Source organism: Acetobacter fallax (assembly GCF_011516735.1).
In the GTDB taxonomy this organism is placed as follows: domain Bacteria; phylum Pseudomonadota; class Alphaproteobacteria; order Acetobacterales; family Acetobacteraceae; genus Acetobacter; species Acetobacter fallax.
The window spans coordinates 1-57545 of sequence record NZ_WOSX01000005.1; the positions used below are offsets into that span (position 1 = coordinate 1).

Genomic DNA, 57545 nt, shown 5'->3' on the forward strand with positions numbered 1-57545 from the left:
AATAAGGACGCGCCATCCATGCTGGCCTCCAATCCAGCCAGATGGTTGAATCAGATTTCAGCCAATCTGGGTACCCATATTCCGATTCAGCCCAAAATCATCAGGCTCTAACATCCGCCAATGCCCGAATCATGTCACTACGGCTCATCCCCGCGCAGGCGGGGAACACTTGGCATGACGAATGGCTGGCAGATTCCACGCCGGCTCATCCCCGCGCAGGCGGGGAACACTCGTGCGTCCGGGCGAATGAACAGTGGGAAATCGGCTCATCCCCGCGCAGGCGGGGAACACCAAGCATGTGGAAAGCAGCCGGATGTTCCATGCCCCCGGAAATTATCGGGCTTTTACCGGGCCAGTCAGCCCACTGCATTGCGTGACTCCGTCAGCAGGTAGAAGGGTTTTTTATTATCAGGTCATTAACACAGAATATCCATCTGAGTGCAGGTACCAGGTTAACGAAACCGGGACATGCCGGACTTGTGGCGATTTTGTCGTTTTCAAAAGACAGCGGCACAAAAAGTCAGAAGTCAAATGCATCTGTAGTTTGTAAGTTTTTCTGATGCTCATCTGACGTTAGAAACGAAATTTGGCTCGCTGTCGCGTCAGGGCGGGGCAGTGGAAGGCCCGCTGTCGGATTGCGTGGCCAGAAAGGCGGTCACAGGGAAGCCAGACAGCGAGCGACTGGCATGGCGGATCATAAGACCTGCCCATGGGCGCCGGGCGCTATTAATGATTGTCTGATGCTGGATATTGGGTGTTGGGGAGCGGGACGGTGGATAGGTCGATGAGCGGTTTCATCGACAACTACATGTCCCACACAAAGCCGCTGACCCCACGGACGGCATCGGCGCCGTCACTGGTCGATCACCTCACTGCGACTCCGGAAAACCTCGGTCCATCTTCGATCGACGCGACACGCCCCTCTCCGTCGTCGCAGGAACTCGACGATGCTGCCAGGCTACCGCCGAATAGTTTGCAGGAGGCACTTACCCGCGGCGTGGCGCGGCTTCCCAAATCTGGCACCGATCCCATCCTGCATGTGAAGCGCGTCGGTTCAATAGCGTCGCCTTTGCCTGTTCCGGCAACTGCCGGAGAGGCGGGCACCGACGCTTGAGCCCACGTGAAAATCTTCCGGGGAGAATGACATAGCAGGTCCGAAACTCCTGCTGGAATATGTAAATTTTCTAATTAATGCGTCTGATCAAGGTTGGCTCTGGCGGGGGAAGAGACTGTCCGGTTTCGGCGGCAGAGTTAAAAAAGTGGACTATGCATCAGAGCCGGACCCAACAGAGCAGGCCGTCTTGACATGGCCTCATATATCCACAAACAAGGATATATGGATACAGAATCCGCGCTCTCGGCCCTCAACGCCCTGTCGCAGTCCACGCGGCTGGAGATCTTCCGCCTGCTGGTGCGCCACGAACCGGAAGGACTACCCGCCGGAGACGTCGCGCGGCACCTCGATGTCCCGCAGAACACCATATCGGCCCATCTCGCTACCCTGACGCGGGCTGGCCTGCTGATCTCGCAGCGCCACAGCCGGCTGATCGTCTATCGTGCTTGTCTTCCGCGCCTGCGCGACCTGATGCTTTTCCTCGTCAGGGACTGCTGTGCGGGCAGCCCCGAACTCTGCGCGCCCCTGATCGCGAACCTGTCCTCCTGCTGCCCGAGCCCGGACTCCTGCCCATGACCGTCACCATCTACCACAACCCAGCCTGCGGCACGTCGCGCAACGTGCTGGCACTGATCCGCAACAGCGGCGAGGAGCCCCGGATCATCGAATATCTGAAAACCCCACCGAGCCGAGCCGAACTGGTTGATCTGATCGCCCGTATGGGGGTTCCGGTGCGCGCGGTCCTGCGGGAAAAGGGCACGCCCTTTCACGAACTCGGCCTCGATAATCCGGCCCTGAGCGATGATACGCTGATCGACGCCATGATCGCACACCCGATCCTGATCAACCGGCCCATCGTTGTCACACCGCTTGGCGTGAAACTCTGCCGTCCCTCCGAGGTGGTTCTGGACATTCTACCCACGCCACAGAAGGGTGCTTTCGCCAGGGAGGACGGCGAGAAGATCGTGGATGAGGCCGGGAAACGGATCGTCTGATGCTGGCCCTTGCCATTTTCATTGCAACGCTGGTCTTCGTCATCTGGCAGCCTCGCGGCCTCGGTATCGGCTGGAGCGCTATGACCGGTGCCGCCGTGGCACTGGCGACGGGTGTGATCCACTGGCACGATATTCCGGTCGTCTGGCACATCGTCTGGGACGCCACCTTCACCTTTGTAGCGCTGATCATCATCTCGCTGCTTCTGGATGGGGCCGGGTTCTTCCATTGGGCGGCCCTGCATGTGGTGCGCTGGGGCAAAGGGCGAGGCCGGACGTTGTTTCCCCTGATCGTGCTGCTGGGAGCGGCCATAGCCGCGGTTTTCGCCAATGACGGCGCAGCCCTGCTGCTGACACCGATCGTTATTGCCATCCTCACACAACTCCGCCTGAACCATGGCGCGGCGCTGGCCTTCATCATCGCGACCGGCTTTGTCGCCGATACCACCAGCCTGCCGCTGGTGATTTCCAATCTGGTGAACATCGTCAGCGCGAATTTCTTCGGCATACCCTTTGACCGCTACGCCGCGATCATGGTCCCCGTCGATCTGGCCGCCCTTGGCGCGACACTTGCCGTGCTGTGGCTCTACTACCGGCGGCAGGTGCCCCAGACCTATCCCGTCACCGAACTGCCAGCACCCGCCACCGCCATTCGTGACCGCCTTGTGTTTCGCGCAGCTTTTCCGCTGCTGGCCCTGGTGCTGGCGGCTTATTTCCTGACCGCGCCGTTTCATATTCCGGTCTGTATCGTGGCTTGCCTGGCTGCCAGTACCCTGCTGGCAGTCGCCGGATATGGACGGGTCATTCCCATCCGCCGGGTGCTCCGGGGCGCGCCGTGGCAGATCGTGATCTTCTCGCTGGGGATGTATCTGGTGGTCTACGGGCTGCGCAATGCCGGGCTGACCGATCACCTTGCGGCGGCACTGGTCTGGCTTGGCCATCAGGGGCCGTTCATCGCCACGATCGGCACCGGCTTTCTGGCGGCGGTCCTGTCGTCGGTTATGAACAACATGCCCAGCGTTCTGATCGGCGCGCTCGCGATCCAGCAGGCGCACGACATTACGCCTCTGACCCGCGAATTGATGGTTTACGCCAACGTCATTGGCTGTGACCTCGGGCCGAAATTCACGCCGATCGGTAGTCTCGCAACACTGTTGTGGCTGCATGTGCTGGCGTCCAGGAACCATCGGGTCACTTGGGGGCAATACATGAAGGTGGGTCTGGTGATCACACCGCCCGTCCTGCTGGTAACACTTGCCGCACTGGCCCTGTGGCTGCCCCTGACCAGCCATCCCTGACACCACCGAAGGATCTGACGGAACCATGTCCAGGCCGGAAATGCCTGCCCTGCACCCGGAGTATCTCGAACGGGTCGATCTCGCACAACTGGAACCGCAACCACGGGTTGACCAGACAAGCTGTTCAAGTCAGATGAACAGAATGAGGACCTGTTGGGAACTGGCTTTTTTTAAAGTCTCTGGATGTGCTTCAAAACCGGTATGGATCGCTTTGTACTGACGGGTGCCCGGTGGGCGAAGATAGAACCGCTGTGCCCTGGAAAGAAGACGGATCGCGGGGGCAACGGGAAGGATAACCGACTCTTCATTGAGGCTGTCTTGTGGATAGCCCTTACAGGCAGTCCATGGCGGGACTACCGACGTATTCCGGGCACTGGAACTCGGTTTACCCGCGCTACAGCGACTGAACAAAATCCGGGGGTTTTCCAGAAGATTTTCGAGGCTGTCTCTGATGATGCTGACATGGAATATGCCATGATCGACGACACGGTGATCCGGGTTCACCGCCATGGCCAGGGAGGGGGAAACTTCTCTCCCGGTTCGGAACGACGGCCTCTGCCACGCCCCTTCCCTGAACGTCTCTGCTCGCCTCACGAACGGGACGAAGAAGCCCACGGCAGCATGCGTCCGAGGACTTTGTCTTTCAGGACGAACTGGTGAAAAAGGGCCGCCGCGCCATGGCCTGTCGCAAGGCCGACAATCAGCCATGCGTTCCAGTGATGCAGCCCCTGAATCCACCCGAGCACCGCTGTTGGAAAATGGCCGAACGGAGAGGAGAACAGGAGGCCGAAAAAACTCATCGTCTGTCCGGCGCCCCATCGCCAGAGATAGCCCAGCACGATTTCCGCCACGAGCAGCACGTAGAGTGTGTATTCCACACCAAGGGCGAACATCCGGTCTCCAGGCCGCAGGAGGTCCGACAGGTGTCGCCCTTTTGTCACGCGCCAGACAATACGAAACGCCATGGTTGCTGTCAGCAGGATACCGGCGGTCAGATGCGCCACGACCATCAGATGATGGACGGGTTTTGACGGCCAGCCCCAGGTTTCGCCAAGAGCGAACTGAAACAGCACCAGAAAGGCTGTCGTCCAGTGAAGGATGATTGTCGGCCTGTCGTAGCGCAGGGTATCGGTGATGTCCGGCACTGGATAGGGCATGCGTGTCCTGACAAAAATGAAGTCTGAATACTGCCTGGTATCATGCTTTCCTGACAGGACGCTGAACAGAACAGATTTTTTAAAATATAAATAACATTGAAAATAACTCGCAATATCAGAATAAAAATACCTGTTGTGGCGGGATGCTGCAGCTTCTAATCCTGAGCTTTACTGATCCGGAGCCACAGGTCGTCTTATGTCGCGTCTTCACCCCCAAACCGAACGCCATGCCGTCGAGAAACTGGGATGGCTGCGCGCGGCCGTCCTCGGAGCCAATGATGGAACCCTTTCGACCGGCAGCCTCATTGTCGGGGTCGCCAGTTCCCACGCGGCACACAGCAGCATTCTCATCGCGGGGCTGTCCGCACTTGTCGCCGGAGCCCTCTCGATGGCGGCCGGCGAATATGTTTCGGTCAGTTCCCAGGCGGATTCAGAGCGGGCGGATATCGCCCGCGAAAAACAGGAACTTGCCACGGACTGGGACGGGGAAGTTACCGAACTGGCCGGGATCTACCAGGAAAGAGGTCTGGATAAAGATCTTTCACACAAGGTTGCTGTCGCCCTCATGAAGCATGATGCACTGGGCGCGCATGCACGAGATGAACTGGGCCTTTCCGAGGCCACCGCAGCACGCCCTGTACAGGCGGCGTTCGCCTCGGCAACGGCCTTTTCGTCTGGCGCTATATTACCCGTCATGGCGGCTGTTCTGACGCCTGTGACCTGGGTTTCGTGGAGCGTTTCCCTCATCTCGGTCATCACTCTCGCCATTCTGGGCGTTGTCGGCGCCGTGGCTGGCGGAGCACAGCCCCTGCGTCCCGCATTGCGGGTGACGTTCTGGGGCGTCATCGCCATGATCGTCACGAGCGGGATCGGTCATCTGTTCGGCGTGTGACACTTGCTCAGATGCCCTGCTCGCTGGCCCGTATTGTATAAAATCCTGTGGAGACCAAATGTTTTCAGGGGATCTTTCTGCCGAAAGTCATAGCAGATCACATACGCTGAGCGCATGACGCTCCTCTGCACGCAGCATCCCGTGCGTCGGTAGAAAAGACAGCTTAACCCACTCCGTCTGGCTTTCAGCCAGCAAAAACAGATCACTTACAGCCCCCCTGTGAGCCTGTGAATCACCGATCGCCGCTTAGTTCAATGAATGAACACGTTCTGAGCCTGGTGACCCCGACGTCTGTTCTGGGCGGCGTTCAGGAAGCTGTCAGGTTCACCTTGTATGCTGAAGATCCTGCCGCGGCTCATTCACGCGACGATACAGAAAGCCGACTGAATTTCATGTGTGCTCGTCATGTCGATTATCTGGTCGTCAACCGCGCCCCGGAATGGGCAGGGATCCATTTCCCTGAAAACCGTACGCTCTATATCGCTCTCACCCTGGTCACCATTTGCTTTTTTTCGAGCCTTATTTCAAAGGCCAGAAGTCAGAGCCTCACATTCTCTCAGGGGGTGGAAGCGGCCTGGTCCATCGATCCGGCCCGGGCCGAACTGAATACGAACTATCGTTCGGCATCGGCTCGGGCCGAGGCTGCCGGCTCCTGGTTTGCGGGCGGCCCGATTGTATCGGGTCAGTATTTCGACGATCACGCCATAGGCAGCAATGAGGGTTACACAACCTACGAAGGCAGCGTCTCCGTTCCGCTCTGGTTGCCCGGACAGGGAAGTGCCACCGTCAAAGCCGCGAAGGCCGAAGCATTGACGGTGCAGCAACGGCTGCATGTGCAACGGATGGTCGTCGCCATGAAGGTCCTGGACACTTCCGCCGGCGTGCTGATGGCCCGGCGACGCCTTGGTATTGCTCATGCGCTGAGAGAGGCACTTGAGAAAATCATATCGTCTGTCCACCATGGCACCCTGTCTGGCGAGACGACCCTGGCTGACGAGCAGGCTGTCTCCGCCGAACTGGCGAATGCATCCAGTGAATATTCACTGGCGGCCGAGCAGGTTGAAACGGCGACATCGGCGCTTCGCATCGTGCTGGGCCGTCCTGGGGTCCCGGAAATCCTCTCCTGCGATGAGCCGGCTGTAGCGCGTGCAACGCTGATTTCCGGCAGGATTCTCGAAGACAACGATCCGCGTGTGAGGGCCGCACAGCAGGCCGTCCGCGCTGCGGAAGAGGGCATGCGTCTGGCGCGGGCTTCATTCATGCCCAATCCGGAAGTCGGTGTCGCTGCGATTCATGAGAAACAATATGGGAGTCCATGGGATGATCGGGTGGGCGTTACAGTGTCCGTTCCGCTGCCCAGCGATGTCCGCGATGTCCCGATGGAGGCCGAGGCCAGAAACAGACTGGCGGCGGCTACGAGCCAGGAGCAGCAGGCACGCCGCAGCGTGCGCCAGGAACTGTCACAGGTTTTTGCCCGCCTGACAGCCGCAAAGGACACATTCAGAAATTCAGTGTCGTCTGCTGACGACATGAACAATCGCGCAAATGAGATGGCCCGGTCGTGGCAGGCCGGTGAGACATCCCTGATCGAGCTTCTGCGTGCCAGAGCTGCCGCATACAGCGCGCTGCAGAGGCGCAATCAGGTGGAGATCGCCTGGCATGTCGCAATCATCCGGACATTAATCGCAGCGGGAGAATTCCAGTGAGTTTCAGAATAGTCGTCATCGGACGCCAGAGGTGGCTTCTGGCGCTGTTCTGCCTCTCCGGAGCGCTCATACAGCCCGCATTCGCGGCAGACAACGAACAGATCATCACGATGGGAGCGGCGGCGCAGGCTAATGCCAGACTGGTGATCTCGGTGGTGCGGCATGGCATGCTCGGGGAAAATCTCGACGCAATGGGCACCGTCATGTCTGAGGAGAGCCGTATCGTTCGCATTCATCCTGCGGGATCAGGAAAAGTTCTGAATATAGCGGTTGTTCCTGGACAGCATGTCCGCAAGGGCGAGGTTCTTCTCACGTATCAGGATCACTCCCTGCATCTGGTCCGCCTTGAGATGACAAAGGCGCAGTCTGCGCTGTCGACGGCACAGGCGACATATCAGAATGCTGCCGCAGCCTATAGCCGGGGCCGTGAACTGGAAGGGACAACGGTTGCAGCCGGAGAAACCAGACGCCGTCTGGCTGTATTCAAAGCGGCAAGGGACGATATTATGGCCCGGCAGGCTGATGTCGATACGCTGAAACATCAGCTTGAAGAAGAGTACAACTCCGTGACGGAATCAGACAAGGGGCAGATCAGCCCCGCAGATGAGACATCCGCCATCATCTCGCCGACCACGGGTGAGGTGCAGAGCGTGCTTGTCGGTGTCGCGGACGATATCTCGCCCGCGACGGAGCTGGTGGCTCTGGCCGACATGTCATCGGTCTGGATCGTCTCAGATATTCTGCCCCAGGATGCCACCCAGGTTGTCGAAGGTGGCGAGCAGACAACGGAACTTCCGGCAGATGGCGCAATGACGTTGCTGACATCGAAGATAACGTCAGTCGGCGATCTGGCGGACCCCGCGACCGGCCTTATTCGTGTCATCAGCCGCGCATCCAACCCGGGTGGCCATCTTCACCCGGGCATGTTTCTCAATACGCATCTGCCAACCCGTAAACAGACAGAGGGCATCATCGTGCCGGGAGGCGCGGTCACGGATATTGACGGCGTCAGCACCATCTTTCTGCCCGTCGGCCCGGATCGTTTCCGCCCGCAGGAGGTTCGTGTCGGTGCCGAAAGCGCGGGACAGAAGGTCATCGTCTCCGGTCTCGCGGTGGGCGACAGGGTTGTGACGCATGGTGCGTTCGCCCTGAAGGCCATCATGCAAATCTCCGATCTGCCCGACGGAGACTGACGCCGCGATGCGTGCCTTTCTTTCTGCCCTTCAGCTTCGACGCTGGCTCGTCATCGGCGTGCTCTGCCTGATCTTCGTCGCCGGGTGCCTGCTGGTGCGCGGCCTGCCCGTCGAGGCGGTGCCCGACATCTCGCCGCAGCAGGTGCTCGTCTCCGTGGTGGCGCCGGGGCTTGCCACAGAGGAGGTCGAGCGGCTGATCACCTTTCCGATCGAGACCAGCATGGCGGGCCTCCCCGACATGACCGATCTGCGGTCGGTGTCGCGGTCCGGGGTTTCGGTCGTGTATGTCCAGTTCGCCGACGACACGGACATCAATCTCGATCGTACCCGCGTCGAGGAGCGGATCCGGCAGGCCAGAGCCCTGATCTCCGTGCCGGGCGTGAGCGTGAATATCGGGCCGCTGACAACGGGTCTGGGCGAGATCATGCAGCTGCAGATCAAGGGGGACGGCTATTCCCTCATGGATCTGAACCGCCTGATGACGTGGACGGTCGCACCGCAACTGAAACTGGTGCCCGGGGTGGTGGACGTCAACGTGAACGGGGGCGCGGAGGAGACGTTCCAGGTCGCCCTCGACCAGGGCCGCCTTCTGGCGCTGGGCGTTTCGGTCGACGATGTCTTCCGGGCCGTGGACGGCAACAATTCCGCGTCGGGCGGCGGCTGGATCGAGCATGACGAGGAGCAGCAGATCGTCGTCGGACGCGGGCTGATCGGCTCGCTCGACGATTTCGGTTCCATTCCCGTACGGACGAACGTCAACGGGTCCGCCATTTTCCTGCGGGATGTGGGTCGGATCTCGATGGGGCCGAGAACACGCCTGGGCGCCGTGACGCGGGACGGTCAGGGAGAGATCGTCATTGGTGTGGTCATGATGCGCATGGGCGCGAGTTCCGATGCGACGCTGGCAGCCATCAATGCGGCGTTGCCCGGTATCCGCCAGTCCCTGCCCAAAGGCGTGACGCTCGACCCCTATTACGTGCGCTCGACGCTGACGGACAGCACCATCGCAACGGTGAAGGAAAATCTCGTCCTCGGCGCGGTCCTTGTGCTCGGCGTGCTGATCGTGGTGATCGGCGACTGGCGGGCCTCGCTGGTCATCGCCTCCGTCATTCCTTTCGCCCTTGTCTGCGCCATGACGGGAATGCGCGCATTCGGGATTTCCGCCAACCTGCTGAGCCTGGGCGCCATTGATTTCGGCATGATCGTCGACAGCTCGCTCGTCGTGGTGGAAAATCTCATGACCCATCGCGCGCGCGATCGCGCCAGTGGCCAGAACACGACGCTGACCACGCTCGCGGTGTCCTCGGCAGCGGAAGTGCTCAGGCCCGTGAGCTTCGGCATTCTCGTCATCGTCATGGTCTATCTGCCGATCCTGACCCTGCAGGCCATCGAAGGCAAAATGTTTCGCCCCATGGCGCAGACGGTCATCATGGCTCTCCTCGCCTCGCTCTTTTACTGCGTCGTCGGCGTGCCTGTCATCGCGGCGCTGGTGATGAAATCGAACGGTCGCCATAATGATACGCGGCTGGTCGCCGCCCTTCGTCGCGTCTATGGCCCGATGCTGGCCTGGTGTGAAGCCCGACCGCGCACCCTCTTCGGCACGACGATTGCGATCTTCGGCCTTTCCATCTGGATGGGTCTGCATCTGGGCGGCGAGTTCATCCCCTCTCTCGGCGAGGGCGCTCTGACGGTGACGACGACGCGCCTGCCGGGGATCTCGCTCTCGGAGGCCGTGAAGGAGGTCTCCCTGCAGGAACGCATCCTGCGCCGGTTTCCGGAAGTGACCAGTGTCGTGAGCAACACGGGCACGTCGGCAATCCCGACCGATCCGATGGGCGTCAACGAGACCGACAGCTTCATTTTCCTCAAGCCGCCGTCGCAATGGATCACCGCGCGCACGCAGGAAGGTCTTGTCACGGCGATGAGCCGGGTAATAAGCGATGAGTTGCCGGGCGTGCAACAATCATGGAGCCAGCCCGTGCAGATGCGGATGGATGATCTGCTGTCCGGCGTGCGCACACAGATCGCTGTTTCGATCTATGGCGATGACCTCGCCACGCTGACACGCCTTGGGGACAGGGTGGCCGGTATCATGAAAGCCATTCCCGGCGCGGCGGATGTGGCGCCGCAGGGTGCCGGGAGCATCTCTTTCATCCACATCGACATCGACCGCAGGCAGGCCGCTCGTCTTGGGGTCTCGCAGCAGGAACTTCTGAATGTGGTGGAGGCTGTCGGCGGCCATATCGGGCGGCCCGTTACGGTCAACAATGCGCTGATCAGCACGCAGATCCGCTATGATCCCGCGCAGGCCGGGACACGGGATCAGATCGCCCGCCTGAGGATCCGCCGCGCCGACGGTCGGGGGGCTGTCCTTCTTTCGGAGGTAGCGAAGGTTACGGTTCAGAACGGTCCGCCCCGCATCAGTCGGGACGCTATCCGTCGCCGTCTGATTGTCCAGGCGAACGTGCGCGGGCGCGATCTCAGCTCTTTCGTGACGGAAGCGCAAAGAGCGGTCAGTAAAAAGGTCAGCCTGCCCGCGGGCTATCGCATGGTCTGGGCGGGTCAGTTCCAGAATCTGCGTTCAGCCATGGCTCGTCTGGAACTTGTTGTGCCGGTCGCCCTGATGCTGATTTTTGCCCTGCTGATTCTTGCGCTGAACTCCGTCTGGCTGGCGGGGCTTGTTTTCATCAATCTGCCTGTCGCCGCAACAGGCGGTATTCTTGCTCTGTTTCTTCGTGGCCTGCCGTTCAGCGTCTCCGCCGGGATTGGCTTTATCGCCCTGTTCGGCGTGGCCGTTCTGAACGGTGTGGTGCTTGTCACTGCGATCCGGTCTCTGCGTCTGGCAGGGCGGAGCGCTGCCCGGGCGGCCTTTGAGGCGGCGGAAGAGCGTTTCCGGCCTGTCATGGCCACTGCTCTGGTGGCCAGTCTGGGCTTCATCCCCATGGCCGTTTCGACAAGCGCCGGCGCCGAGGTCGAGCGGCCGCTGGCCACTGTTGTGATCGGCGGGCTGATCTCCTCGACACTTCTGACTCTGCTTGTGTTGCCGTCACTGTATGCTCGCATCATGAAAAATCGTGAATCATGAAAATCCTGATCATCGAAGATGAACCAGCTCTTGGTTCAGCCGTCAGGGATCGTGTCCGTCAGGCTGGTCATGTTGCCGACTGGTTCAGAACTCTGACTGACGGGCGGGCCGCCCTGAAAGCATCCGCTTACGATTTTCTTCTGCTCGATCTCGGGCTTCCGGACGGTAATGGCCGGGATCTTCTGCGCGAGATCCGGCGGAATCGTTCGTCTCTGGCGGTCCTGATCACAACCGCTCAGGACCAGATCAGCGACAGGATTGCGGGTCTGTCAGAGGGAGCGGACGATTATATCGTCAAGCCTTATGATCTCGATGAGCTTGTGGCCCGTATCGAAGCCGTTTCCAGACGATACACCGCATTGCCGGATAATATTGTGGTCATTGATGATGTGGAGATTGATCTTTCTCGGCGACAGCTCGGACGTGACGGGCAGACCATCGATCTTTCCGCGCGCGAATGGGCCATCGTCGAACTTCTCGCCCGCCGTCCGGGAGCATTGTGCAGCCGTGAGCAGATCGAAGACGCCCTTTATGGCCTCAGCGACGATGTGGAGAGCAATGCCATTGAAGTCTTTATCAGCAGGATACGGAAGAAAACCGGACCTGGCCTGATCGTGACGGTCCGGGGCAGAGGTTACAGCCTTGCAGGAAGTTCATCCCGATGAAGCGCTGGAGCCTGGCGTCCCGCATCGTGTCCGGGACACTGATCATCGTGCTCGGCGCGCTGGTGCTCCTCAGTATCCTCGTCGCGGCCTTTACCCGCTATGAAGTCACGGAGCGTCTCGACAACTCGCTGCAGGAAGTGGCCGAGCGCCTGGAGTTCGTCATCAGTGAACTGGGGAGAACCGGTCAGGGGAGCGCCACGCCAGGTGGTCAGGTCGCACGCCTGCCCGGTGTGAACCGGCGCACGCTGGCCTATCAGATTGCTTCAACGGACGGTCGGCTTGAGGTCCGGTCGCAGAATGCACCAGAGACGCTGTTTGTTCCCCGGCTGAAAATGGGATTTTACAATGTGCCGTCGTTCCGGGTGTATATTGTCCCTTCCGTATCCGGTCGCCATTACATTCTGGTGGGTGAGCCGGCCTTTCACAGAAATGAAGCGGTCAGACGAGCCATCCTGATTTCAGTTCTGCCAATGGTGATATTTTTCCCGGCAATCTGGGTTCTGGTACGCTGGCGTGTCCGTCGCGCGATGCGCCCGCTCACAAGCCTTCAGCATGAAATCAGAAGCAGAGGCGGCGCCAATCTGGCCCCAATCCCGCCGCTGGACCTGCCCGAAGAGCTTGTGTCGATCCACTCAGCCGTCAACCTTCTGCTGGAACGCCTGAAAATGGCGCTTTCGACCGAACGTGCCTTTGCCGCGAATGCCGCGCATGAGCTGCGAAATCCCGTAGGCGCACTTCTGGCACAGGTGCAGGTTCTCAGAAATCTGCTTCAGCGTTCAGAATATGAAGAGCGCGCGACGACCATCATGCACCAGGCCCGCAGGATTGGCCGGATGATGGAAAAACTTCTTCAGCTATCACGAGTAACGTCGGGAATCGCTCTTACGGGGAATATGTTTGATCTGGTGCCTGTTGTCCGGTTTCTGGCACGGGAGCTTGAGCGGGAAAAAGACCAGACCATTGACCTTTCAGGAGTCCCTCATCTCATGATTCGGGGTGACATGGATGTCGCAGGGATCCTGTTTCGTAATCTTCTGGAAAATGCCGTTCTTCATGGTTCTTCCCTGCAGCCGGTACGCGTGGTTATCACAGAAGAAGCTGAAATTCTGATCTTCAATGACTGTGATCCACTCACATCGGAGATTTTGCAGGATATGGAAAAGCCTTTCGTGAGAGGCAAAACAGACGCTGAAGGAAGCGGCCTGGGGCTTGCGATAGTGCGGCAGGTCTCTCTTCAACTTCAGGCTGACATCACGATAACCTCCCCTGTTCCTGGAAAAACAAGGGGTATTGTCGTTATCGTTCATTTCCCGTCCGGCGATACCGAAGCCGACGCAAGTTTTAAAGGAATCAAATCAACATGGTTCATCACCTCCTCATGAATCTGTATTGACGGGACAGCAGGCCCTCAGCGAATAGCAGCATCAGGTTATTGAGTTATGATTCCGGGATCGGAGAGCGGTGGTTGATGGTTTTCACTGACATTTCTCCGCTCCGTCCCTGAATCAGAGCAGCGCTTCCTGTGCTCTGATTGACTATGAGGTTGTGCTGATCCTCTCGAGGAAGAGAAAGCGGCGCATGTTGCAGATGATATTGGCCAGGCCGATCCTCATGGTGGACCGTCTGATCCCGACGGTACGAATGAACAGCCTCGTCTGTGCCTTCTGATCGGCAAAGACATGTTCGACGCGGGAGCGGATTACCGATTTCCCTGCATTTTTGACCGATACGCCGTGTCAGCCCGGACATCAGACGCGGTATTGCTTCGATCCGGCAATCCTTTACGCAGTCTGGCCCCATCGCTGGCCGCAGCATCCGTGGTCTTCCATTTGCGGATCAGCCTGAATTTCCGATCGATGGAAATATGCGACTTATAACCAAAGAACGGGATAGCGAGGTCGGTAGGGGGTAGTCCCGTCATCCGGCCGTTTCGCTTTCGTGAATTTCAGCATCCAGCGGACATGTCGGTCCTTGTGCGACAGCTTTGCCGGTTTGTCTTTCCATTCCTTCGGGATCCGGCCAGCCCGAAGGTCCGCTTTCTCTCCGTTGGTATTGCGCTGCTTTGGGGCCGCCACCAAGGGTGCATCCAGGATCTGGCCTGACATCGGGAGGCAGCCAGAACTGCGCAGGGTGGCGTCAAAGCGACTGAACAAGCCGTGCATCAACGTCAAAGAAACCGGGCTGTCTCATTCCATCGTCCCCCAATCCAGGCACGAGAAATGGAATCACAGAGAAACACTCATAACCAGTGGGTTTTTCGAACCCTCCAGGTCTGCGGGAACGCGAAACCTGAGATACCAGGTGTGATGTCTTCGGAGCATGTAGGGAGCAGGCAAATCCGGCGTCCCGTATGTAACACAGAGATGGAGGGTTCTAAAAACCCTCCTTTTTCGATCACAGCAGAGTCATAACTCATTGATATTGCGCATTACACAAAAGCTTGGATAGGGGTTTTTCGAACCCTCCAGATGTGACACACAGTGGGAACTCAGGATTTTATGGCAATAATATCAGTCACTTAGAGCGACTGGCGTCCCATAGGGGATTCGAACCCCTGTTGCTGACCTGGCAGAGCTGCAGCACAGAGCCATCAGACCATTGTGCCGACTGAGCCGCCATCGACACGGAGCACGGTGCCGGTTGTGAAGGTAGCGGTTTCTGAAACGAGCCAGGCGATGGCGTCCGCGACTTCTTCGGGGCGGCCACGGCGTTTTACGGTCATCATCGGGCGCTCTTTTTCGATGAAGGTTCTGACGGCTGTGTCGATATCGACGCCGTCGCGTTTCGCGCGTTTTTCCATCATGGCGTCGGTCATCGGGGTTTCGATGAAGGCCGGGGAGACGCAGTTTACGGTGATTCCGTCGGGGCCGTAGGTGCTGGACAGGCCTTTTGAGAGGCTGAGCAGCGCGGCTTTCGAGGCGCAGTAAGGCAGTTCATCGATATAGGGCTGGACGGCGTCTTCGGAGGCGATGAAGACCACCCTGCCCCACTTTTTACGGCGCATGGCGGGAATGAAGGCCTGCGCCACGCGAAGGGCGGTCAGAAAATTGACGTCGAGCACTTTGCGCCAGTCTTCTTCGTTCAGGTCATGAAAGAAGCCGGTCGGGCCTGTGATCCCGGCGGCTGAGACGACGATATCCGGGTCTCCCATTTCGGTGCTGACTGTCTGTTGCAGGGCGTCGACCTGTGTGGAATCGGTGAGATCGGCGGGGAAGCCTCTGACATCGCCGGATTTACGCAGTGTTTCGACGGCGGCATCAAGGGCGTCCGGCTCCATGTCGCTGAGCGCTACACGCGCACCTTCCTGCAGGAGGCGTTGCGCTGTCCTGAAGCCGATTCCTGAATCTCCGCCAGTGACGAGGGCAAGGCGGCCTTTGAGTCCGAGGTCCATGAGGCTCTCCTGTCTTGTATTGCGTACCTTCGCACTTCAACAGGCTAACCCGGTGATGGTTCAGTCGACACGGGCAGACCAGTTATGACGTGGGCTGATCTGCCGGGTTCAGGTCCGGTTCTGGTCTGGCGGGGCTGAATTTTTCAGGCTGGCGGACACGCCGAGGATGCCGGAGAGGCTGGCTGCGACATCGCTTGGTACGATGATTGTGCTGTTGTTTCGGGCGATGTCTCCGAGGAGGTTCATCTGCCGGATCTGCATGGCGCCGGAGGTGTTTGTGTAGAGAGCGGCGGCTTTTACGATCTGTTCGGCGATCTGGACTTCGGCTCCCGCCAGAGTGACGCGGGCCTGACGTTCGCGCACGGCCTGTTCCTGGGCGCTCATGGCATTCTGAAGCGTTGCGGGGATGAGGATATCTTTGATTTCGACCCGTTCGATTTCGACGCCCCATTCATTTGTCTTGTCCGCGAGGCTGTCTTTCAGGGCGCGGTCGCAGGCTTCGCGGTCGTTGAGCAGTTCGGTCATGTCACGGGAGCCGGCGAGTTCGCGCAGGGTGGTCTGGGCGATTCCGTAGACGGCGTTCTGATAGTTTCCGACTTCCAGCACGGCGTTGCGGGCGTTGGTGACGCGGAGGAAGACGATGGCGTCGATGTCGAGCGGGACCATGTTGCGGGAGAGGATTTTCTCGGCGGTGATGGTCTGGGTTTGCAGGCGGGTATCGACCTTTGCGTAGGCTGAACGGAGGAACGGAAAGGTAAAATAGAAACCACTTCCGATGGTGCGGTGATATTTTCCGAGGCTGAGCAGGACAGTCTGCTCAAATTCGTTGTTGAATCCGATCAGTTTTACGATTCCAACAACAAGGAAAGCGATCAGACCGATGAAAACCGACGTGAAAACGGCCATCACAGAAAATTCCCGGACAAGGAGGTGAGAGACAGGGCGTGACACTGGCGGCGGGCGGAGGGAAAGTTAGTGTTCATCGGAAGTGCTGCCGGTGATGATGGACTGGATTTCCAGAACGACGTCTTCCGGCGCGACGCCACGGGTCCGTGCTTTGCTGACGGTTTCTTCAGCGATTTCACGGGATATAAGTTCCCGTTTTCTGAGATTGCCGGACTGATCGGGCAGCGGGTCGATTACGAACGTTCCGCGTCCGCGCTGGATGTCGAGCAGGCCTTCCCGGGCAAGCAGGTGGATTGCTTTGATGACCGGATCGCTGTTGACGGCGAGGAAGAGGCTGAGTTTGCGGATGGTGGGTAGCTGGCTGCCGGGGGCGAGCGTGCCGGTTGCGACCAGGCTGCGGAGCTGGTTCGCGATCTGGATGTAGAGTGGCTCGCCGGTGCTGGCGAGGGTGATGGTCGGGAAGTCCATCGGGGCGGATCCGCCTGTGTAATGGTGTTACGGCACACCAGAACAGAGTTGAAAGAGCGGCGTCAATGAAAAATGGTTCCGGCGAAACGTGATCCGGGCGGGGCTGACGGACCGGCGTGCGGGGAATGCTGACCGGGCAGGAGTTCGGGCTATTGACGGCGTGGCGGGCGGGGGTGGAACTGATGCCCTGTTGTTTGAAAGGTCCTGGGCGGATGAACATGCTTCGAAGCGGTTTTTTGTGTCTTTTGGCGGGTGCTGCATGGCCGGCGATGGCGGCTGAGCCTGTTCTGGTCATTCATGGCGGCGCCGGGGTGGTGAAAAGCGATCTGACGCCGGAGCGGGAAAAAGCGGTGCGGTCAGGTCTCGAACGGGCGCTTCGGGCGGGGTATGCGCGGCTGAAGGCGGGGAAGCCTGCGGTGGATGCGGTTGAGGCGGCGGTCAGGGTTCTGGAGGACGATCCGGATTTCAATGCGGCGCGTGGGGCGGTGTTCACGCATGACGGGCAGAATGAGCTGGATGCGGCGATCATGGACGGAGCGACGCTGAAGGCGGGTGCTGTTGCGGGGGTGCGACATGTGCGCAATCCGGTGGAGCTGGCGCGGGCGGTGATGGATCATTCGCCGCATGTGTTTCTGATTGGCGACGGGGCGGAGGCGTTTGCGAAGGAACAGGGAATTACGCTGGTGGAAGCGTCATATTTCCGGACAGACCGGCGGTGGCGACAGCTTCAGGAGGCGCTGGAGAAGGACCGGCTGAAGCAGGCGAAGGAAGCGGACACGCATCACGGCACGGTGGGGGCTGTGGCGCTGGACCGGGACGGGCATCTGGCGGCGGCGACCTCGACGGGCGGGCTGACGGACAAGCTGTGGGGTCGTGTTGGCGATTCACCGTTGATTGGCGCGGGGACGTACGCGAACGGGGGCTGTGCGATGTCGGGGACCGGTTGGGGTGAGTATTACATTCGCACTGTGGCGGCGCATGAAATCTGCATGCGGGTGACGATGATGCATCAGCCGCTGGCGGAGGCGGCTGATGAGGTGATCAATCACGAGATTCCGAAACTTGGCGGGGATGGCGGCGCTATTCTGGTGGATGGTGCCGGGAATATTGCGATGCCGTTTAATACGGACGGGATGTATCGGGGGTGGGTTGGTCGCGACGGGGTGGCGCATGTGGCGATTCTGAAAGGGGAGTGAGCCGGTTTCGGGCTCACGAATAAAGCAGGACTTTTTCGCGACGTTTCACGAAGGCATCGAGATCGTTTTTCCAGGAGGCTATGATTTTTTCCGGGGTGAGCGCGGCATCGAGTTGCTGGCGGACGGTGTCCGTGCCGGATAGCTGATCGAAGGGCACGCCGTTGTTACGCCAGAATGGCGCCGTCGACAGCGCGCGCGCTGTGCTCAGCATCACGATCCCTGTCAGAACCGGATCGAAAACCGACCGGTCTGTGACAACCATGTTGATGCCATGTATTTTCATGCCGCGATCGACCGAGGCTGTCGGCGAGAACCATGTTTCACGGAACAGCACGCCGGGCAGGTTTACTGCACGCAGATCCTGAACCCAGCGTGTGGCATCGACCTCGGGGCCGCCGAGTGAGAGGAAGGGCTGGGCTGTGCCGCGTCCGACAGACAGGACCGTGCCCTCGAACAGGCAGGTTCCGGGATAGGTTATGGCGGTTTCGAGCGTTGGCATGTTTGGGCTTGGCGCCACCCATGGGAGTGCGGTTTCGTCGAAGAACAGGGGCCTGGTCCAGCCCTGCATGTGGATGACGGTGAGGTCCGCTTTGTGCGGGTGGATGAAATGAGCGTTAAAATATAAGGCGAGTTCTCCGATTGTCATACCATGTCGGAGTGCGATCGGCGCTCTTCCCACGAAAGAGGAGAACGCCGGACTGAGGACCGGGCCGGAAGGATGCAGGCCGGTGATCGGGTTGGGTCGATCCAGGACCAGCACCGGGATTTTCAGACGCGCGCAGGACTGCATGATGTCGTGAAGCGTCCAGATATAGGTGTAGAATCGCGCGCCGATGTCCTGGATATCGAACAGGAGCAGATCGATTCCGGCGGATGACAGGACGGTATCGAGTCTGCTTCCTGAAAGCGCGTAGATGTCGAAGACTGTGACGCCTGTTCGTGAATCTGTTGTGCGGGCTTCGGACGATCCGGCTTCGGCTGAGCCGCGAAAGCCATGTTCCGGACCGAAAATTGCTGTCAGGCGGACATCCGGTGCCTCATGCAGGAGATCGGCGATGTGAATGAGGGATGTATCGACGCTGCTCGGATTGGCAACGAGGCCGACTTTTTTTCCTGCCAGTCTGCTCCAGTTTTCTGAACGCAGAATGTCGAGCCCGGTTTTCACATGGGCGGATGACGGGCAGGCGGGAGTATCGGCCCGTGCCGGAAGGGCGCTGCCGAGGAGGCCGGCGCCTGCGCATAGAAATGCTGCGCGACGGGAAATGGTCATTTCTGATCCTTCTGACATTCCGAACATGACTGAAGCCATACCGCACTCTCTACGTCAGGGGCGAGCCTGCATCGAAGACTCGCAACGACGCTCCGATCTCACCACAATACCTTATAAATACCAATATAAGATTATATCGTCTGATCTTTATCATTCTTAGAAAATTCAATATAATACCTTGATATATAACATTATATTTTACTATCACGTTTTGATGATCTTTTTTGCTGAAATATGACAAAGACATTTGGATCTATTTTGGTATTTTTTCCTTTCGAAATAAAAACAATTACGGTATGGGGCATATCAGCACGGAGAGTCTCCTGCCACCCAACAACAAGGGAGCCAGAAAAATGACTTCCAGAATTCAAAATGTCTTTATTTTTAGCATAGCTTTCTGCGCAACAGGCTCAGCGATAGCAGCCGTGCCGGAAAAGCATCCACACAAAGTCACGCCACAAAAAACGGCACCGTTACGTGATGCCAGCCATCAGGCGGCGGAAAATGTCGTCGTTATTGCGGGCATGGCCACAGCCAATGGCGTAACCAATACAACACCAGGCGGCGGTCTTATGCCGCCTCAGACGGATGCCCGGGCGCAGAGCGGGATCACCCGCGATTATATTGCCAAACAGGCTCCGACCAGCAATGTTCAGTCTCTTATAGCGGCATTACCGGGCGTTGTTGCGGCCCGTTCCGACCCGCTTGGCATCACGGGAGACAGTCTCTCGATCCGTGGGTTCAATGAGCGGGAAACGGGTTATCTCTTTGAAGGAATCCCGGTCGCCGATCCGCTTGCGTATTCACCTTACACAAACATCATTGTTGATTCCGAGAACATGGGGGGCGTCACGCTCACCCAGGGGGCTGCTGACATCAGCGCGCCGCTGTATAATGCCATTGGTGCGCAGATCGCGATCCGGGCCATTGATCCCGCCAGACATTTTGGCGGTTATGTGGAGGCCTCGGGCGGCACACGGGGGGCGAACAAGGATTTCATCAGGCTGAACACCGGTGAGATCGGCCATACCGGCGTTTCAGGCTTTGCCTCGTTCTCTTATACGCGGGATGACAGCTGGCACGGACCGGGTGGGCTGCGCCGGTATCACACCGATGCTGAACTTGTAAAATCCTGGGGCACGGGCAGCAATGCGAAGATCTGGTTCAGTTATAATAACTCGATGTGGAATCCGTTCCGCGTTCCGACCATGGCCCAGTGGCAGACCTATGGGCGCGGGCTCAACCTGTCCTCGACATACACGCCGGGGAATACGCTGTATTACAAGCTGAACTATTCAGCGACAAACGCACTCATCCTCGGTGCGCCGATCAATTTTCATCTTGCGAAAGGTCTTGATCTCCACCTGACTCCTTACTTCACGGACTTCTTCGGACCGAGCCGGAGCGGGCAGAATATCAGCAACGACAACAGCAATTACGGCACGACATCGGCGGGCCCGCTCAATCTGCCTTATGCGACCAATGGTATTGTCACGACTCAGGCGGTCGATCCGTGGATCCAGCTGACCGGGGGGCTCTCCACCTGGCTCGGGTGGAAATATAAGACCAACACGTTCAAAATCGGCTACTGGTATGCCTATACAAATCACACGGAGCGGCAGAGTTTCACTCCCGTCGATTATGAAGGAAACTCCGCCAATAATGCCGGCCGGTATGCGATTGTCATGCAGAACGGGCGCGTCCTGTCTGGGTATGACGACACCATCAGACAGCAGACGAATTCGATCTTCATTTCGGATAATCTGAAGCTTCTCAATGACAAACTGAATCTGAGCGCTGGTCTGAAGACAACAATGGTCTCACGCTGGGCGACCGATCTTGTGACGGGTGCGACGCCTTATCGGAGCGCACGAAATTATTTCGCGCCGATGCCGCAATTTTCAGCGAGCTATCAGATCGACAAGAAAAATCAGATCTACATTGATGGAACAACGGCTTTTCGTGCTCCGGCCGGATCATTCGTGCAGATTTTCAGTCCCTCGAGCAAGGTTCCGATCACCCAGCCGGGGACGCTGAAGGCGCAGTATTCCATTGGTGAGGAAATCGGTTATCGCCATACCGGTCTGTGGAATGTTTCCCTCGCGCTGTTTAATTACAACATGACGCATCGCCAGGTGACATCATCGGCTTATATTCCGGGCACGACAAATCTGGTGTCTTCGTCTCTGGATGCCGGCGGCCAGACGTCACGCGGGGTTCAGGTTGAAGTTGGTCTGCGTCCCTGGCATCACTTCAGTCCTTATCTGTCGGGTCAGTATCTCCATGCGACGATCGACAACAATTATCAGGTTGGGTCCGACTATCTTCCGACAAAAGGGAAAACGGCGGTTCTGAGTCCAAAATTCACCGGCACAATCGGTTTGCAATATGATGACGGGTTTCTGTTCGGAAATGTTAATATTCATTATGTAGACAGTCAGTATTCCACATTCATGAATGATCAGGCGATCCATTCTTATGTGACGTCCGACATGACTCTTGGCATGCGCTTCCGCAATGTCGGCTTTGCCAAACATCCTCAGATTCAGCTAAATCTGATCAATATTGGCGACAACAACTATCTTTCCGGGATTTCCGGATTTGGCGGGGCTGCCAAAGCAACGAAAGGTATATACGGCACGACGATTGCCGCATCGACACCGACTTATGTGATCGGGGGTGGTTTCGCGGCGCTCGTTTCCATCGGCGCAGGGTTCTGAAAGCGGGCCGGACTTAATTCTCTTTGCCTTTTCCGGAGTGGACCGACCTTTCATGGTTTCCCTGAATCATGAAAGGCCGCTCTGATACCAGAGGTTGTGAAGACTGATCTGTGGATGAGAGTATCCGGGCTCAGCCCGGACCCGGCAGGGGCCGCAGGCCCCTGCACCCCGGTCTGCTGATCATAAAACGGTTTGTAAAGGCGAACCTTTGCCGGGTTCCAGGGCAGAGCTCTGCCAGTCCTGCGCCTGCCAGTCTTACACAGGTCAAAGGCCAGACTCTCCAGTATAATACCAGATATTGTGATGATTGACCTTTGACAGATCTGCCCCGGCGAAGGTCGCAGAGCTTTGCAAACCATTTAATCGGGGTGAAGGGGCCTGAAAAATCTTCGGACAGATCAAAGGCAGGCTCCTTTGGTCTGAGAGGCTCATTCTTCGCTCAGGAGCGACGCGAAATCGCCTGCCTGCTGACGTATTTCCGGAATGGCTGTCGTTTCAAACAGGCTGCCGGCACGTAGCGGGCCGATCGCATAGAGAAGATTGGAGACATTGCCACTGGCATTGATGAGTGCGCCTTTTGCGTCTGTTGCCAAAGCGACGCCGGATTCGTCCGGTTTTGCGAGGCCTGTTTTGAAGAGGCTGTTCAGGACGGGGCTTTGAACGCGCTTATAATTCGTGTCCGGTCCGGAACAGTTCATGACCAGAGCGGCCTGGATTGAATCGGTTCCTTCCCGGACACGAACTTTTACGGACAGACTGTTTTCGCTGTCTTCGATCGCATAGACGTTACCCTTGCGCACGATGAGCCGGCCTCTGGCGAGGTCCTCCGTTACGGAATGGGCGACCTGCGGTGCCATCCGATGGCGGGACGTATTCCAGAGATGCAGAAGATGGCGACGGAAGCGCTGCTTTTCCTGAGACGGGAGGCGTGCCCAGAGGTGGTTGCTCACGCCGCGGAGACTGTCGACGCCTGCGCGCCAGGACTGACCACTGGCGAGGGCCTGGCGAAATGCTTTCAGATACGCGAGAGCTGACGGGGGTGTTTCGGGTGGGATGACGCTTTCCCGGACGGATTCGGCCGGCCCGTGACTGCTGCTGAGCAGACCGTGGCGGGAGATCATGATGACGGTGCCCTGATATCCGTCGGATCGCAGGCGCAGCAGCGCGTCGACGGCTGTCAGGCCAGTGCCGATGAGAACCACGGGGGCGTGCGTTTCAGGAAGACCAGGCCATTGGTCCCAGATGTTCCTGATATACCGGCCATCACGACGCACTGTCTCGCTGATCTGCGGGACGTCCACAGGCAGGAAATGTCCGGTTGCGAGGATGACCTTGCCGGTGATCAGAGTCTGGTCGTCGGATACAGGGTGTTTTTCAAAGTCTCCAGGATTATCCTGCTCCGGGGCATTGCCCTGAGCCCCATAAAAGGGCGTGGCGTCTTTGGTCCCCTTTAATTCAACAGGGTGCCGGAGGCTCTGCCTTCTTCCGGGAAACGGCAAGGCACCCCGCGAATCATGCGCATCCTGTAAAGCCTCTGATTTTGAAAGATACTTTAAGGTCAGGCAGACAGTTTTATCGTCAACTGTGATCTGTCTGACGGAAGCGTGGCAGTGCCGGATGCCGGTTTCTTCAAATCGTTCTGTCAGATATTCGCCCCAGAGCCTTCGCGGCGCGAATGCGGACGGATCAGCCGGGAAGTCTGTTTTTTCCTGAAGCCAGGACACGAAATCATCAGGCTTGTCTGGAAAAACGCTGATGTTGCCGGCGCGCACATTCAGGAGGTGAGCAGGGTTCTGTGTGGAATATGCGATCCCGCGACCGATCTGAGCGCGTGGCTCGACGACGAGGATTTCTGTCGGCGCGATCCATTGCGCCAGTTGCAGTGCGGCCAGGGCGCCGCTTGCCCCGCCACCGACAATCACGATTTTCACTTTCAAACTCAGGTTACTCCTCGGGGTCTGGCCTTTGACCTGTGTGAAACTGGCTGGGGTGTGAGATTGACGGGGCTCTGCCCTGGAACCCGGAAGGAAGCATCGGGCGAAGGCGTGCTGCGCACGATGGCCCTTTCATCCTGATCTGTTAAGCAAAAACCGGATTCCACAGGGCTGCGACCTTTGGCGGGATGCGGGGCGGAGTCCCGGGGCTCTCTTTCCGTGTATCCGCCTCAATGCTGGTTGCCATGCCTCATCAGGAGAGCGGCCCTGGCAATGCTGACAAGGCTACGCTGGAAATCGGTTCCATCTTTCTGTAGTCAGATTTTATCCTGATACAACGCAGGAAAAATCCGGATCAGGGATGTTATCCGGTTTTTTGTATCGGAGGCCGGCGCTTCGGTTTTGTCACGGAGAGGCAGTCTGCCGTGTTTCTGTCCGGCCAGCGTATGGCGAGTGAGTGATGAGCGCCTGTTTCACGTAAATTCAGTGATGCAGGCAGTAGTTTTATTCACAATATAGCACAGACGGAAACATTTTTGCCTGGTGGTTTCATGACCGAACGGATCGGCTCCGAAACCTCCGGAAGACTGGTTCAGAATGTGATTCCGGCGCGGACGCCCATGATATTTCCGCCGGTGGCGCCGGGATAAGCTCCGGTTTTGTTGTTCACATGGGCATGGGTGTAATTCAGCATGAGGCGCATGTAGTTCACGATGTACCAGTTGATGCCGGCGGTGGCGGACCAGGCTTTTGTGCCACCGGGAATGTCCCAGGCGTTGAGCCAGTCACCTCGCACGGCGATTTCCCAGGCGCCGATGCCGCCATCGGAGACGGGGTCGAGGACGCGGGGGGTGGACCACTGGCCGGTATGGGCGAAGTAGTTCGGGGTTTCGCCTGTGAGGAACAGGCCGGCCTGGAGGCTGGCGGCCTGGATGGTGCCGGCATGGCCGCCGTAAGACTGGCTGCCATATGTGTCGCGAAACTGCATGTGGCGGGCGCCGTATTCACCCAGAGCCCAGGCGGACTTCCAGATTCCGAACAGTTCGAGGCCACCGGCGAGGGAGTTTGCGAGCGGGCCGGAGTTGATACGGGCGGCGAAGGCGTCGTCCGTACGGGCGAGGAGGCGGACGGACTGCGCGAAGGTCGCGGCGGGTTTGACGTCTTCGTAGAAGCCCCAGGCGCCAAGATGGATCAGGCCGGTTTTTGAGCGCCAGGGAATCCAGTGGGTGCGGAGTTCGTAAGTGAGGTCGTCGCGGACGTTGTTCGTGACGTTTGCTGAATTGATATCGTCGCCGGAGATCTGGGTGGCGACGTGCCAGCTTTTGCCGAAAATTTTGAAAGCACCTCCGAGGCCGTACCAGCCTTTGACGGGCAGAAGGGCGTTGGCGACGAGATCGCGGTCGAGAAACACGGTGGCGTCGGAGCCGGTTGAACCGTCGAAGCTGCGTTCGTTGAATTTGTTTCCGACCGTATATTCGACGAGATGGCCGGCCATTTTGTCGCTCCACGTTGCGTAGGCGCTGACGACGCTAAGCTGGTTTTGGGAGTAATCGCCTTCGAAAACCCAGGAAAGTTGTCTGGCGCGCCCTTCGACGCCGAGGCGGACAGCGCGGAGGGTTGTGCGCGAGACATTCTGGGCCGGGAAGCGCGAGCCGAAGGCACCGCCGTAATCGGCGAGGATGCGGCCACGCATACGGAAGGAATAGTCGCCGTCGGGCGTGGTGATTTCGGGGAGGCCTTTGCCCCAGTTCAGCACCAGGCCACCCACGGTTGTCGTGCGGGCGGAGGCCGGGATTCTGGATGCGACGCCCATGACCGGGGACGAGCCGGAGGGCATGGCTGACACGGCGCCGGAGGTTCCGGGTGCGGCCGGGATCAGCGGGTAGACCATATGTTGTGTGGACATCAGTTCGTCGTTGCTGGCGGGGCCGGTGCTGAAATGCGGCGTGATGTCTTCTCCCGGCCGGGCCATTCTCAGGACCGTTACCGGGGGCGACCGGCCATCCGTCTGCAGGGTATGCTGCGGCAGATGGATGCCCTGTGAGTACTGCGTCGCGGTATGGATATGCGTGGTAGGGGGCCTTGTCTGTTTTTCGACGTTTGCCAGTCTGGCCTGCAGGTCACGGATCTGCTGTGCCTGGGCTTTGACGAGGTCGGCAAGGGCTTTGACATCAACGCCGCCGGTTGACGCGGGCGCTGTGGCGGAGATCTGCGAGGCGGCGGCTTCACCGGACCAGAAGAGAATGGTGGTGCCTGCGATGAAAGCCTGACGCAAACGGATTTTTCCGGGCTGTGCGGGTGGCGGATCGTCGGCAGGGGGACTTTTGAAACAGTCCCTGAGTCTCGCGCATGAACGGGTTCTGCTCATGTGCGGACAGTCCTGTCCTGCGCTTTATAAGGGCGTGCGATGAGGGCTGAGGCGAGGCCGCAGAGGGCGGCAACGGAGAGCCAGGCGCCTGGCATGGCGCGGTCGTGGGTCATGTGGATGAGCCAGGTGCAGAGTGTCGGGGTGAAGCCACCGATGCAGGTGGCGACGCTGTAGGCCAGGGAGAATCCGGTAGTGCGGATACGGGGCGGGACGATTTCGGTGAGGTAGGCCACGGCGGCGCCGTTATAGGCGCTGTAGATGATGGCGAGCCAGAGTTCGACACTGAGCAGGCGGGCGAAGGACGGGGCCGAGACGAGCCAGGACATGGCGGGCCAGGCGGTGAGGATGGCGATGAGGGTGGAGGCGATCAGCAGCGGGCGACGGCCGATGCGATCGGACAGAGCGCCGAAGACGGGCAGGAGCACGAAGTTCGAAAGGCCGACGCAGAGTGTGACGACGAGGCTGTCACGGGACGCGAGATGGAGAACGCTGGTGCCGAAGGACGGCGTGTAGGCGGTGATGACGTAGAACGAGGTTGTGGTCATCAGGACCATGAGCACGCCGGTGAGGATGATTTTCCATTCGGTGACGATGGTTTTCAGCACCTCGCCGATTTTCGGCGGGGCGTGGGTGGCGGCGAAGGCTTCGGTTTCCTGGAGGTTGCGGCGCAGGAAGAACAGGACCGGGACGATGAGGCAGCCGATCAGCAGCGGGATGCGCCAGCCCCAGGCGGACATGGTGGGTTGTGGCAGGATGGTGGTGAGCGCGACGCCGATGGCGGCTGCCGCGACGACGGCGACCTGCTGTGAGGCGGACTGGAAGGCGACGACGAAGCCACGTGTTTTCGGGGTGGCGATTTCGGCGAGGTAAACCGAGGTGGAGCCGAGTTCGACGCCGGCGGAGAAGCCCTGGAGGAGGCGTCCGCTGAGCACGAGGAGCGGTGCGAGCAGGCCGATCTGTGCGTAGCCGGGCGTGAGGGTGAGTGAGAGCGTACCGATGGACATCAGTGTCAGGGTAAGGATGAGGCCTTTGCGGCGGCCGATGCGGTCCACATAGGCGCCGAGGATGATGGCGCCGAGGGGGCGCATGAGGAAGCCGGCGCCGAAGGTGGCGAAGGACATCATCAGTTCGGCGTAGGGGTCATCCGACGGGAAGAAGGCGCGGCCGATGGCGGCGGCGTAGTAGCCGAACACCATGAAGTCGTACATTTCGAGCATATTGCCGCTGGCGACCTGCATGGCGGCGCGGACACGCTGTGTGGTTGTCATGGGGGGCGCGTGGTCGTGGGGGGCGGCGTGTCCGGCGGGGAGATGTGAATATGCGGAGGGCGACAGGGACGGGGCGGTCGGATCGGTCATATACTCTGGTCTTGTTGTTGTTTTTTGACGCTCCGGTTACCTCTGCACGGGGATTGTCATTCCGTCCAACGGCAAAACCGTGAGTGCCGGCGATTATAGTCTGACCGTTACGGAAACGCATCACTCTGTGTCTTGCTTCCGCGGGGATGCGGTCCTATCGGGGCATGATGGGTATTTCATATTATTCTGACTGTGGATTCTGACTGTGACTGATGGTCCGCTGATCTGGCTTCTGGCGGGAGAGGCCAGCGGCGATGTGCTTGGAGCGCGGCTGATGGCGGCGTTGCGACGGCGGCGGCCTGATCTTCGCTTTGCGGGGATTGGCGGGCTGCGGATGCAGGAGGGCGGGTTTGAGAGCCTGTTTCCGATGCAGGAGCTGGCAGTGATGGGGCTGGTGGAGATTTTGCCCCGCATCCGCAGTCTGTCTCGTCGTCTGGATGATGCGGTCCGGCATATTGAGGCCCTGCGCCCTGATCTTGTGGTGACGATTGACAGTCCGGGGTTTGCCTTGCGGCTGCTGCGGCGGATTTCGTCGTTCGGGATTCCCCGGGTGCATTATGTGGCGCCGCAGGTCTGGGCCTGGCGCGAGCACAGGGTGAAGAAATTTCCGGGTTTGTGGGAGCGGCTTCTGGTTCTGCTGCCCTTTGAGGAGACGTTTTTCCGGCGGCATGGGCTGGATGCGCGGTTTGTCGGGCATCCGGTGTTGCAGTCGGGGGCTGACACGGGGGACGCGGCGCGATTTCGTCTGCGTCATGGGCTGGCGGAGGATGCGCGGGTTTTGATTCTGATGCCGGGGAGCCGGCGGTCTGAGGCGCCCCGTCTGCTGCCGGTTTTTGGGAAGATGCTGTCGTTGCTGCGGCGGCAGTTGCCGGATGTGGTTCCGGTGATTCCGGTTTCGCCTGTGGTGGCGGAGACGGTTCTGAAGGCGACGGCGGGCTGGGCGGTGCAGCCGGTGATCGTGACGGAGACCGGGGACAAGCACGATGCGTTTGCGGCGGCGCGTGCGGCGCTGACCAAATCGGGCACGTCGACGCTGGAGCTGGCGCTGGCGGGTGTTCCGATGGCTGTGACCTATCGGGTGAATCCGCTGACGGCGGCGATTGCGCGGCGGCTGATCCGGGTTCCGTATGTTGCGATGGTCAATCTGCTGGCGGGGCGGATGCTGGTTCCGGAATTGTTGCAGGAGCAGTGTCGGCCGGATCTGCTGGCGGCGACGGTGGTGCGGCTGATGACGGCCCCTGTGGCGGCGGCGGCGCAGAAGGAGGGATTCAGGGAGTTGCTGGCTGGGTTGCGGGCGGCTGGCGCGATGGACCCGGCGGATGCGGCGGCGGATGAGATTCTGGCGATGCTGGGCTGACAGGGTTTTGCCTGACGGGCGCCCGGTTGTGATGCGGGGGAAAGCGGGGCACGGCCCCGACCCCGGCAAAGGCTCTGTTATCATTGAGTGCTGGCTTCTTCACAGGGCTTTGCCCTGGAACCCACCAAAGGTCACAGACCTTTGGAAACCATTTTATGATTAATCAATCGGGGTGCAGGGGCCTGCGGTCCCTGCCGGGTTCGGGCAGAGCCCGGATTCTGCTAACCCTTTGAAAAATCACAGATCAACACGTAACGACAACAGAACCTTTGCAAACCTTTTATTTTAATGAATTGGGGTGAAGGGGTCCGCGACCCCTTCCGGGTGCGGGCAGAGCCCGTTTCCCTGGCCGGCGTCAACGAAAGTCTATGGGGCGCTCCAGGCAGAGGAGCTTCTGAAACAGTCTTTAATGCTCGTGGTAAGGTTTCGCTTCACGGACCTGGAACGGGACTGTTTTCCGGGAGCCGCCGAGGAAATGGAATTCGACGTTGACGGTCGTCCCCTGGCTGACGGTCACCCCTGGCGCGACATGACAAACGAGATGATAGCCGCCCGGGGGAAAGACCAGGGTCTGTTTGGGCGGGATTGTCAGGTGAGTGAAGAGATCGCGGGTGAGCGTGGAGACTTCAAGATCGGAGTGATAGCCGAACATTGAGGTGCAGGAAGGAGAACTGATGCTGTCGATCAGATGGGGGCCATCCGAGGTGTTTTCCGCGGCGAAATAGGCCGCGACCAGGTCTGTTCCGGCGCTGACATGCTGCATCCAGGCATCGTGGATGACGATGTCGCGGGCAGCATTTTCCTGTCCGGGTATGTTGGCCCCAGTACCGTTCGGGTGCATTTCGGCTTCCTGACCGAGAGAGCTTCTCATCGGCTGATTCTGGCTGTCTCCCGAAGCGGCCGCCGGATTGTGCGGCGCGGCGCAGAGCAGGCCGATGGCGATGACGCTGCGGAGCGTGACGTGCCGTGTCCTGCCGGGTTCAGCGTCTTCTGTCTGATGGACGTTCCGGAATACGCAAAGATTTTTCAAGCCAGTTTCCCCTCCCCCGCACGCATAGCATTATGAGCATGCGGGCGACCATGTGGCCCGATCCGCATGGCTGCCGCAAACGTTACACGCCACGTCTCTCACCGCGGGCTCTCGCGCGGAACAGCCTGTGTGAGACTTTTGTGTCAGCCCGGTCTATAATACCGTCGATTATTAAACGTTTTATGGTCCGGGGCGCATGGCAGGGTCCGGCTTATCGCGCCGCAGGACTTTATTCCGACTTTCACTCCGCCTTCGCGGCCCTGACCTGGATACGACTTACGATGCGATGCCCGTTCTGCAGCGATGCTGAAACACAGGTAAAGGACAGTCGTCCCACAGAGGATGGAACGGCGATCCGTCGCCGGCGGGCGTGTTCCACCTGCGGACAGCGCTTCACGACGGTGGAGCGGGTGCAGCTTCGGGATCTGATCGTGGTCAAGGCGGATGGGCGGCGGGCGCCGTTTGACCGGGAGAAACTGGCCCGTTCGATCCGTATCGCGCTTCGGAAGCGGCCGGTTTCCGAGGAGCAGATCGAGCAGATGATCAGCGGGATCGCCCGGCGTCTGGAGGCCTCCGGCGAGGGGGAAATCCCGACGGCTCTTGTGGGCGAGCTGGCGATGGAGGCGCTGCACACGGTTGATGCGGTCGGGTATGTTCGCTTTGCCAGTGTGTATCGTGACTTTCGCGAGACAAAGGATTTTTCGGAGATCCTGACCCGGATTGATGACAGTAAGCGCGAGACGCAATAAATGTGCATGACGACCGGGAGGGCTGGACCTGACCCGGCAAAGGGGCCATGAAGCGCCCCCCCGGACATCGGTCCGGAGAATACAGATCCTGTGCAGGAGGGACGCCGATGACCCATTCAGACGAACGGCTGAGCCCGGCTCTGCGGCCGCGCACGGCGGCGCGTGTTGCGGCGGTGCAGGCGTTGTTTCAGATCGAGCAGGGCAATGACCGGCCTGAGCTGGTCATTGTTCAGTTTGTGCAGCACCGTTTCGGGGTCACGCTGGCGGGCGAGTCCTTTGAGGATGGCCATATTCCCGAAGCTGATGTGACGCTGTTTACCGGTCTTGTGCGGCGGGCGGCGGCGGCCACTGACCGGGTTACGACGCTTCTGACGGAGACGTTGCCGGCCACATGGCCTGTGGCGCGGCTTGATCCGGTGCTGCGGGCGTTGTTCACGGTTGCCATTGCGGAGATGGAATCGCCGGATGCGCCGCCGGTGAAGATCATCATCAACGAGTATCTCGATGTGGCGCATGGCTTTTTTTCGGGTGACGAGCCGAAGCTGGTGAATGGCGTGCTGGACACCATTGCGAAGCGGCTGAAGAACCCGGCGCCAGCGCCGGCCAGGGAAGAACCGGCCCGCGAAGAACCGGAGAGCGAAGAGCCGGCTGCTGAAGAAAAGACTGTGGTTCTGACAGAAAAGCAGCCAGATGCGGGCGCCGCTGATGACGGACGGGGCTGAGCCATCCGTTATTCCGGACGCGGAAGAGGACATTGCGCCTCTTCCGGATGAGTTTGCCTTTATCCGACAGCATTTTCTGGCTCTGGCCGGACCGGAAGCGCTGGGGCTGACGGATGATGCAGCGATTTTTACACCTGAGCCCGGTCGGGATCTGGTGATTGCGGCGGATGCGATGGTGGAGGGCGTTCACTTCCTGTCGGATGATCCGCCTGACACGATCGGGCGCAAGCTGTTGCGGGCCAATCTTTCTGACATTGCGGCGATGGGTGCCCGGCCTTCCGGCTGGCTGCTGACTCTTGCCTGTCCGGGGCGGGCGGCTGAGCCCCGGTTTGATGAGGCATGGTTTCAGGCCTTTGCCGGGGGGCTGGCGGAGGATCAGCGTCTGTTCGGGGTGTCTCTTCTCGGCGGCGACACGACATCGACGCGTGGTCCGCTGGTTCTGTCGCTGACCATTCTTGGTGATGTCGCGCCGGGTCAGGCGTTACGACGCAACGGAGCGCGGGATGGCGACGGGTTGTGGGTGACGGGCACGATTGGCGACGGGGCACTGGGACTCAGGGTGCTGCTGGGGGAGTTGCCTGATCGGGACGGGTGGCTCGCGGGCCGTTATCGCGTCCCCTGCCCCCGGCTGGGTCTTGAGCTTGCGGGGATCGCGCATGCGGCGATGGATGTCTCGGACGGGCTGGTTCAGGATGCGGGGCATCTGGCACGCGAGAGCGGGCTGGGTGTGGTGATTGAGGCGGATGCGGTTCCGCTCTCGGCGGCGGCGCGGGCTGTGGGGGGTGGTGAGGCGTTGTTGTCGGTTTGTCTGACTGGCGGGGACGATTATGAGCTGCTGCTGGCGGTGCCTGACGATCGGGCCGCGGCGTTGCAGGCGTGTTGTGCGGCGCGGGACGTGCCGGTGACGCGGATCGGGCGGTTTGGTCCGGGACGGGTCGGAGCGAGGGTGCGCCGGTCGGACGGGACGGCGTTTCCGCTGGCGCGGCAGGGGTGGAGTCATCTGTGAGGCGGGAGAGTGTTTCTCCAGGGGAAGATTATATCCGCCTCAGGCACAGAGACCCGTTTCATGATCGTGGCTTTTTCTGAAAAAACAGAATCAGGACATTAAAAAAGACATACCTTTCATATCCGGAATTAAAGGATCGTGGCGGCACAGACGGGATCTTTACGGAAACGGGGTTTCCGGTTGCATGAATCCTGCTTATCGTTCGTGCTTTCGTCGCTTTGATGTCACCTGACGATTTATTTTCACCCTGGCGAACGTGATTGTACAAAGAATGGATTTTTGCGGCGCATCAGATGGTCCTGTTTTCCCTGGTACCGGAGATATGCGTTCTGAATGGCAGTCCCATAATGTGAGAAGACAATCGTGAGCGCGTCTGCGGCAATTCCTTCTTCGTATTCGTATCGGGGGCGCGCCTCCGCGACGTGGCGGTTTCAGACCGGCACATGTCTTGTCGTTTTATCCAGTATTTTTAATGTTCTTCTTTGCTATATTAGTACGCGCGGATGGTTATACGTTAGCAGCGGCGTTGTTGCTGCTGTTGAGATGGCTATTCTCGTCGCTGGTTTTATTGTCATTCGGAAAATGATCAGCCGGCAGATTGTTATCGTGACGGGGCTTTCTGTTGCGTACATGATCGGTGCAAAACTGATCAATCCGGATCTTAGCTTAAAAATTCTCCATGATTTCGCAATAGCTTATATTTTTTACCAGATGGGGCGGATGTATGGCATTTCGCAGGCTCGCTCTGCTGTCCTGATCACGATGGTTCTGACGCTTGCGCTGGGTGCTTTCGAGATTGCCAGCCCGGTGGCGTTTGGTGAATTTTTCAATATCTGGCGTTATTATGTTCAGAAGGGCGGCATATCCGCCACGACGATCAACTATAGCAATACGACCTTTTTTGCATCGGGCGACCGGATCGGGGTCAAGCGGACTTTTTTCCCTTTTCTGCTCGGTCCTCATCGCGTCTCGTCGATATTTCTCGAACCGGTTTCTCTTGGGAATTACGCAACGATTATTTTTGCGTGGTGTCTGGCCACCTGCCGCAATCGTCCGGGGCAGCGGCGGATTCTTCTGTTTGCATTGTGTTTTGCCTGTATTGTTCTGTGTGATTCACGGTTTGGCTCGATATGCTGCGCTCTTATGGTTTTTTTCCGGATTTCGCCGCTCCGCAGTTCCTCACTGGTTGCCTTCATCATGCCTGTCTGCTTTGCAACGATGCTCACGGTGGCAGGCTCGCTTCACGAAATACCGGGCTGGGTTCCGACCATCAGGAGTGATGATTTTTCGGGACGACTGCTGTTTTCGGGGGAACTTCTGAATTACTGGAATCTGTCCGAGTGGTTCGCGTTTTCGCCATCGGCAATTTATACGGCCGATACCGGCTATGCTTACATCTTCAACAGTCTTGGCGTGCCTTTTGCGCTTGTTTACACGGCTTTGTTTGCGTTTTCGAAGTGTCGTAACCAGACCGCATCCATGATGAGAACCGGGATTTCGGTCTATTTTTCCGCGTCTCTGTGCATTGGTGCGTCGGTCTTCAGCATCAAGACGGCGGCTCTTTTATGGATGTTGTATGGGGCCACGCAGACTCCTGATCAGTCACCCCGGCGGGCCTGACACCAGCGGTGTGTGACGATTGATTTGTGGGAGGGAAGCCGCGGGTGTTGCCCGGGTCCGGCGGGAACCCCGGGCTTCAATAAACACGCAACGCGAACAGAGTCTGTGCCGGGTTGCGGAGCGGAGCCCTGTCTGTCCCGCCTGTCAGTGTCACGCAGGTCAGAGGGCCGCCTCTCTGCTATGACATGCTGTAGTCGGCTGTTGACGGACCTGAATCCGGCGACAGAGTGGGCTGATGACCGTATCCGGCACGGATTATGCCGGACAGAAAAGGACGAGCACCATGCAAACACGTCTCACGGCCAGTGATGGCCACACGTTTTCCGCCTGGCAGGCGGGGGATCCCGACGCGCCTCATGCACTTGTTGTGGTTCAGGAAATCTTTGGTGTGAACCGGCATATGCGTCAGATGGCTGAGACGTTTGCGGCTCAGGGATTTTCGGTGCTGGTGCCGGCTTTATTCGACCGGGCTGAGGGTGATGTCGAGCTTGGTTACACGCAGGATGACGTGAAGAAGGGGCTCGCGCTTCGGGCTGAAATTCCGCTGAAGGACACGCTGGCTGATCTGCGCGCCTGTGCACAGCATTTTCGTCAGCATGCGCCGCATCGGAAAGTGGGCATTATCGGATTCTGCTGGGGCGGGGCACTGGCGTGGGATGCGGCGACTGAGACGCATGATTTTTCAGCGGCTGTCGCGTGGTATGGCGGCGGGATTGCTGCTCATAAAGATGCGGTGCCGCATTGTCCGGTTCAGCTTCATTTCGGGGGGCAGGACAGTTCGATTCCGCATACGGATGTTGCGGCGATCCGGGCGGCGCATCCTGAGATCGAAGTGTACGTTTATGATGATGCCGGACATGGGTTTGGTAACAGCGACCGGTCGAGTTTCAATGCCGCGGCCAGTCGTCTGGCGTGGGATCGCAGCATCACGTTTCTTGAAGCCGGGTTGCACACGAAGGGCAATATTCCGGACAGGTCATAACCCGGAGCGGAGAGAGTCGATATGGTGAAGATGACACCTGAGTTTCAGGCGCGGCAGAGGCCGGCGGCGGCGCTGATCGTGGCTGTGAGTATTGCGGCGGCTGGCGGACTGGTGACGCTTGTCCGCAAGGTGATGGGCGCGCGGCGGTCGAAGGCGGTGGTGGTGCCTGAGGTCGGGGCGCCTGGGGTGGCGCCGCGTACGGGAGCAGCGTCTCGCTGACCCTCAGAAATCTGCTTATTTATCAACAAATCGGGGTGAAGGGGTCCGCGACCCCTTCCGGGTTCGGGCAGAGCCCGGTCTTTTGCTAACCCTTTGAAAAACCACAGAGCAACGCGCAACGCTAACAGAGCCTTTCCAGAAATCTGCGATTTTTGATGGTCATTACGGACAAAGTCCTGAGAGCGTTCACGCAACGGGCGCGTTGCGTGAAGCCAGATGCACGGCGTCTTCTGCTGCGCGGAAGAGTGCGCGGGCTTTGTGTTTTGTTTCGGCGCACTCCAGGGCGGGGACGCTGTCGGCGACGACGCCGCAGCCGGCCTGGACGTGCATTGTGCCGTCCTTGATGACGGCCATGCGGAGGCCGATGCAGGTGTCCATATCGCCGCCGGCGCCGAAATATCCGATGCAGCCGGCATAGGTGGCGCGGCGGGTTCGTTCGACTTCGTCGATGATTTCCATGGCCCGGATTTTTGGAGCGCCGGTGAGGGTTCCGGCCGGGAAAGCGGCGATGAGGGCGTCGAGGGCTTCAAGGTCGGGTTTCAGCACGCCTTCGACGTTGGAGGAGATGTGCATGACGTGGCTGAAGCGCTCGATGACGAACTTTTCGGTCACCTTCACTGAGCCTGTGGTGCAGACACGGCCGACATCGTTGCGGCCCAGGTCGATGAGCATCAGATGTTCGGCGAGTTCTTTTTCGTCCGCGAGGAGTTCTTCTTCCAGGCGCTTGTCTTCCGCCGCGTCGGCGCCGCGGGGACGGGTGCCGGCGAGGGGGCGGACGGTCATTTTACCGTCACGGAGGCGCACCAGGATTTCGGGCGAGGAGCCGACGAGGCAAAACTCACCGAAATTGAGATGGAACAGGAACGGGGCCGGATTGATGCGGCGCAGGGAACGGTAGAGCGAGAGCGTGGACAGGCCGAACGGGGTGGAGAAGCGCTGGCTCGGCACGACCTGGAAGGCGTCACCGGCGGTGATGTAGTCCTGGATGTGGGTGACGACGGCCTCGAATTCCGCTTCAGTGTAGGTTGAGCGGGGCGCTTCGAGGGCCGGGACATGTGGTTCGGCGGGCACGGTGAGAGGGGCGGCGAGGCAGGCGCGGGCCTCGCGGATGAGGGCTTCGGCGCGGTCGAAGGCGGCGTCCGGCGTGTCATCGGCGCGGGGGCGGATGGGGGCGGCGAGGATCAGTTCGTCTGTCACGGTGTCGAAGACCACGAACAGGCCGGGACGCATCATCACACCTTCCGGCAGCCCTAGATCGTCGACGGGTGCGTTGGGCAGGCGCTCCATCTGGCGCACCATGTCGTAGCCGAGATAGCCGAACAGGCCGGCGATCATGGGTGGCAGGCCCTCGGCGAGATCGAGGCGGTTCTGCCGGATCAGGGTGCGCAGACTTTCCAGCGGGGTGTCCGTGATGGGCGTGAACGCATCCGGATCGGCCTCCGGGCTGTGGTTTACCGCTGCTTTTCCGTCATGGCAGCGCCAGACGAGATCGGGACGCAGGGCGATGATGGAGTAGCGCCCGCGGGAGACGCCGCCTTCGACGGATTCGAGCAGGAGAGTGTTGCGACCGCTCGTATCGCCCAGGCTGGCCAGACGCATATAGGCGGCGACCGGTGTGAGCAGATCGGCGGCATCGACCGCGAAGACCACGCGGCTTTCGCCACGGCTCCAGGCTTCGGCGCAGTCGGCGCGGGTCGGGGAATCGAGGGAGGCGAGACGCATCATGTCCCGTCCCCGTATCCGGCCTGGCTGAGGGCGGCTTTCACGCCGGCGGGCATGATCTTTGCCTTAAACCGGCCATCGAGACTGTGGATGAAGGCCGAGGTGAGGTCTGACGACAGGGATTCCGTCATGCCGTCACGCACGCGGCTGTAGCCGAGCGTATCGGTTTTCGGGTCCGGATGCCGGATACCGGTTACGGTCAGGACGATGAAGCTGTCTGCGTCTTCGCCCATGAAGCTCTGGCCGGCGGGCATGTGCATGACCGCTTCCATAAGCTGCTGTGACAGTCCTGCGGGCGGGCGTACACGGGAGAGCATGACGTCTTTCTGCACGGGGCTTCCGGCGGGGGCGCTGGCTGCGAGACCGCCGTGATCGCGTGAGGCGAGATAGAGGGCCGTGGCCTGCTGGTCGGCGGCGTGTTTTCTGGCGTCTGCCTGCCAGGCGGTCATGACCCGGTCGCGCACTGCCTCGAAAGGCTCCTGCTGGCCGGGGACGATATCGTCCACTGACACGGCGTACCAGCCAAGGGACGGGCCGGGCTGCTGACCGGGTTTTTCCGGCGGGGTTGTGGCTTCGACGAGTTGTGGCGGAGCGCCTTTTACCTGCGCGAAGATTTTCGCGACGACGGCGTCACGCAGCGGGCCGGAGGCGGGCAGTGGCGCCGGCTCGCCGTCTCTGGTCATGCCGTGGGCATCAAGCGAGCCGGAGGCGGCGGCGGCACCGAGATCGGCGGGGATTGAGTCGAGGCCGCCGCCGGCGATGGCGTCCTGGAGTTTGGGGACCCGGCTGCTGATGGCGTCGGGCGCGCGGGCTTTGACGATTTCGTCGTGAAGCGTGGCCTTTGCGTCCCCGAAGCTGGTGTCATGGGGGGGCGTTACTTTTGTGACGCGGAAGATGACCCAGCCGGTTTCTGTCTTTTGTGGTCCCTCCACGGCATCGACCGGGGCGGAGAAGACGATCTTCTGAAGCGTGTCGGATGGCAGGGCGCTGGCGCGTGTATCGGTGAACTCGACGGCGGCGCTGCCCTTTGCGGCGGCCTGCACCTGTGCCCAGTCGGCGCCTCCTTTCCAGATGGTTGTGATGGCCTGGGCGGTGGTTTCATCCGGGGCGGTTATGAGCTGGATGGTGCGGAGTTCAGGGGCGTGGAAACGCTGTGCCTGGGCATCGTAGAGGCGGTGCATTTCCTCGTCGGTGGCCGGGATCTGCGGGGCGACGGTATCGGGCGAGAGCACGATGATGCGGGCGTGCCGGTATTCCGGGCTGCGGAACATCCAGGGGTGGTTGGTGTAGTAACGGCGCAGGACGGCGTCGTCGGGGTTCGCGGGCGCGGTCTGGCTGGCGAACGGGATATGGAGGATGTCCAGATCGCGGGTTTCGGTTTCGAAGCCATAGATCCGCGAGACGACCAGGTCGGAGATATGTGCGCCGGCGGCGACGGGGTCCATGATGGCGCGGCCGGCGAGATCATCATGCACGAGGCTGATGAGGCGCTTTTCGGTCATACCTGCCTGGGCGAGCTTGCTGTTGAACAGGTTGCGGTCGAAGGAGCCGTTGATGCCTTTGAAGTAAGGCATGGCGAAGATTTCGTCCCGGACGGCCTGGTCCGGCACGACCAGACCGTACTGGCTTCCGGATTCCAGCACCTGGGCCTGACCGATCAGGCGTTGCAGGACTTCCTGCGCCATCTGCAGGCGGAACTGGGGCGGCATCTGTGACGGGTCAGGTGCGCCCATCCGCTGCGCCATGCGGGGCATTTCGGCCTGGAGGGCAGCGGCGAGATCACGGGTCGTGATTTTGCGCGAGCCCACGGTGGCGACGGTGGCGGGGTCATCGGCCATACCGCTGATGACATCGCCGATGCCCCAGCCGACGAAGGCGAGGAAAATGACCAGGGCGAGCACGCGGCCAATCCAGGAATCGACGACGAAGTGACGCAGGAACGAAATCATGCAGGCGCAGTCCGCGAATAAAAAAGTCAGGAGAGATTGTGGCTTCTGGCCGCAATCCGGGCGGGGCACCATATTCATACGTGCCCGGATTGACCAGAAGGCGCGTGGCGGCGTGTGGCCGGTTTACGGGGTTCTGCCCCGTGTCCGGCAGGAGGCGCGATTTCCGCGCCTCGTTTTCTCTGCAGGGCTGTGCTCTTTTGCGGGGTTCAGGAACGTGTCCTGAGGAAGAGAAAACGCGGCCTTCTTGCCTGGATTTACCCGGATGGGGTAGCGGTGTGCCGGCAGAAGGGGGATATGTCCCTTTTCAAGAGACGTCTTCGGGCCGGACCTTCCACCGGGCTCCGCCGGGGACACGCTTTGCAGGAGGGATGTCCGATGACCACACCCATCATCGTCGGCAACTGGAAAATGAACGGGCTGAGTGCCGACTCCGCCGACCGCGTGAAGAGCCTGCTTGCAGCACTTGCGGAGCGTCCGGCGACGGGCACCGAGATTGTGATCTGTCCGCCCTTCACGCAGCTTGGCCTGCTGGCGCCGCAGCTGAAGGGCACGCCGGTCGCGCTGGGTGCGCAGAACTGTCACATGGATGAGAAGGGCGCACACACCGGCGATATCGCTCCGGGGATGCTGACCGATCTTGGCGTGTCGCATGTGATTCTGGGTCATTCCGAGCGCCGGCGCGATCATGGCGAGGTTGATGAGACCGTGCGCGAGAAGGCTGTTGCCGCCGCGAAGGCTGGCCTGACGCCGATCGTGTGCATTGGTGAGACGGAAGATCAGCGACAGAGCGGCGAGGCTCAGGACACCATTGGCTGGCAGATCAAGGGCTCTTTGCCTGACGGATTTACCGGCGTTGTGGCGTATGAGCCGGTCTGGGCGATTGGCACCGGTCTGGCGGCGACGCCTGATGACATTAAGAGCACGGTGGCGTTTATCCGGGCTGAGCTGGTTCGTCAGTTTGGCGAGAGTGGCAAAACGCTGCGGATTCTGTATGGTGGCTCGGTCGATGCGGGGAATGCTGCCTCGATCCTTGCCATCCCTGACGTGGCAGGTGCCCTGGTCGGAGGCGCCAGCCTGAAGCCGGATGCGTTCCTGTCCATCGTTTATGCCGTGCCCGCGCGCTGAGCCTCACGCGTCGGGTTTTTCTGTTCTTTCAGCTGAGTAGTCCATGATTTCCGTCCTGATGGTCCTTCATCTCCTTGTCACCATTGCCCTGATCGGGACTGTGCTGATTCAGCGCAGCGAGGGTGGTGGCCTTGGCATCGGCAACTCGCAGGGCATGGGCGCTTTCATGTCCGGTCGTGGCACGGCGAATCTGCTGACCCGTTCGACGGCGGTGCTGGCGACGGCGTTTATGCTGCTGTCTCTGACGCTGGCGGTTCTGAACCGTGGCGCGGTGACGGGGGGTGGTCATGACATTCTGGCCAATCCTCCGCCGCCTGTGGCTTCCGGTGCGGCTGCTGGCATGCCGCCGGCTCCTGTGACGCAGCACTAAGGCTGGTTGCGGTTAGCGGGGCTCTGCTGCGCCGGGGCCGGAAGGCCGTTGTAGCCAGGTGATTTAAACGGGCCGTATCCCAGGGCCTCTGTTCGCGTCGGGTGCCCGCGCTTTCGCGGGGCTTTGCCCTGGAACCTGCCAAAGGTCTGCGGCCTTTGGAAAAACCGGCCTGCTGATCAACGGATCCGGGTTCGGGGGGCTGCGGTCCCTGGCCGGTTCGGGTGATAAAATCCGGAGGGTGATGATTCGGCCCTTCCCTCCCCCTCCCCCCGCAGTGTAGGGAGACCTTCCATGACGCGGTTCGTATTCATCACCGGTGGCGTGGTATCTTCACTCGGCAAAGGGATCGCTTCGGCGGCTCTTGCTGCTCTCCTTCAATCTCGCGGGTATAAGGTTCGGCTGCGTAAGCTCGATCCTTATCTGAACGTCGATCCGGGCACGATGAGTCCGTATCAGCATGGCGAAGTGTTCGTCACCGACGATGGTGCGGAGACGGATCTCGATCTCGGGCATTACGAGCGGTTCACGGGTGTGAACGCCACGCGGGCGGACAACACGACGACGGGCCGGATTTATTCCGATGTGATCGCCCGTGAGCGGCGCGGCGATTATCTTGGCGGGACCGTTCAGGTCATTCCCCACATTACCGATGCGATCAAAGAGCGGGTTGTTGCTGACACCGAAGGGCTGGATTTCGTCCTGGTGGAGATTGGCGGAACCGTTGGGGACATTGAGAGTCTGCCTTTCCTGGAATCCATTCGTCAGTTGCGGAACGATCTGGGCGTTGAGAACACCATTGTCGTGCATCTCACGCTGCTGCCGTGGATTGCCTCGGCGGGCGAACTGAAGACCAAGCCGACCCAGCACTCCGTGAAGGAGTTGCAGAATGTCGGGTTGCAGCCACAGATTCTGCTCTGCCGCTGTGACCGGCCAATTCCGGATAACGAGCGGCGCAAGATTGCGAATTTCTGCAATGTGCGGCCTGAGGCGGTGATTGCGGCGCGGGACGTGGACACGATTTATGAGTGCCCGCTTTCCTATCATGCGGAGGGGCTGGATACGGAGGTTCTCCGGTATTTCCATCTTCCGTTCGACAAAGAGCCTGATCTTTCGGCGTGGAAGAACATTGTCGATACGATTCGCGAGCCTGAGGGTGAGGTTCGGATTGGTGTTGTCGGCAAATACACGGCGATGCTCGACAGCTATAAATCTCTCAGTGAGGCGCTTCTGCATGGCGGGATCGCCAATAAGGTGCGGGTGAAGCTGGAGTGGTTTGAGTCCGAGGCTTTTGAGAAATCACCTGAGACGCTTCAGAAACTGTCTGAGATGGATGCAATTCTGGTACCGGGCGGATTTGGCGAGCGCGGATCGGGCGGCAAGATCGAGGCGGTCCGGTTTGCGCGTGAGAACAACATTCCGTTTTTCGGGATCTGTTTTGGCATGCAGATGGCGGTGATTGAGTGTGCCCGGAATCTGGGCGGGATGCCGAAGGCGTCTTCCACGGAATTCGGGCCGACGGATGAGCCGCTGGTCGGGCTGATGACGGAGTGGGCGCGGGGCAGCGAGATGTTGCGGCGTCGCGAGGGTGGCGAACTGGGCGGCACGATGCGGCTTGGCGGCTATCCGGCGAAGCTGGAGGAAGGGTCTCGCGTGGCGGAGGCTTATGGCACGACGACGGTTCGTGAACGGCATCGTCACCGGTATGAGGTGAACGTGCATTACCGCGAAAAGATCGAGGCGGCGGGGCTGAAGTTCTCGGGCATGTCGCCGGACGGGATTCTGCCGGAGGTTGTGGAATATCCGGATCATCCCTGGTTTGTGGGGGTGCAGTATCATCCGGAACTGATTTCGCGTCCGTTTGCGCCGCATCCGCTGTTCGCGGGCTTTATCGGGGCGGCAGTGAAAGCTGCCAGGGCCGGAAAGACATCTGTATGAGCATTCAGACGGTTGTTCCGGTTGGTGATCTGGCGATTGGCAATGACCTGCCGCTCGTTCTGATTGCGGGGCCGTGTCAGATTGAGTCGGCGTCTCATGCCACGGATATTGCGGCGGCGCTGGTGGAGATCTGCGGCGAAGCCGGGATCGGGCTGATTTATAAAAGCTCTTTCGACAAGGCGAACCGGAGCAGCATCGGGTCGCAGCGTGGGGTCGGGATGAGCAGAGGCTTGCAGATTCTTGTTGATATTCGCGAACGGTTTCAGATTCCGGTTCTGACGGATGTTCACAGCCCGGAGCAGTGCGGGCCGGTGGCTGAGGCTGTCGATGTATTGCAGATTCCGGCTTTCCTGTGTCGTCAGACGGATCTTTTGCTGGCGGCTGGCGAGACGGGTGCGGCGATCAATGTGAAGAAGGGGCAGTTTCTGGCGCCGTGGGACATGACCCATGTTGCGGCGAAGATTGCCTCGACGGGCAATGAGCGGATCATGCTGTGTGAGCGTGGTACGAGCTTTGGCTACAACACGCTGGTCAATGACATGCGCGGGCTGCCAATCATGGCGCAGACGGGCTATCCGGTGGTGTATGACGCCACGCATTCTGTGCAGCAGCCTGGCGGGTTGGGCACGGCTTCGGGCGGGCAGCGGGAGTTTGCGCCGGTTCTGGCGCGGGCGGCGGTGGCGATTGGTGTTGCGGCGGTGTTCATTGAGACGCATGACGAGCCGGACCGGGCGCCGAGTGACGGGCCGAACATGCTGCCACTACGGGAGATGCCGGGGGTGATCCGAAGCTTGCAGGGGTTTGACGCGCTGGCGAAGGTCGGGGCTTAAGCCGGGGTTTGGGGCAGAGCCTCGAGGCGTTAAAACCCCAGATCACTCAGAGACGGGTGGCCATCGGGTCGGCGTCCGGATGGCCAGTGAAATTGTCTCTCGCTTTCGCGGATCGGGGCATCGTCGATGCTGGCGACGCGGCGACGCATCAGGCCGTGTTCGTCGAATTCCCAGAGTTCGTTGCCGTAGGAGCGGAACCAGTTGTCGCTGTCATCGTGCCATTCAGAGGCGAAGCGGACAGCCATGCGGTTTTCGCGGAATCCCCATAATTCCCTGATCAGGCGATAATCGCGCTCCCGGTTCCACTTTCGTTTCAGAAAATCGATGATGGCATCACGGCCCTGAAGAAATTCTGTACGATTTCGCCAGTGACAGCCGGCGGTGTAAGCCAGTGCGACATGTTCGGGGTCGCGGGTGTTCCAGGCATCTTCGGCGAGACGGACTTTCTGAGTGGCCGCTTTGATGGTTGTGAAGGGTGGCAGCGGAGCACGGTCGGCTTCCATGGTCAGATGGCCTTTCCGGATTTGGGCAGGGTGTGGGTTAATCCGACTTTTCCGCGTTTCGCGCAACGACGGCGTTGGCTTCCCTGATGGCCCGGCCTTCATCGCCGGTGCGGTCGAGGCAGTCGTTTGCGACTTTGACCCAGAGGTCTTTCAGGGCTTTCGTGTCTGCTTTGTGCGTGTGCTTTTCGGCATCTTCAGATTTCCAGGGCATGTAACGGACCTCCGATGAATAGCGCGTTGCGGGGATCGTCAGGATGGGCGATTTCGCACGCGCCTGTGTTGTTAATGACTGTCTGAGCGGCCCGGAGTTCCGTGAGGCTGTTTGCGGAACGCGGGATTCTCAATGATTGAGGGTTTACCGGAGGTGTCGCAACCCGTCTCAAGGGCCGATGCCGGCGATAATGAGGGGGCGTCCGGGCGGCCCCGGAGGAAGCTGACATCTCATACGAAAGCGTATTCCGGCGCAAAAATGCGACAGTTTTGCGAATGAGCATCACACTCCTGTGACGATGTGCCGACTGCCGTTGATCTGGGGATATGCGGCGTGACTGAAATCGCGCTGACCGAGCGGCCTGGTATGAAAACAAAGAAAAATCGCGCCATGGCCGGGTGTTTTTCAGGATGGAACTATCCTCTGCATGAGGGACCTTCCGGTCGTGAGAAATGCTTTCGTTCGGTCTGGCTTATGTCGGGATATCAATAACAGGTAAGGTGGCAGCATGTCGGTTCAGGGAAAAGTGGCACTGGTGACTGGCGGGGGTCAGGGCATTGGTCGTGGAATCGCGTTGCGCCTTGCGAAAGATGGCGCTGACATCGCGCTTGTCGATATAAGCCGTGATGCACTGACGACTGTTGCCGGTGAGATCGAAGCGACCGGGCGCAGGGTCACGACCTTTGTGGCGGATGTTGGCGACCGGGACCAGATGCGTGCGGCGATCGATCACGCGGAGCAGGAACTGGGCGGGTTCGACATTATCGTGAATAATGCGGGGATTGCACAGGTGCAGCCGATTTCGGCTGTGACGCCTGCGGAGGTTGAACGGATTTTCCGGGTTAATATTCAGGGCGTGTTGTGGGGGATTCAGGCTGCCGCTGACAAATTCATTGCCCTTTCCCGAAAAGGCAAGATCATCAATGCATGTTCCATTGCCGGCCATGAGGGATATGCGCTACTTGGTGTATATTCGGCGACGAAGTTTGCCGTGCGCGCACTGACCCAGGCGGCTGCGAAAGAATATGCGAGCCGGGGCATTACGGTGAATGCTTATTGTCCGGGTGTTGTGGGCACGGATATGTGGGTTGAGATCGACCGGCGTTTTGCGGAAATCACGGGTGCGTCGAAGGGTGAGACATATCGTAAATTTGTTGATGGAATCGCGCTGGGTCGCGCGGAGACACCTGACGATGTTGCGTCGCTGGTGTCTTATCTGGCGGGGCCGGATTCCGATTACATGACGGGTCAGGCGATTCTGATCGACGGGGGGATGGTTTATCGCTGAGTGAGTCGGTGCGTGGTTTTATCCGGCTTTTCTGCCGGGGCCTGGCAGGATACTCGAAGCCTGATTGGTGGACTTTCCTTTTTCTGTCTTATCGGCAGATTATTGTCGTCAGTTTTTCTGAGCGATACGGAGTCTGAAATCCATGCGCCCTGTCTTCTCTGCCCTCCTGGCCCTGTGTCTTGCAACACCGGCCCTGGCTGACGGCGCTTATACGGCTGAGATTGCGCATCAGCCGAAATTTGCCCCGGCCTGGCGGAGCATGGTGACGCTGCCGGCCTGGGTGACGGGGCCGGCCGCGACGTCTGTTCCGACGACATCGGTGACGATTGGCGGAACACCCTATTTATCCGGGCATCTTTGTCAGCCGCATAATTGCGCGGACGCGCAGATGGAGGTGATTTTTTCGGCGGACGGAGCAAAGAGCTGGGGGCTTTTGTCGCGGCGGCGTGGCGGGAGGCTTTATCAGATGCCTCTGGGGGAGCCGGATGAGGCGGTGCTGGGGGCGATGGAGGCGTCGTGGCAGAGGAATAATCCGGGGTGACGGGGTTGTTTTCCGGAAAGAGGGTGGTGGATGGGTGTGGTTTGTGGTCACCGGTGACATGTCGTGTTTGTGATAATTGCCGGCACTCCGAAACCGGATAGTACTGTCAGGTATTCTGACGTGGATGTCGGGGAATGGCCCTGCCCTGTCAGAGGCCGCCGGACGTTCCGGACAGTATGGATCATCTCCTGATGGCGCGGGCACAGAGCGAACGTGCAATGTTCCTTCCTGAGGACAGTCAGCTGGGTCACTATCCTGTTAAATAAAAGAATATGGTGTTCGTAGAGGCAATAAGCGGACGGAGTGAAAGCGCCGTCATGTCGGTCATAATCGGAATCTTGCGGATTTCCGGAAAACGGACAGTCGGCAATAGTTCTCGTTATCCGTCGATATCCTCGTCCAAACTTCTGATTGCTGCATCTGCAGCTGATCAGGAGAAGGTATCATGGAGAAGAAAACGCGTTTTCCATCACCTACGCTGAAGGCGTCCGTGCCTTGGAATGCAGGAAAAATGGTTGGCGCCAAGCGGGCACTCAAAGAAAAGCACGTCTGGGCTATTCGGTTCTGGCTTGGGAGCGAACAGCGTATTAGAGACAAGGCTCTGTTTGATCTTGCTCTCGATAGCAAGCTCAGGGGCTGCGATCTTGTCAGCCTTCGTATCGGCGACATCGTTACCAGCGGTCAGGTGCGCCACCGAGCCATGGTCGTCCAGCAGAAAACCCGGCGACCTGTACAGTTCGAAATTACAGAAACAACGCGGGAAAGCGTGCGGGCGTGGCTGGAACATCGCGGTGGTGGCCTGAATGAGTATGTTTTTCCAAGTCGCCTAAGCGCCAAAGCTCACCTGAGCACACGGCAATACGCCCGGCTTCTGGATCAATGGGTTCAGGCGGTGGGACTTATCCCCGGGGAATATGGAACTCATTCGCTCCGCCGGACTAAGGTTGCCATGATTTACAAACGAACCGGTAATATCCGAGCCGTGCAGATCCTGCTGGGTCATTCAAAACTGGATAGTACGGTTCGATACCTTGGGGTGGATGTCGAGGACGCTCTGGCTCTGTCGGAAGCCACTGATCTCTGAAATCGAATATGTCTCAGAATTCTCTATCTCCTCCCTGTGTGTACATGCTATGATGACACATAGGGAGGAGACCATGAGTCAGCATCTTTCAGATAACGTATCGCCCCCACAGAAAATCGGTGTTCGGGAGTTCCGGGGAAACCTGACAGCGTATCTGCGTCAGGTCAGGCAGGGCAGTACGATCCTCGTGACGTCTCATGATGAGGTTGTCGCTGAACTGCGGCCGCCAACTCCGTCTTATCGCCCCCGTCGTCAGCCGGGAGCACTTCGTGGGCGGATCAGAATGAGCGACGATTTTGATCAGACACCGTCGGACATTCTTGAAAGCATGGAACGCGACCTGTGAAGGTTCTGCTCGATACGCATGTGTTGCTCTGGTGGCTTTCGGACTCCGACCGGCTGGGTGAGAATGCACGAGAGATCATTGCAGATCCGGCTCATGATATTCTGGTGAGTATTGTGTCATTATGGGAGATTGCGATCAAAATCCGTATCGGAAAACTGGATGCGGATATGAACGACATTCTGGCAGCCATTCCTGCGGAAGGTTTCTCGCTACTACAAATACAGCCCGAACACCTGCGGATCCTGATGTCTTTGCCTCTGCACCATCGTGATCCGTTTGACCATCTCCTGATGGCGCAGGCGCAAGCTGAACACGCCGCATTTCTTTCGGAAGATGGACAAATGGATCATTACCCCATCAAGCGAATACGCTGCTCGTGAGCAGAAACTGCCGTCAGAATATGCTTCATTCAAGACATTCCGTCCGTCAGCGACGTTACCGTAAGCCGACATCGACGGACAGATTTCTGCGCGGCGACATTTCGGGAACTGAACTCACAACAGGGCAGATGGAGAGTCCAGACGCTACCTGCTGACGCTAAACGTCACATCGTTATGATGCGATCATCATCCAGTAATGAACGCCAGGATATCTGCATTGATGACGTCTGCATGTGTCGTGTGCATGCCGTGCGGATAACCGGGATAGATTTTCAGCGTGCTGTCCTGAAGCAGCCTGTCCTGAAGGACCGCCGCGTTCTGGTAAGGCACGACTTGATCATCATCGCCTTGTAGCACGAGCACCGGTACTGTGATGACCTTCAGATCCTCGGTCTGATCCGTTTCGGAGAATGCTTTGATGCCCTCGTAATGGGCCTTGGCGCTGCCCATCATGCCCTGACGCCACCAGTTGCGGATCGTGCCTTCCGAAACTACAGCTCCCGGGCGGTTGAAGCCGTAGAACGGCCCGCTGGCCACATCGAGAAAGAACTGCGCGCGATTGGCCGCAAGCCCTGCACGCAGTCCGTTCAGGACAGCGATCGGTGCGCCTTCAGGGCTGCGGTCCGTCTGAACCATCAGGGGCGGCACGGAGCTGATGAGAACGGCCTTGGCAACACGTCCCTGAGGCTGACCATATTTCGCGATATAGCGGGCAACCTGCCCCCCGCCTGTCGAATGTCCGACATGGATGGCGTTTTTCAGATCAAGGTACTCCACAACAGCCGATGTATCCGCCGCATAATGATCCATGTCGTGCCCGTCGCTCACCTGCGCCGAGCGCCCATGACCACGGCGGTCATGGGCGATAACGCGAAAACCCTTGCTCAAGAAAAACAGCATCTGCGTGTCCCAGTCATCGGCACTAAGCGGCCATCCATGATGGAAGACGATCGGTTGGGCATTCTTCGGCCCCCAGTCTTTGTAAAAAATTTCCGCGCCGTCGGACGTTGTTACGAATGACATGATACGTCTCCTGAACAATTGAGGGCTTGATATTGCCCAGACGCTAACGTTGAACATAAGTTCAATGTCAAGATGAATCTGAAATAGGAAACCGGATATGAGGATTGGAGAACTGGCACGGCTAAGTGGCCTGACACCGTCAAGAATCCGGTTCTATGAGCGCATCGGACTGCTGAAAACGGTTGACCGTCAGTCCAACGGATACCGGACCTATCCGCAGCAGGCCGTAATGATCCTGGGTCTTGTCACAACAGCGCAGCGGGCCGGATTTACACTGGATGAAGTCCGCACCCTGCTGCCCTCTGATTTGACGCATTGGGACCATGCTACATTGATGGATGCCCTGACACGCAAGATTGCGGATATCGAAGCGCTGCAGGCACGCCTGGCCCAAAGCAGGGTGCATCTGCTCCGTCTAATCGAGGATATTCAGGCGCGCCCCAACGACATGGACTGTGCGGCCAATGCGCATCGTGTCCTGACAAATATGCTTGCTGAACACCCCAAAGCCCTCGACGTCACGTCGGACGATATCCGCCTTCTGGATGCAACGGACCGCCGTCAGTCGGTAAGCCCTGCCCGCCGTAAAAAGACGGTATCCCGTTAAGTCCCATCCAGAAGTGCCACCACCTTCTTTGCGGTCGCTCTGGCGGAAAAGGGGTTCTGTCCTGTCACCAGTTGTCCATCCGTCACGACATGAGGCATGAACGGAAGCAGCGCCTTTTCATAGATCGCGCCCCGTGCCTTCATCTGCGCTTCCGCGTTGTAGGGGATTTCGCGTGCGACACCCGCCAGTCTCTCCTCGGTCCACGAAAACCCGGTGATTTTCCGACCGCGGACCAGAAAGGAACCGTCTGCAAGCCGGGTGTTCAACAGCCCGCAATATCCATGACAGACAGCGGAGATCACACCACCCTTTTCCCATAGTGCGCGGGTGATAGTCTGAAGGCCTTCATTGTCTGGAAAATCCCACATTACGCCATGACCGCCGGTGAAATAGATCGCATCGTAATCGCTCGGGTTGATGTCTGTGGGGCGCAGTGTTGACGACAGCAGGGCCATTTTTACCGGATCGACCAACCAAGCCTTGGCGGAGGCATCGCGCATCGGCCATTTCAATGCACGCGGATCAAGCGGAACCCTGCCACCTTTTGGGCTGACAATGCGTTGTTCATAACCGCTGGCGGCAAATACGTCCCACGCATGCGTCAGTTCCGACAGCCATAATCCGGTCAGATGCGCGGAATTGCCGAAATGAGCAGTGTTGGTGACAACGTGAAGGATACGACGGTTCATGGCTGGCCCCTCCCATGCGGCTGCATTTCTGACTATCATCCTGTAACGTTCATGCCCGGTTGAAGGTCAATCTGAGGTTTGACATTAAATCTGGCTTCAAGGTTAATCGTGTAAGGGCAAACCTACCTGACGTCATGGAGGCAGCCTCACATGCAGATAATACTGGGCGCAAATGGTCAGATCGCCACGGAACTGGCGCGGACATTACATCGGCATCATACGGGGGAGTTGCGGCTGGTGAGCCGCAATCCTTGCAGGGTCAACGAAGACGATACTCTCGTGGCGGCAAACCTGCTGGATGCAGGGCAGACGACACAGGCAGTGAAAGGCAGCCGGATCGTCTACTTTACGGCCGGCCTGCCCCCTGACAGCAAGCTCTGGGAAGAACAGTTTCCCGTTATGCTGAAGAATGCCCTGCAGGCGTGCCGGATGGCGGGGGCCAGCTTTGCCTATTTCGACAATACCTACATGTATCCGCAGAACAGCGAGATCCAGACGGAAGAAACGCGCTTTGCGCCGGTTGGCCGGAAAGGACGTGTACGCGCGGCAATGGCCACCATGGTGCTGCAGGAAATGGCACGCGGAGACATTCCCGCGCTTATCGCCCGCGCACCGGAATTCTATGGCCCGGGAAAAACCCAGAGTTTCACCAACGCCCTGATCATTGACAGGCTAAAAGTAGGTAAAAGACCCTTGGTTCCTGTCCGTGACGACACCCACCGAACCCTCATCTGGACGCCGGATGCGAGCCGTGCGCTGGCAACGCTGGGCAATACACCGGATGCTTTTGGACAGACCTGGCATCTGCCGTGCTGTGACGAGCGGCCGACCTACAAGACATTTGTTATCATGGCGAGTAAGATTTTTGGACGCTCCCCTTCCTATTCGGTCATTGGAAAATGGCCATTGATCATTGCGGGCCTTTTTTCAAAAAAGGTGCGGGAGATCAGGGAGTTGCTGCCCCGTTATGAGCACGACAATCTCTTCGACTCAAGCAAATTCAAACGTCATTTCCCCGAGTTTCCTGTGACGACATATAAGGAGGGTCTGGAACTGATCAGGAAAGAATAGAGGGGCGGATACCGCCTTCATGTCAGATAGCAGGAAATCAGAAAGGGATTTCTCTAACGGGTCATGCAACTGCATAGTCTTCAGGCTGTGATGCGCTTTATGAAATTCTGTAAAAAGGGGAAAACACGTTCAGGCATGTCTTCAAGTAACGTGTGTTTGGCGAAGGGCAGGTTCAGCAATCTGGCTCCTTTGACTTGCTCAGTCAGCTCAAACGCCTGTTGCCGCGACACCAATATGTCATCGTCACCATGCACGACGAGCAGAGGGCACTGGATGTTTTTTACGGATGCGCCGGGATAGGCATCTTCATCGCAGCCGAGCCACATATGCGTCGCACCCGTGAATAACTTTCCGAAATCCGGTTCGGGATTTTCCGCGTTATAGACCGATATTTGGTCCCCGAACATCTCACGCCATTTTTCAAGCGTGATCGTCTGATAAATCTGCCGGGCCGGATCATTTTCCGGCAATATCCAATGCGCGCCGACTGCTATGACGAACTCCGGTTGTACGGCACGCGATGCAGCCAGCCGTAAGGCGACAATGCCACCGTCACTATGTCCGATGATACCGGATTTTTGCAGCCCCATCGTGGTAAGAACCACGGTAAAATCATCCTGAAGCTGTCGATATGTCAGGGGAGCCGTCCCGATGCCAGATCGACCATGCCCGCGCGTATCAATAGCAATAAGTCTGTAATCTTCTGCAAGAAGCTTTGCGAGCGGAATGAAATCGAGCCGGCTCTGCAGACCGCCATGGAGCAATACAATTACTCTTCCTGCTGGGTTCCCGGCTTCAGAGACGAACAAACTTGTATCGCCAACTGATACAAACTTCCCTGAAGCAAACATTCAATGGCTTTCATAAAGTTGAGCGCTCTGGATCGTGCAGTGAGATTATCACCGGTAAAGCTATATCCTCAAGATTTCATACCGCTCACCCCAGAGGAAGGTTTTAACCTCGCTCGACATACAGTTTATGTAAATAAAACGTCTGTTATTTTAGGTTCGGACGCAGATAGCAGACGCTCTGCTCTCCCCCCGCCTGCGCCATTGAGCGCAGCGACCAATGCGTGGCATCGCGCGGTGTTTCTTCCGGGGTCATGCCGATCGTCTGTGCGATCTCCTCGTCGCCGATCGAACGCGGCGTCCCTGGCCGGGGTTCATCGTAAAGCCCGTCCAGACGGTCCGCCGCAAAACGCCGGCGCCACTTGCCAACCGTGTTGATGTCCGCGCCCGTCAGGTCACGGATCGCTTTGTTCTCATGCCCATTGGCGGCGGCAAGGACAATACGGGCTCCCCGCGCAAGCGCCGTGCGTCCCATTCGATTGCCCCTGCCATCAGGATAATCATATAAACTTCTCGATCAGGACACTAGTTAGCTGATCGGATTGGTGCGGAGACTGTCGCTTTCGCTCCGCCCCAAATTAGCTAGTCTTCCCACTAGGGCGGAGGGGCGGTACGGTGCTTTCTTGCTTAATTCGCGGGTGAGCAGGAGGGGGAATTGGTGGACGAGGACGAGACAGCAGCACCAGAGGAGGCGGTGGCGTTCGAAATGATCGCGGCGCTTGCCGGGCCGGACATGGATGTGTTGGAAACGCCAGACGCGTTTCTGACCGGGGTCGCTGCTGCGCTCAACGCCTCCGATGATGTGGATGCCGATTTGGCCGCGATCCTGACGGATCATCTGTTGACCGTGATGCCGCACGAAAATGTCATTGCGAATGCCAAGGCGGCGATCCTGACGCTGGCCGCTGAGCGCGCGGCCACGGCCGAGGAAGCGGCCGATGGCTGATCCGACGCTGTTTCACTCGCTGACGCTCGAAGGCTTTCGCGCCTATCTTCAGCCTAAGACCTTCGATTTCAGCAAGAAGCCGAGCCTCGCGATTTTCGCGCCCAATGGTCTCGGCAAGTCGAGTGTCATCGACGCGCTCGAATTCCTCTTCTCCGAACATGGCACGCTCGATCGGCTCGGGCAGCGTGCGCTCAATAACCAGGCCGGCCCGTCCGCGCTGGTCCATAATGGCGCGCAGGCGGCAGGGATCGCGCCGGTGGTCAAGTTCACGACCATCACCGGCAAGGCCACCACTGCGGGAAGCCGCACGGCGCAGGGCAATCCACGCCCGATCCATGCAGCAGCCACCGCAATGAAAGCCGGGTTCGTCGTCGCGCCGATCATCCGCGGTTATACGCTGCGCACTTTCGTCGAAGAGCAGAAGGCGGAGACCCGCTACAGCGACGTGGTGAGCTGGCTGCAGCTCTCGCCACTGGTCGAGGTCCAGAAGAATCTCCGGCTGCTGCGCCGCGAGGTCAAGGCCGCTGCCGAGAGCACGACTGAGCAGGTTCGTCTCGCCGGGCAGCTACGCACCGAGACCGCCCAGGCCGTCCAGGCGTGGGACGACGCGGCTGTGCTCGACTTCGTCAACACAAACGTCATTGCGCCACTCGATCCCGCATTGACGATGGCGGCGCTCGATGCCGCAGACGCCGGCTATGTCGATATCGGCAAACGCGTCGCGGCCGAGGAGAAGAGCGTCGGCCTCGCCGGTCTGCGACAGGTCCGCAACTCGGTTATCGCGCTGTGGCAGAAGATTGTGCCCGAGGACGGCGGCGACCCCGAATATTCGGGTGCCATTGCCGCCTTCGACGAAGCGCTGGCGGTGTTGGCCGATGCCATGGTCACCGAAGCCGACGAGCGCGACAAAGCGGCGGACACGGTCTTCCGGTCGGTGTGGAAGGAAGCCGAGAAACTGTTTGCCGACGATGCTGCGGCTCCGGACAAATGTCCGGTCTGCGCGACGGCGATCGGCGATACCGCTGCCGGAAGCGTCCCCGCGATCCGCGATCTTCTGAAGACCCACCTCGACGATCTGCAAAGCTACAACGACGCCAAGACCGCGCTGGACGACGCCGACAAAGCCACTATCAAGGCGCATAACCAGTTGATCGCGCGGCTTCCAGCGATGATCGATCATCTGTCCGAAGATGATCCCGACGACTTCAGGGCAGCACTCATCGAGTATCAGGCCGGGGTTGCCGCATGGCCGGCCGCCGCCGCCCCTGCGTCCGCCGCGATCACCGCCGAGCTGGAGGCGCGCCTCGCCGGTCTCGACCAGGATATCGCCGACATCGAGGACAAGCAGGGCGAACATACCTGGGTGAAGGCAAAGGCGAGCATCGACCGACTGGTGAAGCTCCAGACTGATGTAGCGATGGCGACACGGACGACCGAGGAACTCACCGCGCTGCACGAGTCTCTCGGCACCCAGGCCACACTCGTCTCGGGCAAGATTCGCGAGAAGATTCAGTCGCTGCTCGACACCCTCCAGGCGCCGATGAACGACATCTACAAGGAAATCCAGGGCGACAAGGCCAAGCCGATCCGGCTCGAGCTGCCCAGGGAGGACGATACCAATCAGCAGCGCATGCAGCTGGTCATCGACTTCGCCGACAATCGTCAGGGCGTTGCGCCCGGCGGCTATCTGAGCGACTCCCAGATTCACTCGGTGGCGCTGGCGCTGCGCCTCGCGGCGATCAAGAAGTTCAACAGAGCCGCCCCTGTGATCGCGCTCGACGATGTCGTTACCTCCTATGACGCCGACCATCGCCGCGCGATCGGCGCGCTACTCGCCAAGATGTTCACCGACTGCCAGATCATCCTCGTCACCCATGACGAGCGGTTCTTCAATCACTTGAAGGATCAGCTCGCCGCGAAGGACTGGCAGTTCACGCGCATCATCGGACTAGACCCGGCATACGGCCCGCGCTTCGCCGACCATAAGGTGACAGACGAGATGATCGCCGATCGCTGGGACAAGGGCGAATCCGCTGCCAACGAGATGCGTCAGGCCGAGGAGGAATGGCTGCTCGGCATCGCTCGCGGCTTCGGCGTCAACGTCCGCATCCGTCAGCTCGAGAAGGCCTATTCCTACGAGCGATCCGAATTGGCCTCGGCGATCGGCGGCTTCCTCAGCGATATCAAATTGACGCCGGCCGACGTGCCCGGGGTCAACAACCGATTCATCACCAGCTTGGTGAAGGGCGACATCGAGAATTTCGGCAGCCACTTCCAGGACGCGCCCTATGGCGATGGCTCGATCGGCGACGAGAAGACACGCTGGGGCGAATTCAAAGCATTCTGCGGTCAATTCGAATGCGTTTGTGGCCGAACGAAGTATCAGAGGCCTTTCGGCCTTAGCAAGCCGGTCTGCGCTCACAATAAATGCGAGACACAATTCGAGTTCAAACCGCTTGTCGTGTGAGGAAAGCAAGGTTGAAGCGCTCTCCTATTGATGAGGAAAAACCGAGGAATGCCGACCTATTTCTTCATCGGCGGCAAGGTGAGGGTGTGAGAACTGTGCACAGTCAAATTGAAACTACGGAACGCGATCCACGTAGCGCGCAGGGCCCCTGGAGCGATCTCGCGCTTCACACGATCGGTTGGCGCGCCTTTCAGGACCTTTGCTCGCAAGTCTGCGAAGTGGTCCTAAGGCGCCCCGTCGAAATATTCCGAGAAGCGCAGGACGGCGGTCAGGATGCGGTCTTTCTCATACCCTCGCCAAATGGCGAGCAGCTCATCGGCACGATCCAGTGCAAGCACACTTCGGACGCCGGCAAAGCGTTGAAGCTCAGCGACCTCTCCGCTGAAATCGGTAATGTCGAGGAACTCGTTAAAGGCGGCCAGGCAGACACATACATCTTCATGACCAACATGAGCGTGGATGCGCCGGTTGCGGCCGCCATGCGCGCCAAACTGCGCGAGTTCGGCGTTCGCAAGCCGCATATCCTGGGCCGCCAATACATCGTTCGGGTCATCAAGAGCAGCGCACGCCTGCGCGCCCTCGTCCCGCAGGTTTACGGTCTAGGGGATTTGACAGCGATCGTCGATGAACGGCTTAGCGAGCAGAGCCGCGCGCTGCTCGATAGCTGGATTCCGAAACTTCGTACCTATGTTCCAACTCAGGCGCATCGCGACGCCGTCAACGCCATCTCGGACCACGGCGTGGTGCTTCTGCTCGGCAATCCTGCGAGCGGCAAATCGGCGATCGGTGCGATCGTTTCAACGATCGCTTCGGAAAATCCCGACAACACCGTGTTGGCGCTGACCAGTCCACGCGATTTCGAGGCTGGCTGGAATCCCAACGATCCCGGGCGATTCTTTTGGATTGATGACGCTTTTGGCTCGAACGTGCTGCGCGACGATTACGTACAGGATTGGGCGTCGGCGTTTTCGAAGCTGCGCGCAGCAATCAAGCACGGCAACCGCTTCCTGCTGACATCGCGCAAGCATATTTACGAAGCAGCTCGGCGCCGACTGGGGCAGCGTAATCTAGCGCAATTCGCTGATGGCAGCGCCGTGGTCGACGTCGGTGAACTTACCTTCGAAGAGAAGGCACAAATCCTTTACAACCACATCAATTTCGGCGAGCAGAGCCAAAGCTGGCGTTCGAACGTCAAGCCGCATCTAGCCGCCGTTGCCGCCGTCGAAGAGTTCTTGCCCGGAATCGCTGAGCGGCTTGGCGACCCGAACTTTACCAAGGGACTGACGCCGCGCGAAAGTTCGCTCGTCCGCTTCATGGAGGAGCCGACCGAGCACCTTATCGACACGGTCAGCGCACTGGACGAGCAACTCCGGGCCGCGCTCTATCTCATCTACGTCCATCAAGCCGGCTTCGATCCCAGCGATCATGATGCGGCGGCAGCGCAGGCGGTTTCGGACTTGACCGGTTTCACCCTAGCCAAGATCCAAGATTGCTTCGCCGAATTGAAGGGATCCTTTCTCAAGCTATCCGGCGCCAAATGGACCTTCGCGCATCCGACCATCTCGGATGCTCTGACAGAGGTTTTGCGGCAAAAACCTCATATGATGGCCGCACTGATCCGCGGCGCACCAATTGATACGATCCTCGGCAGCTTCACCTGCGAGGGATCGCCGCTTATTCGGGATGCCTTGGTCATTCCGTCCGGGCTGAACGAAGCGCTGGTAGCGCGTCTCAGCCACACGCCGGACGAAAACCATCGAAATTGGATGCTGTTTCACTTCCTGTCCTACAGGGCGAACGACGCGGTTTTCGCCAAACTAATCGGACAGTTTCCGGAGATACTCAGGCGCCACTGCTGGCAGTCCGATCCCCTCGCCAATGACCCTCGGTTTCATACCTACGGCCGCGCCCATCAATTCGGTCTACTCCCGGAAGATTTGCGGTGCGAGGCCGCAAGGAGCCTCGAATCCGCAGCGCTCTCAGACCTCGATATGTCCTTCTTTGCCGAGAGGGGGATGCTCGCACTCATATCGCCGCTTCGTCTCGTCCGATTAGGCTTGGCACTGCGAACCAATCTTCTGCCCGCTCTTGAGGAGAGGATCGACGAGATCGCCGCAGATGCCGATCTGGATGAAGAGCCCGACAGCCACTTCAAGAAATTGCTCGGTGCGCTCGAGCGCATCGAGGAGATGGGCGTCGAGCTGGATGACGA

The 57545-nt window shown here is 59.2% G+C and carries 51 protein-coding genes and 2 pseudogenes (1 of these 53 running past the window's edge); 35 read left to right on the top strand and 18 right to left on the bottom strand.

What is annotated here, in order from left to right; all coding sequences use genetic code 11:
- The first annotated feature begins 784 nt into the window (after positions 1–784).
- The 6 genes and pseudogenes from GOB85_RS04235 to GOB85_RS19760 all read left to right on the top strand — a co-directional run bounded on the left by GOB85_RS04235 (position 785) and on the right by GOB85_RS19760 (position 4064).
- Positions 785–1114, top strand: coding sequence for a hypothetical protein (locus GOB85_RS04235; protein ID WP_173576494.1), 330 nt, complete (start codon positions 785–787; stop codon positions 1112–1114).
- 222 nt (positions 1115–1336) lie between these two features.
- Positions 1337–1690, top strand: coding sequence for an ArsR/SmtB family transcription factor (locus GOB85_RS04240; RefSeq protein WP_173576493.1), 354 nt, complete (start codon positions 1337–1339; stop codon positions 1688–1690).
- Positions 1687–2109, top strand: coding sequence for an arsenate reductase (glutaredoxin) (gene arsC / locus GOB85_RS04245; RefSeq protein WP_173576492.1), 423 nt, complete (start codon positions 1687–1689; stop codon positions 2107–2109). The genes GOB85_RS04240 and arsC overlap by 4 nt, the downstream gene beginning before the upstream one ends.
- Positions 2109–3404, top strand: a complete 1296-nt coding sequence (locus tag GOB85_RS04250) for an arsenic transporter (protein WP_277875843.1) — start codon at positions 2109–2111, stop codon at positions 3402–3404. Before arsC ends, GOB85_RS04250 begins: the two co-directional genes overlap by 1 nt.
- A gap of 25 nt (positions 3405–3429) precedes the next feature.
- Positions 3430–3516 (top strand): annotated as a pseudogene (locus GOB85_RS19170) (arsenical resistance protein ArsH); the annotation flags it as partial.
- 89 nt (positions 3517–3605) lie between these two features.
- The gene (locus GOB85_RS19760) at positions 3606–4064 is read left to right on the top strand and encodes a transposase (RefSeq protein ID WP_173576491.1); all 459 of its coding nucleotides are present in this window, start codon (positions 3606–3608) and stop codon (positions 4062–4064) included.
- On the opposite strand, the gene GOB85_RS04260 is transcribed toward GOB85_RS19760, so the two are convergent.
- The gene (locus tag GOB85_RS04260; RefSeq protein ID WP_173576490.1) at positions 3995–4561 is read right to left on the bottom strand and encodes a cytochrome b; all 567 of its coding nucleotides are present in this window, start codon (positions 4559–4561) and stop codon (positions 3995–3997) included. The genes GOB85_RS19760 and GOB85_RS04260 overlap by 70 nt on opposite strands.
- A 196-nt stretch (positions 4562–4757) precedes the next feature.
- On the opposite strand from GOB85_RS04260, the gene GOB85_RS04265 reads away from it, so the two are divergent.
- The 6 genes from GOB85_RS04265 to GOB85_RS04290 all read left to right on the top strand — a co-directional run bounded on the left by GOB85_RS04265 (position 4758) and on the right by GOB85_RS04290 (position 13484).
- Complete coding sequence (locus tag GOB85_RS04265; RefSeq protein ID WP_173576489.1) at positions 4758–5453, top strand: VIT1/CCC1 transporter family protein; 696 nt, start codon at positions 4758–4760, stop codon at positions 5451–5453.
- Positions 5454–5707: 254 nt separating this feature from the next.
- Entirely contained in the window at positions 5708–7159 is a 1452-nt protein-coding gene (locus GOB85_RS04270; protein ID WP_242011289.1) for a TolC family protein, read from the top strand.
- Positions 7156–8352, top strand: coding sequence for an efflux RND transporter periplasmic adaptor subunit (locus GOB85_RS04275; RefSeq protein WP_338421650.1), 1197 nt, complete (start codon positions 7156–7158; stop codon positions 8350–8352). Before GOB85_RS04270 ends, GOB85_RS04275 begins: the two co-directional genes overlap by 4 nt.
- A gap of 7 nt (positions 8353–8359) precedes the next feature.
- Positions 8360–11437, top strand: a complete 3078-nt coding sequence (locus GOB85_RS04280; protein WP_173576488.1) for an efflux RND transporter permease subunit — start codon at positions 8360–8362, stop codon at positions 11435–11437.
- A complete protein-coding gene (locus GOB85_RS04285) occupies positions 11434–12102 on the top strand; it encodes a response regulator transcription factor (RefSeq protein WP_173576487.1) in 669 nt (222 codons plus the stop codon). The genes GOB85_RS04280 and GOB85_RS04285 overlap by 4 nt, the downstream gene beginning before the upstream one ends.
- Positions 12099–13484, top strand: coding sequence for a sensor histidine kinase (locus GOB85_RS04290; protein WP_173576486.1), 1386 nt, complete (start codon positions 12099–12101; stop codon positions 13482–13484). Before GOB85_RS04285 ends, GOB85_RS04290 begins: the two co-directional genes overlap by 4 nt.
- A gap of 153 nt (positions 13485–13637) precedes the next feature.
- On the opposite strand, the pseudogene GOB85_RS04295 reads toward GOB85_RS04290, so the two are convergent.
- From GOB85_RS04295 to GOB85_RS04310, 4 genes and pseudogenes are all read right to left on the bottom strand, one after another.
- A pseudogene (locus GOB85_RS04295) lies at positions 13638–14258 on the bottom strand (IS5/IS1182 family transposase); the annotation flags it as partial.
- Positions 14259–14692: 434 nt separating this feature from the next.
- Positions 14693–15493, bottom strand: coding sequence for an SDR family NAD(P)-dependent oxidoreductase (locus GOB85_RS04300; RefSeq protein ID WP_173576485.1), 801 nt, complete (start codon positions 15491–15493; stop codon positions 14693–14695).
- Between the two features lie 108 nt (positions 15494–15601).
- Complete coding sequence (locus GOB85_RS04305; RefSeq protein WP_173576484.1) at positions 15602–16399, bottom strand: SPFH domain-containing protein; 798 nt, start codon at positions 16397–16399, stop codon at positions 15602–15604.
- Between the two features lie 66 nt (positions 16400–16465).
- Positions 16466–16867, bottom strand: a complete 402-nt coding sequence (locus GOB85_RS04310) for a GntR family transcriptional regulator (RefSeq protein ID WP_173576483.1) — start codon at positions 16865–16867, stop codon at positions 16466–16468.
- Between the two features lie 269 nt (positions 16868–17136).
- Here GOB85_RS04310 and GOB85_RS04315 point away from each other — a divergent pair, with 269 nt between their 5' ends.
- Positions 17137–18063: an isoaspartyl peptidase/L-asparaginase family protein gene (locus GOB85_RS04315; protein ID WP_242011290.1), complete on the top strand. Its 927-nt coding sequence runs from the start codon at positions 17137–17139 to the stop codon at positions 18061–18063.
- A gap of 13 nt (positions 18064–18076) precedes the next feature.
- Here GOB85_RS04315 and GOB85_RS04320 read toward each other — a convergent pair whose 3' ends face one another.
- Positions 18077–19333 carry an exo-beta-N-acetylmuramidase NamZ family protein gene (locus GOB85_RS04320; RefSeq protein WP_173576481.1) on the bottom strand — a complete coding sequence of 419 codons (1257 nt, stop codon included), beginning with the start codon at positions 19331–19333 and terminating at the stop codon, positions 18077–18079.
- A 353-nt stretch (positions 19334–19686) separates the two neighbouring features.
- Between GOB85_RS04320 and GOB85_RS04325 the strand changes: the two genes are divergently transcribed.
- Positions 19687–22053: a TonB-dependent receptor gene (locus tag GOB85_RS04325; protein ID WP_173576480.1), complete on the top strand. Its 2367-nt coding sequence runs from the start codon at positions 19687–19689 to the stop codon at positions 22051–22053.
- Between the two features lie 428 nt (positions 22054–22481).
- On the opposite strand, the gene GOB85_RS04330 is transcribed toward GOB85_RS04325, so the two are convergent.
- The 3 genes from GOB85_RS04330 to tcuC form a co-directional block, all read right to left on the bottom strand.
- Positions 22482–23984 (bottom strand): FAD/NAD(P)-binding protein, encoded by a 1503-nt coding sequence (locus GOB85_RS04330; protein ID WP_338421654.1) that lies wholly within the window; start codon positions 23982–23984, stop codon positions 22482–22484.
- 595 nt (positions 23985–24579) lie between these two features.
- A complete protein-coding gene (locus GOB85_RS04335; RefSeq protein ID WP_173576478.1) occupies positions 24580–26355 on the bottom strand; it encodes an OprO/OprP family phosphate-selective porin in 1776 nt (591 codons plus the stop codon).
- The gene (gene tcuC, locus GOB85_RS04340; protein WP_277875848.1) at positions 26352–27713 is read right to left on the bottom strand and encodes an MFS transporter; all 1362 of its coding nucleotides are present in this window, start codon (positions 27711–27713) and stop codon (positions 26352–26354) included. The genes GOB85_RS04335 and tcuC overlap by 4 nt, the downstream gene beginning before the upstream one ends.
- A gap of 196 nt (positions 27714–27909) precedes the next feature.
- Here tcuC and lpxB point away from each other — a divergent pair, with 196 nt between their 5' ends.
- On the top strand, positions 27910–29070 hold the full coding sequence (gene lpxB / locus GOB85_RS04345) for a lipid-A-disaccharide synthase (RefSeq protein ID WP_173576511.1): 1161 nt from the start codon (positions 27910–27912) through the stop codon (positions 29068–29070).
- A gap of 406 nt (positions 29071–29476) precedes the next feature.
- Here lpxB and GOB85_RS04350 read toward each other — a convergent pair whose 3' ends face one another.
- A complete protein-coding gene (locus GOB85_RS04350) occupies positions 29477–30100 on the bottom strand; it encodes a copper chaperone PCu(A)C (RefSeq protein WP_242011291.1) in 624 nt (207 codons plus the stop codon).
- 281 nt (positions 30101–30381) lie between these two features.
- On the opposite strand from GOB85_RS04350, the gene nrdR reads away from it, so the two are divergent.
- From nrdR to GOB85_RS04380, 6 genes are all read left to right on the top strand, one after another.
- Positions 30382–30849, top strand: coding sequence for a transcriptional regulator NrdR (gene nrdR, locus GOB85_RS04355; RefSeq protein ID WP_173576509.1), 468 nt, complete (start codon positions 30382–30384; stop codon positions 30847–30849).
- 107 nt (positions 30850–30956) lie between these two features.
- Complete coding sequence (nusB, locus tag GOB85_RS04360) at positions 30957–31571, top strand: transcription antitermination factor NusB (RefSeq protein ID WP_173576477.1); 615 nt, start codon at positions 30957–30959, stop codon at positions 31569–31571.
- Positions 31555–32577: a thiamine-phosphate kinase gene (gene thiL / locus GOB85_RS04365; protein ID WP_173576476.1), complete on the top strand. Its 1023-nt coding sequence runs from the start codon at positions 31555–31557 to the stop codon at positions 32575–32577. Before nusB ends, thiL begins: the two co-directional genes overlap by 17 nt.
- A 363-nt stretch (positions 32578–32940) precedes the next feature.
- Positions 32941–34197, top strand: a complete 1257-nt coding sequence (locus GOB85_RS04370; protein WP_194298671.1) for a polysaccharide polymerase — start codon at positions 32941–32943, stop codon at positions 34195–34197.
- A 283-nt stretch (positions 34198–34480) separates the two neighbouring features.
- Complete coding sequence (locus GOB85_RS04375) at positions 34481–35179, top strand: dienelactone hydrolase family protein (protein ID WP_173576475.1); 699 nt, start codon at positions 34481–34483, stop codon at positions 35177–35179.
- Positions 35180–35200: 21 nt separating this feature from the next.
- The gene (locus GOB85_RS04380) at positions 35201–35398 is read left to right on the top strand and encodes a hypothetical protein (protein WP_173576474.1); all 198 of its coding nucleotides are present in this window, start codon (positions 35201–35203) and stop codon (positions 35396–35398) included.
- 186 nt (positions 35399–35584) lie between these two features.
- Here the strand turns inward: GOB85_RS04380 and trpE are convergent, their stop codons facing one another.
- Together trpE and GOB85_RS04390 are read right to left on the bottom strand one after the other, a co-directional pair.
- Positions 35585–37120 carry an anthranilate synthase component I gene (trpE, locus tag GOB85_RS04385; RefSeq protein ID WP_173576507.1) on the bottom strand — a complete coding sequence of 512 codons (1536 nt, stop codon included), beginning with the start codon at positions 37118–37120 and terminating at the stop codon, positions 35585–35587.
- On the bottom strand, positions 37120–39069 hold the full coding sequence (locus tag GOB85_RS04390) for a peptidylprolyl isomerase (protein WP_173576473.1): 1950 nt from the start codon (positions 39067–39069) through the stop codon (positions 37120–37122). Before GOB85_RS04390 ends, trpE begins: the two co-directional genes overlap by 1 nt.
- Positions 39070–39444: 375 nt before the next feature.
- On the opposite strand from GOB85_RS04390, the gene tpiA reads away from it, so the two are divergent.
- From tpiA to kdsA, 4 genes are all read left to right on the top strand, one after another.
- Positions 39445–40194: a triose-phosphate isomerase gene (gene tpiA / locus GOB85_RS04395; protein WP_173576472.1), complete on the top strand. Its 750-nt coding sequence runs from the start codon at positions 39445–39447 to the stop codon at positions 40192–40194.
- Between the two features lie 43 nt (positions 40195–40237).
- Positions 40238–40564, top strand: coding sequence for a preprotein translocase subunit SecG (gene secG, locus GOB85_RS04400; RefSeq protein WP_173576471.1), 327 nt, complete (start codon positions 40238–40240; stop codon positions 40562–40564).
- Positions 40565–40855: 291 nt separating this feature from the next.
- Positions 40856–42499 carry a CTP synthase gene (locus tag GOB85_RS04405; protein WP_173576470.1) on the top strand — a complete coding sequence of 548 codons (1644 nt, stop codon included), beginning with the start codon at positions 40856–40858 and terminating at the stop codon, positions 42497–42499.
- The gene (gene kdsA, locus GOB85_RS04410) at positions 42496–43329 is read left to right on the top strand and encodes a 3-deoxy-8-phosphooctulonate synthase (protein ID WP_173576469.1); all 834 of its coding nucleotides are present in this window, start codon (positions 42496–42498) and stop codon (positions 43327–43329) included. The genes GOB85_RS04405 and kdsA overlap by 4 nt, the downstream gene beginning before the upstream one ends.
- Before the next feature lie 29 nt (positions 43330–43358).
- Here the strand turns inward: kdsA and GOB85_RS04415 are convergent, their stop codons facing one another.
- Positions 43359–43832: a nuclear transport factor 2 family protein gene (locus GOB85_RS04415; protein ID WP_173576468.1), complete on the bottom strand. Its 474-nt coding sequence runs from the start codon at positions 43830–43832 to the stop codon at positions 43359–43361.
- A gap of 37 nt (positions 43833–43869) precedes the next feature.
- Positions 43870–44043 (bottom strand): hypothetical protein, encoded by a 174-nt coding sequence (locus GOB85_RS04420; RefSeq protein WP_173576467.1) that lies wholly within the window; start codon positions 44041–44043, stop codon positions 43870–43872.
- A gap of 508 nt (positions 44044–44551) precedes the next feature.
- Between GOB85_RS04420 and GOB85_RS04425 the strand changes: the two genes are divergently transcribed.
- The 5 genes from GOB85_RS04425 (at position 44552) to GOB85_RS04445 (ending at position 47682) form a co-directional block, all read left to right on the top strand.
- Positions 44552–45331, top strand: a complete 780-nt coding sequence (locus tag GOB85_RS04425; RefSeq protein WP_173576466.1) for an acetoin reductase — start codon at positions 44552–44554, stop codon at positions 45329–45331.
- A gap of 142 nt (positions 45332–45473) precedes the next feature.
- Positions 45474–45872 (top strand): Ivy family c-type lysozyme inhibitor, encoded by a 399-nt coding sequence (locus tag GOB85_RS04430; protein WP_173576465.1) that lies wholly within the window; start codon positions 45474–45476, stop codon positions 45870–45872.
- Positions 45873–46317: 445 nt separating this feature from the next.
- Positions 46318–46956 carry a tyrosine-type recombinase/integrase gene (locus GOB85_RS04435; RefSeq protein WP_173576464.1) on the top strand — a complete coding sequence of 213 codons (639 nt, stop codon included), beginning with the start codon at positions 46318–46320 and terminating at the stop codon, positions 46954–46956.
- 49 nt (positions 46957–47005) lie between these two features.
- The gene (locus tag GOB85_RS04440) at positions 47006–47302 is read left to right on the top strand and encodes a type II toxin-antitoxin system Phd/YefM family antitoxin (RefSeq protein WP_173576463.1); all 297 of its coding nucleotides are present in this window, start codon (positions 47006–47008) and stop codon (positions 47300–47302) included.
- Positions 47299–47682: a type II toxin-antitoxin system VapC family toxin gene (locus GOB85_RS04445; protein ID WP_019092430.1), complete on the top strand. Its 384-nt coding sequence runs from the start codon at positions 47299–47301 to the stop codon at positions 47680–47682. Before GOB85_RS04440 ends, GOB85_RS04445 begins: the two co-directional genes overlap by 4 nt.
- 186 nt (positions 47683–47868) lie before the next feature.
- Here GOB85_RS04445 and GOB85_RS04450 read toward each other — a convergent pair whose 3' ends face one another.
- Positions 47869–48705 (bottom strand): alpha/beta fold hydrolase, encoded by an 837-nt coding sequence (locus GOB85_RS04450; RefSeq protein ID WP_173576462.1) that lies wholly within the window; start codon positions 48703–48705, stop codon positions 47869–47871.
- 97 nt (positions 48706–48802) lie between these two features.
- Between GOB85_RS04450 and GOB85_RS04455 the strand changes: the two genes are divergently transcribed.
- On the top strand, positions 48803–49312 hold the full coding sequence (locus GOB85_RS04455; protein WP_173576461.1) for a MerR family transcriptional regulator: 510 nt from the start codon (positions 48803–48805) through the stop codon (positions 49310–49312).
- On the opposite strand, the gene GOB85_RS04460 is transcribed toward GOB85_RS04455, so the two are convergent.
- A complete protein-coding gene (locus GOB85_RS04460) occupies positions 49309–50001 on the bottom strand; it encodes a type 1 glutamine amidotransferase domain-containing protein (protein WP_173576460.1) in 693 nt (230 codons plus the stop codon). The genes GOB85_RS04455 and GOB85_RS04460 overlap by 4 nt on opposite strands.
- A gap of 150 nt (positions 50002–50151) precedes the next feature.
- On the opposite strand from GOB85_RS04460, the gene GOB85_RS04465 reads away from it, so the two are divergent.
- On the top strand, positions 50152–51072 hold the full coding sequence (locus GOB85_RS04465; RefSeq protein ID WP_173576459.1) for an SDR family oxidoreductase: 921 nt from the start codon (positions 50152–50154) through the stop codon (positions 51070–51072).
- Between the two features lie 80 nt (positions 51073–51152).
- Here GOB85_RS04465 and GOB85_RS04470 read toward each other — a convergent pair whose 3' ends face one another.
- Both GOB85_RS04470 and GOB85_RS04475 read right to left on the bottom strand, forming a co-directional pair.
- Positions 51153–51836, bottom strand: a complete 684-nt coding sequence (locus GOB85_RS04470; RefSeq protein ID WP_242011292.1) for an alpha/beta fold hydrolase — start codon at positions 51834–51836, stop codon at positions 51153–51155.
- Positions 51837–52068: 232 nt separating this feature from the next.
- Positions 52069–52395, bottom strand: a complete 327-nt coding sequence (locus tag GOB85_RS04475) for a helix-turn-helix domain-containing protein (protein WP_242011293.1) — start codon at positions 52393–52395, stop codon at positions 52069–52071.
- 180 nt (positions 52396–52575) lie between these two features.
- Between GOB85_RS04475 and GOB85_RS04480 the strand changes: the two genes are divergently transcribed.
- The 3 genes in view from GOB85_RS04480 to GOB85_RS04490 are tightly spaced (at most 11 nt apart) and all read left to right on the top strand, a layout consistent with a single transcriptional unit that may run on beyond the window.
- Positions 52576–52866 (top strand): hypothetical protein, encoded by a 291-nt coding sequence (locus tag GOB85_RS04480; RefSeq protein WP_173576457.1) that lies wholly within the window; start codon positions 52576–52578, stop codon positions 52864–52866.
- Positions 52859–55333, top strand: coding sequence for an AAA family ATPase (locus GOB85_RS04485; RefSeq protein ID WP_173576456.1), 2475 nt, complete (start codon positions 52859–52861; stop codon positions 55331–55333). Before GOB85_RS04480 ends, GOB85_RS04485 begins: the two co-directional genes overlap by 8 nt.
- Before the next feature lie 11 nt (positions 55334–55344).
- Positions 55345–57545 carry the 5' portion of an nSTAND3 domain-containing NTPase gene (locus GOB85_RS04490; protein WP_198912190.1) on the top strand. It continues 199 nt past the right edge of the window, so the window shows 2201 of its 2400 coding nt (coding positions 1–2201); its start codon is at positions 55345–55347; its stop codon lies off the right edge, out of view.

Coding starts and splice junctions, on each gene's coding strand:
- GOB85_RS04250 (WP_277875843.1), top strand. CDS start 2,109: ATGCTGGCCCTTGCCATTTTCATTGCAACGCTGGTCTTCGTCATCTGG.
- GOB85_RS04310 (WP_173576483.1), bottom strand. CDS start 16,867: ATGGACTTCCCGACCATCACCCTCGCCAGCACCGGCGAGCCACTCTAC.
- nrdR (WP_173576509.1), top strand. CDS start 30,382: ATGCGATGCCCGTTCTGCAGCGATGCTGAAACACAGGTAAAGGACAGT.
- GOB85_RS04260 (WP_173576490.1), bottom strand. CDS start 4,561: ATGCCCTATCCAGTGCCGGACATCACCGATACCCTGCGCTACGACAGG.
- GOB85_RS04305 (WP_173576484.1), bottom strand. CDS start 16,399: ATGGCCGTTTTCACGTCGGTTTTCATCGGTCTGATCGCTTTCCTTGTT.
- nusB (WP_173576477.1), top strand. CDS start 30,957: ATGACCCATTCAGACGAACGGCTGAGCCCGGCTCTGCGGCCGCGCACG.
- GOB85_RS04375 (WP_173576475.1), top strand. CDS start 34,481: ATGCAAACACGTCTCACGGCCAGTGATGGCCACACGTTTTCCGCCTGG.
- arsC (WP_173576492.1), top strand. CDS start 1,687: ATGACCGTCACCATCTACCACAACCCAGCCTGCGGCACGTCGCGCAAC.
- trpE (WP_173576507.1), bottom strand. CDS start 37,120: ATGCGTCTCGCCTCCCTCGATTCCCCGACCCGCGCCGACTGCGCCGAA.
- GOB85_RS04270 (WP_242011289.1), top strand. CDS start 5,708: ATGAATGAACACGTTCTGAGCCTGGTGACCCCGACGTCTGTTCTGGGC.
- GOB85_RS04465 (WP_173576459.1), top strand. CDS start 50,152: ATGCAGATAATACTGGGCGCAAATGGTCAGATCGCCACGGAACTGGCG.
- GOB85_RS04290 (WP_173576486.1), top strand. CDS start 12,099: ATGAAGCGCTGGAGCCTGGCGTCCCGCATCGTGTCCGGGACACTGATC.
- GOB85_RS04320 (WP_173576481.1), bottom strand. CDS start 19,333: ATGACCATTTCCCGTCGCGCAGCATTTCTATGCGCAGGCGCCGGCCTC.
- thiL (WP_173576476.1), top strand. CDS start 31,555: ATGACGGACGGGGCTGAGCCATCCGTTATTCCGGACGCGGAAGAGGAC.
- GOB85_RS04440 (WP_173576463.1), top strand. CDS start 47,006: ATGATGACACATAGGGAGGAGACCATGAGTCAGCATCTTTCAGATAAC.
- GOB85_RS04425 (WP_173576466.1), top strand. CDS start 44,552: ATGTCGGTTCAGGGAAAAGTGGCACTGGTGACTGGCGGGGGTCAGGGC.
- GOB85_RS04235 (WP_173576494.1), top strand. CDS start 785: ATGAGCGGTTTCATCGACAACTACATGTCCCACACAAAGCCGCTGACC.
- GOB85_RS04460 (WP_173576460.1), bottom strand. CDS start 50,001: ATGAACCGTCGTATCCTTCACGTTGTCACCAACACTGCTCATTTCGGC.
- GOB85_RS04265 (WP_173576489.1), top strand. CDS start 4,758: ATGTCGCGTCTTCACCCCCAAACCGAACGCCATGCCGTCGAGAAACTG.
- GOB85_RS04300 (WP_173576485.1), bottom strand. CDS start 15,493: ATGGACCTCGGACTCAAAGGCCGCCTTGCCCTCGTCACTGGCGGAGAT.
- GOB85_RS04380 (WP_173576474.1), top strand. CDS start 35,201: ATGGTGAAGATGACACCTGAGTTTCAGGCGCGGCAGAGGCCGGCGGCG.
- secG (WP_173576471.1), top strand. CDS start 40,238: ATGATTTCCGTCCTGATGGTCCTTCATCTCCTTGTCACCATTGCCCTG.
- GOB85_RS04280 (WP_173576488.1), top strand. CDS start 8,360: ATGCGTGCCTTTCTTTCTGCCCTTCAGCTTCGACGCTGGCTCGTCATC.
- GOB85_RS19760 (WP_173576491.1), top strand. CDS start 3,606: ATGGATCGCTTTGTACTGACGGGTGCCCGGTGGGCGAAGATAGAACCG.
- GOB85_RS04455 (WP_173576461.1), top strand. CDS start 48,803: ATGAGGATTGGAGAACTGGCACGGCTAAGTGGCCTGACACCGTCAAGA.
- GOB85_RS04420 (WP_173576467.1), bottom strand. CDS start 44,043: ATGCCCTGGAAATCTGAAGATGCCGAAAAGCACACGCACAAAGCAGAC.
- GOB85_RS04285 (WP_173576487.1), top strand. CDS start 11,434: ATGAAAATCCTGATCATCGAAGATGAACCAGCTCTTGGTTCAGCCGTC.
- tpiA (WP_173576472.1), top strand. CDS start 39,445: ATGACCACACCCATCATCGTCGGCAACTGGAAAATGAACGGGCTGAGT.
- GOB85_RS04435 (WP_173576464.1), top strand. CDS start 46,318: ATGGAGAAGAAAACGCGTTTTCCATCACCTACGCTGAAGGCGTCCGTG.
- GOB85_RS04430 (WP_173576465.1), top strand. CDS start 45,474: ATGCGCCCTGTCTTCTCTGCCCTCCTGGCCCTGTGTCTTGCAACACCG.
- GOB85_RS04335 (WP_173576478.1), bottom strand. CDS start 26,355: ATGAGCAGAACCCGTTCATGCGCGAGACTCAGGGACTGTTTCAAAAGT.
- tcuC (WP_277875848.1), bottom strand. CDS start 27,713: ATGACCGATCCGACCGCCCCGTCCCTGTCGCCCTCCGCATATTCACAT.
- GOB85_RS04390 (WP_173576473.1), bottom strand. CDS start 39,069: ATGATTTCGTTCCTGCGTCACTTCGTCGTCGATTCCTGGATTGGCCGC.
- GOB85_RS04485 (WP_173576456.1), top strand. CDS start 52,859: ATGGCTGATCCGACGCTGTTTCACTCGCTGACGCTCGAAGGCTTTCGC.
- GOB85_RS04315 (WP_242011290.1), top strand. CDS start 17,137: ATGGCGGCTGAGCCTGTTCTGGTCATTCATGGCGGCGCCGGGGTGGTG.
- GOB85_RS04240 (WP_173576493.1), top strand. CDS start 1,337: ATGGATACAGAATCCGCGCTCTCGGCCCTCAACGCCCTGTCGCAGTCC.
- kdsA (WP_173576469.1), top strand. CDS start 42,496: ATGAGCATTCAGACGGTTGTTCCGGTTGGTGATCTGGCGATTGGCAAT.
- GOB85_RS04415 (WP_173576468.1), bottom strand. CDS start 43,832: ATGGAAGCCGACCGTGCTCCGCTGCCACCCTTCACAACCATCAAAGCG.
- GOB85_RS04475 (WP_242011293.1), bottom strand. CDS start 52,395: ATGGGACGCACGGCGCTTGCGCGGGGAGCCCGTATTGTCCTTGCCGCC.
- GOB85_RS04325 (WP_173576480.1), top strand. CDS start 19,687: ATGACTTCCAGAATTCAAAATGTCTTTATTTTTAGCATAGCTTTCTGC.
- GOB85_RS04405 (WP_173576470.1), top strand. CDS start 40,856: ATGACGCGGTTCGTATTCATCACCGGTGGCGTGGTATCTTCACTCGGC.
- GOB85_RS04450 (WP_173576462.1), bottom strand. CDS start 48,705: ATGTCATTCGTAACAACGTCCGACGGCGCGGAAATTTTTTACAAAGAC.